Annotated in this window: 29 protein-coding genes, 3 tRNA genes and 3 pseudogenes; 17 read left to right on the plus strand and 18 right to left on the minus strand. The window is 72.2% G+C overall.

Annotation, left to right across the window (positions count from 1 at the left end):
* The 4 genes from ABD317_RS07485 to purM all read left to right on the plus strand — a co-directional run.
* Positions 1 to 518, plus strand: a 518-nt coding sequence (locus ABD317_RS07485) for a sterol carrier family protein (RefSeq protein WP_344289002.1), incomplete at its 5' end; no start/stop codon positions are given.
* A gap of 43 nt (positions 519 to 561) precedes the next feature.
* Positions 562 to 1,116: a YciI family protein gene (locus ABD317_RS07490; protein WP_344289003.1), complete on the plus strand. Its 555-nt coding sequence runs from the start codon at positions 562 to 564 to the stop codon at positions 1,114 to 1,116.
* A 97-nt stretch (positions 1,117 to 1,213) separates the two neighbouring features.
* Positions 1,214 to 2,734, plus strand: coding sequence for an amidophosphoribosyltransferase (gene purF / locus ABD317_RS07495; protein ID WP_027754197.1), 1,521 nt, complete (start codon positions 1,214 to 1,216; stop codon positions 2,732 to 2,734).
* 65 nt (positions 2,735 to 2,799) lie between these two features.
* The gene (purM, locus tag ABD317_RS07500) at positions 2,800 to 3,972 is read left to right on the plus strand and encodes a phosphoribosylformylglycinamidine cyclo-ligase (RefSeq protein ID WP_344289028.1); all 1,173 of its coding nucleotides are present in this window, start codon (positions 2,800 to 2,802) and stop codon (positions 3,970 to 3,972) included.
* Positions 3,973 to 4,058: 86 nt separating this feature from the next.
* Here the strand turns inward: purM and ABD317_RS07505 are convergent, their stop codons facing one another.
* Both ABD317_RS07505 and ABD317_RS07510 read right to left on the minus strand, forming a co-directional pair.
* A complete protein-coding gene (locus tag ABD317_RS07505; protein ID WP_027754195.1) occupies positions 4,059 to 4,322 on the minus strand; it encodes a DUF3073 family protein in 264 nt (87 codons plus the stop codon).
* A gap of 394 nt (positions 4,323 to 4,716) precedes the next feature.
* Positions 4,717 to 5,799: a Leu/Phe/Val dehydrogenase gene (locus ABD317_RS07510; protein WP_344289004.1), complete on the minus strand. Its 1,083-nt coding sequence runs from the start codon at positions 5,797 to 5,799 to the stop codon at positions 4,717 to 4,719.
* Between the two features lie 192 nt (positions 5,800 to 5,991).
* Here ABD317_RS07510 and ABD317_RS07515 point away from each other — a divergent pair, with 192 nt between their 5' ends.
* Together ABD317_RS07515 and bldC are read left to right on the plus strand one after the other, a co-directional pair.
* On the plus strand, positions 5,992 to 6,825 hold the full coding sequence (locus ABD317_RS07515; protein ID WP_027754193.1) for a DUF8083 family protein: 834 nt from the start codon (positions 5,992 to 5,994) through the stop codon (positions 6,823 to 6,825).
* Between the two features lie 634 nt (positions 6,826 to 7,459).
* Positions 7,460 to 7,666 (plus strand): developmental transcriptional regulator BldC, encoded by a 207-nt coding sequence (gene bldC, locus ABD317_RS07520; protein ID WP_003949541.1) that lies wholly within the window; start codon positions 7,460 to 7,462, stop codon positions 7,664 to 7,666.
* 369 nt (positions 7,667 to 8,035) lie between these two features.
* On the opposite strand, the gene ABD317_RS07525 is transcribed toward bldC, so the two are convergent.
* From ABD317_RS07525 to hrpA, 3 genes are all read right to left on the minus strand, one after another.
* Complete coding sequence (locus ABD317_RS07525) at positions 8,036 to 8,278, minus strand: DUF6274 family protein (RefSeq protein WP_344289005.1); 243 nt, start codon at positions 8,276 to 8,278, stop codon at positions 8,036 to 8,038.
* 297 nt (positions 8,279 to 8,575) lie between these two features.
* Positions 8,576 to 8,650: transfer RNA gene (locus tag ABD317_RS07530), tRNA-Asp, on the minus strand.
* Positions 8,651 to 8,720: 70 nt separating this feature from the next.
* Positions 8,721 to 12,836 carry an ATP-dependent RNA helicase HrpA gene (gene hrpA, locus ABD317_RS07535; protein ID WP_344289006.1) on the minus strand — a complete coding sequence of 1,372 codons (4,116 nt, stop codon included), beginning with the start codon at positions 12,834 to 12,836 and terminating at the stop codon, positions 8,721 to 8,723.
* Between the two features lie 186 nt (positions 12,837 to 13,022).
* Between hrpA and ABD317_RS07540 the strand changes: the two genes are divergently transcribed.
* Positions 13,023 to 14,096 carry an ABC-2 transporter permease gene (locus tag ABD317_RS07540; protein WP_425582304.1) on the plus strand — a complete coding sequence of 358 codons (1,074 nt, stop codon included), beginning with the start codon at positions 13,023 to 13,025 and terminating at the stop codon, positions 14,094 to 14,096.
* Between the two features lie 470 nt (positions 14,097 to 14,566).
* On the opposite strand, the pseudogene ABD317_RS37785 reads toward ABD317_RS07540, so the two are convergent.
* A pseudogene (locus ABD317_RS37785) lies at positions 14,567 to 14,956 on the minus strand (hypothetical protein); the annotation flags it as partial.
* Between the two features lie 69 nt (positions 14,957 to 15,025).
* Here ABD317_RS37785 and ABD317_RS07550 point away from each other — a divergent pair.
* Entirely contained in the window at positions 15,026 to 15,694 is a 669-nt protein-coding gene (locus ABD317_RS07550) for a methyltransferase domain-containing protein (RefSeq protein ID WP_344289008.1), read from the plus strand.
* A gap of 7 nt (positions 15,695 to 15,701) precedes the next feature.
* Here the strand turns inward: ABD317_RS07550 and ABD317_RS07555 are convergent.
* Positions 15,702 to 18,178, minus strand: a pseudogene (locus tag ABD317_RS07555) (Tn3 family transposase).
* Positions 18,179 to 18,475: 297 nt separating this feature from the next.
* Here ABD317_RS07555 and ABD317_RS07560 point away from each other — a divergent pair.
* Positions 18,476 to 19,000: a hypothetical protein gene (locus tag ABD317_RS07560; protein ID WP_344289009.1), complete on the plus strand. Its 525-nt coding sequence runs from the start codon at positions 18,476 to 18,478 to the stop codon at positions 18,998 to 19,000.
* 52 nt (positions 19,001 to 19,052) lie between these two features.
* On the opposite strand, the gene ABD317_RS07565 is transcribed toward ABD317_RS07560, so the two are convergent.
* From ABD317_RS07565 to ABD317_RS07575, 3 genes are read right to left on the minus strand one after another with little or no spacing between them, the layout of a single operon-like run.
* Positions 19,053 to 20,645 (minus strand): tyrosine-type recombinase/integrase, encoded by a 1,593-nt coding sequence (locus ABD317_RS07565; RefSeq protein WP_344289011.1) that lies wholly within the window; start codon positions 20,643 to 20,645, stop codon positions 19,053 to 19,055.
* A 4-nt stretch (positions 20,646 to 20,649) separates the two neighbouring features.
* Positions 20,650 to 20,982: a helix-turn-helix domain-containing protein gene (locus ABD317_RS07570; RefSeq protein ID WP_344289012.1), complete on the minus strand. Its 333-nt coding sequence runs from the start codon at positions 20,980 to 20,982 to the stop codon at positions 20,650 to 20,652.
* Positions 20,979 to 22,058, minus strand: a complete 1,080-nt coding sequence (locus ABD317_RS07575) for a tyrosine-type recombinase/integrase (protein ID WP_344289013.1) — start codon at positions 22,056 to 22,058, stop codon at positions 20,979 to 20,981. Before ABD317_RS07575 ends, ABD317_RS07570 begins: the two co-directional genes overlap by 4 nt.
* 257 nt (positions 22,059 to 22,315) lie before the next feature.
* On the opposite strand from ABD317_RS07575, the gene ABD317_RS07580 reads away from it, so the two are divergent.
* Together ABD317_RS07580 and ABD317_RS07585 are read left to right on the plus strand one after the other, a co-directional pair.
* On the plus strand, positions 22,316 to 22,501 hold the full coding sequence (locus tag ABD317_RS07580) for a site-specific integrase (protein ID WP_344289014.1): 186 nt from the start codon (positions 22,316 to 22,318) through the stop codon (positions 22,499 to 22,501).
* Positions 22,498 to 22,788, plus strand: a complete 291-nt coding sequence (locus ABD317_RS07585) for a tyrosine-type recombinase/integrase (protein ID WP_344289016.1) — start codon at positions 22,498 to 22,500, stop codon at positions 22,786 to 22,788. Before ABD317_RS07580 ends, ABD317_RS07585 begins: the two co-directional genes overlap by 4 nt.
* Positions 22,789 to 22,877: 89 nt before the next feature.
* Here the strand turns inward: ABD317_RS07585 and ABD317_RS07590 are convergent.
* From ABD317_RS07590 to ABD317_RS07600, 3 genes are all read right to left on the minus strand, one after another.
* A tRNA-Phe gene (locus tag ABD317_RS07590) sits at positions 22,878 to 22,951 on the minus strand.
* 54 nt (positions 22,952 to 23,005) lie between these two features.
* Positions 23,006 to 23,083 (minus strand) — tRNA-Asp (locus ABD317_RS07595).
* Between the two features lie 119 nt (positions 23,084 to 23,202).
* Positions 23,203 to 24,108, minus strand: a complete 906-nt coding sequence (locus tag ABD317_RS07600; RefSeq protein WP_344289017.1) for an amidohydrolase family protein — start codon at positions 24,106 to 24,108, stop codon at positions 23,203 to 23,205.
* A gap of 106 nt (positions 24,109 to 24,214) precedes the next feature.
* Between ABD317_RS07600 and ABD317_RS07605 the strand changes: the two genes are divergently transcribed.
* The 5 genes from ABD317_RS07605 (at position 24,215) to ABD317_RS07625 (ending at position 32,139) form a co-directional block, all read left to right on the plus strand.
* On the plus strand, positions 24,215 to 24,703 hold the full coding sequence (locus tag ABD317_RS07605; protein WP_344289018.1) for a VOC family protein: 489 nt from the start codon (positions 24,215 to 24,217) through the stop codon (positions 24,701 to 24,703).
* Positions 24,700 to 25,131 carry a YciI family protein gene (locus tag ABD317_RS07610; protein ID WP_344289019.1) on the plus strand — a complete coding sequence of 144 codons (432 nt, stop codon included), beginning with the start codon at positions 24,700 to 24,702 and terminating at the stop codon, positions 25,129 to 25,131. Before ABD317_RS07605 ends, ABD317_RS07610 begins: the two co-directional genes overlap by 4 nt.
* A gap of 2 nt (positions 25,132 to 25,133) precedes the next feature.
* Positions 25,134 to 26,429 (plus strand): RNA polymerase sigma factor, encoded by a 1,296-nt coding sequence (locus ABD317_RS07615; RefSeq protein WP_344289020.1) that lies wholly within the window; start codon positions 25,134 to 25,136, stop codon positions 26,427 to 26,429.
* 53 nt (positions 26,430 to 26,482) lie between these two features.
* On the plus strand, positions 26,483 to 28,570 hold the full coding sequence (locus ABD317_RS07620; protein WP_344289021.1) for an ATP-binding SpoIIE family protein phosphatase: 2,088 nt from the start codon (positions 26,483 to 26,485) through the stop codon (positions 28,568 to 28,570).
* Positions 28,571 to 28,758: 188 nt separating this feature from the next.
* The gene (locus ABD317_RS07625) at positions 28,759 to 32,139 is read left to right on the plus strand and encodes a S8 family peptidase (protein ID WP_344289022.1); all 3,381 of its coding nucleotides are present in this window, start codon (positions 28,759 to 28,761) and stop codon (positions 32,137 to 32,139) included.
* Between the two features lie 109 nt (positions 32,140 to 32,248).
* On the opposite strand, the gene ABD317_RS07630 is transcribed toward ABD317_RS07625, so the two are convergent.
* Complete coding sequence (locus tag ABD317_RS07630) at positions 32,249 to 33,448, minus strand: glycosyltransferase family 4 protein (RefSeq protein ID WP_344289023.1); 1,200 nt, start codon at positions 33,446 to 33,448, stop codon at positions 32,249 to 32,251.
* Positions 33,445 to 34,827, minus strand: a complete 1,383-nt coding sequence (locus ABD317_RS07635) for a sulfotransferase family protein (RefSeq protein WP_344289024.1) — start codon at positions 34,825 to 34,827, stop codon at positions 33,445 to 33,447. The genes ABD317_RS07630 and ABD317_RS07635 overlap by 4 nt, the downstream gene beginning before the upstream one ends.
* A gap of 385 nt (positions 34,828 to 35,212) precedes the next feature.
* Between ABD317_RS07635 and ABD317_RS07640 the strand changes: the two genes are divergently transcribed.
* Entirely contained in the window at positions 35,213 to 37,366 is a 2,154-nt protein-coding gene (locus tag ABD317_RS07640) for a glycoside hydrolase family 6 protein (protein ID WP_344289025.1), read from the plus strand.
* Positions 37,367 to 37,919: 553 nt separating this feature from the next.
* On the opposite strand, the gene ABD317_RS07645 is transcribed toward ABD317_RS07640, so the two are convergent.
* The 3 genes and pseudogenes from ABD317_RS07645 to ABD317_RS07655 form a co-directional block, all read right to left on the minus strand.
* Positions 37,920 to 38,882: a threonine ammonia-lyase gene (locus ABD317_RS07645; RefSeq protein WP_344289026.1), complete on the minus strand. Its 963-nt coding sequence runs from the start codon at positions 38,880 to 38,882 to the stop codon at positions 37,920 to 37,922.
* 111 nt (positions 38,883 to 38,993) lie between these two features.
* Positions 38,994 to 39,860 (minus strand): hypothetical protein, encoded by an 867-nt coding sequence (locus ABD317_RS07650; RefSeq protein ID WP_344289027.1) that lies wholly within the window; start codon positions 39,858 to 39,860, stop codon positions 38,994 to 38,996.
* Positions 39,861 to 40,541: 681 nt separating this feature from the next.
* A pseudogene (locus tag ABD317_RS07655) lies at positions 40,542 to 40,851 on the minus strand (STM4011 family radical SAM protein); the annotation flags it as partial.
* Positions 40,852 to 41,085: the final 234 nt, after the last annotated feature.

The following is a 41,085-nucleotide window of genomic DNA, read 5'->3' on the forward strand; positions in this document are numbered from 1 at the left end:
CCGACCGCATCGCCGCGGAGCACGGGACCGGGCCCGACGCGCTGGCCGCGGCGCTCGACGCGGCGGCGGCCCGACTGGCGGCGGCCAGGCCCGAGGCCGTACGCACCGACCGGCTGCTGCCGCACCGCTTCGGCCCGATGACGGCCCTCGACCTGACCGTCACCCGCCTTGTCGAGTTCGTCGTGCACAGCGACGACCTGGCCCGCGCCACAGGCGTCGACATCCCCCTGGACCGGGACGCGGTCGCCGCCGTCGTCCGCGTCCTGGCGGACGCCCTGGCGGCGAAGGCCCCGGGCGCGGCGGTGGAGGTCCGCATCCCGCCGTACGCGGCGATCCAGTGCACAGAGGGCCCGCGCCACACCCGCGGCACCCCGCCGAACGTGGTGGAGGCGGCCCCGCTGACGTGGATCCGCCTGGCGACGGGCCGCACGGACTGGGCCGTGGCCCTGGCGGAGGGCGCGGTCACGGCCAGCGGCGACCGGGCGGACCTGTCGCCGGTCCTCCCGGTCCTCGCCTGACCGGGCACGACGGTGCCGACGGCGGGTGTAGAAGACTGAGGCCATGGAGTTCTTCTGCTACCACCGTGACCGGCCCGGCTCCCTGGAGCTGCGGTACGAGCTGCTGGAAGAGCACTGGTCCTACATGGACCGGTACGCGGCCGAGATGATCGCCCGCGGTCCGACGCTGAGCGCCGCCGACGGTGACACCCCCACCGGCAGCGTCCACATCCTCGACCTGCCGGACGCCGCCACCGCCCGCGCGTTCGCCTTCGACGAGCCCGGCTACCAGGCGGGCGCGTACCGCGACGTGCTGCTGCGCCGCTGGCGCAACGCGCTGGGCCGCACGATGTGGGACTTCCCCGGCGGCCGCACCGGCGGCAGCCGCTACCTCGTCCTGGGCCTCGGCGCCGCCCCGGCCGCCGACCTCGACCCGCCCCGGGACCGGGACGACCTGATCGCGTACGGCCCCCTGCTGTCCGACGACGGCACCACCTGGCTGGGCACGGCCGCCCTGCTCCATGCCCCGGACCGGGAGACGGCCCGCGCGCTCCTGACCCCGAACGCGTACGCGTCCGTCGAGGTCCACAACTGGCAACCCGGCGGCCGTCCCTCCTGAACCGGGCCGGCACGGGCCCGCCCGGAGGGTGGGACGTGATCCGGGCCACGTTCTTGCCGTTCGGGTGCCTGGGCCAACCTGCCTTAGACTCGATGACGTGCCACGTGGTGACGGACGACTCAGCCACGACCTGCTTCCCGGCGAGAAGGGCCCCCAGGACGCCTGCGGCGTCTTCGGCGTCTGGGCCCCGGGCGAGGAGGTCGCCAAGCTCACCTACTTCGGACTGTACGCACTGCAGCACCGGGGACAGGAGTCCGCGGGCATCGCGGTGAGCAACGGTTCGCAGATCCTCGTTTTCAAGGACATGGGCCTGGTCTCGCAGGTCTTCGACGAGACCTCCCTCGGCTCCCTCCAGGGCCACATCGCCGTGGGCCACGCCCGCTACTCGACCACCGGTGCCTCCGTGTGGGAGAACGCGCAGCCCACCTTCCGGGCCACCCCGCACGGGTCGCTCGCGCTCGGTCACAACGGCAACCTGGTCAACACCGCCGAGCTGTCCGGGATGGTCGCCGCGCTGCCGCCGGACGGCGCTTCGCGCGGCGGGCGGGCGGTGGCGACCAACGACACCGACCTGGTGACCGCGCTGCTCGCCGGGCAGGTGGACGACGACGGCAAGCCGCTGACCGTGGAGGACGCCGCGCCGCTGGTGCTGCCGCGGGTCAAGGGCGCGTTCAGCCTGGTGTTCATGGACGAGCAGACGCTCTACGCCGCCCGGGACCCGCAGGGCATCCGGCCGCTGGTGCTGGGGCGGCTGGACCGGGGCTGGGTGGTGGCGTCGGAGACCGCCGGGCTGGACATCGTCGGGGCGAGCTTCATCCGGGAGGTGGAGCCGGGCGAGCTGATCGCGATCGACGAGAACGGGCTGCGCGCCAGTCGTTTTGCCGAAGCAAAGCCCAAGGGGTGTGTCTTCGAGTACGTGTACCTGGCCCGCCCCGACACCGAGATCGCCGGCCGGAACGTGTACCTCTCCCGGGTCGAGATGGGCCGCCAGCTCGCCGCCGAGGCCCCCGCCGACGCCGACCTGGTGATACCCACGCCCGAGTCCGGCACCCCCGCGGCCATCGGGTACGCGGAGGCCAGCGGCATCCCGTACGGGGCCGGGCTGGTCAAGAACAGCTACGTCGGCCGGACCTTCATCCAGCCGTCCCAGACGATCCGGCAGCTCGGCATCCGGCTGAAGCTGAACCCGCTCAAGGAGGTCATCGGCGGCAAGCGCCTCGTCGTGGTGGACGACTCGATCGTCCGCGGCAACACACAGCGCGCGCTCGTCCGCATGCTCCGCGAGGCCGGCGCCGCCGAGGTGCACGTGCGCATCTCGTCGCCGCCGATCAAGTGGCCGTGCTTCTTCGGCATCGACTTCGCCACCCGCGCCGAGCTGATCGCCAACGGCGCGTCGGTGGAGGAGATCGGGCAGTCGCTGGGGGCGGACTCCCTCGCGTACATCTCCACCGACGGGATGATCGAGGCCACCGGCATCCCTAAGAACAACCTCTGCCGCGCCTGCTTCGACGGCGAGTACCCGATGGAGCTGCCCGACCCGGAGCTGCTGGGCAAGCACCTGCTGGAGACCGAGGTCGCCGGCGGGCCCGACGCCGCCGACGCCCTGCGCCGCCCGTAGGCCCCTCTCCGCGCCGGCTGCCGGACGCGTACGACGTGCTGACCTACCCGGAGGACCCCAACGCCATGTCTGGTGCCAGCCAGCCCCCCGCCCCCGACGCCGCCCCCGCCGCCGGCTCTTACGCGGCCGCGGGCGTCGACATCGGGGCCGGTGACCGCGCCGTCGAGCTGATGAAGGAGTGGGTGCGGAAGACCCGCCGGCCGGAGTCGGTCGGCGCGCTCGGCGGCTTCGCCGGCCTCTTCGACGCCTCCGTCCTCAAGCGCTACGAGCGCCCGCTGCTCGCCTCCGCGACCGACGGGGTGGGGACGAAGGTCGCGGTCGCGCAGCGCATGGACGTGCACGACACGATCGGGCACGACCTGGTCGCGATGGTCGTCGACGACCTGGTGGTCACGGGCGCGGAACCGCTGTTCATGACGGACTACGTCTGCGTCGGCAAGGTGGTCCCGGAGCGGGTGGCGGCGATCGTCAAGGGCATCGCCCAAGGCTGCGTGCTGGCCGGCTGTGCGCTGGTCGGCGGCGAGACGGCGGAGCACCCGGGGCTGCTGGGGCCGGACGAGTACGACGTGGCCGGCGCCGGCACCGGCGTGGTCGAGGCGGACCGGGTGCTGGGTGCCGATCGCATCCGTACGGGGGACGCGATCGTCGCGATGGGCTCCTCGGGCCTTCACTCCAACGGGTACTCGCTGGTGCGGCACGTGCTGCTGGACCGCGCCGGCTGGGCGCTGGACCGGGCGGTGCCGGAGTTCGGCCGCACGCTCGGCGAGGAGCTGCTGGAGCCGACGAAGATCTACTCGCTGGACTGCCTCGCGCTGCTGCGCGCCACCGAGGTGCACGCCTTCTCGCACGTCACGGGCGGCGGCCTCGCCAGCAACCTGGCCCGGGTGGTGCCGGAGGGGCTACGGGCCGTGGTCGACCGGGGGACGTGGGCGCCGGGCCCGGTCTTCGACGTGGTCGGGGAGGTGGGCCGGGTCGAGCGGGCGGAGCTGGAGCGGACGCTGAACATGGGCGTCGGCATGGTCGCCGTCGTGCCGCAGGAGTCGGTCGACGTCACGCTCGCGCTGCTCGCGGACCGCGGGGTCGACGCCTGGGTCGCCGGCGAGGTGCGCGAGGCGCGGGCAGCGGCTGACGGCGAAGGGGCCGGCGGAGAGAGGGTCGGCGGAGAGGGGTTCGGCGGAGACGGGTCCGGTGGCGGAGAGGCCGGCGGCGTGGTGCTGACGGGGGACTATGCCCGCTGACCCCGTCGCCCCCGGCCGGTTCGGGGCAGCAAAAAGGGCCCGTCCGGGGGTGTCCCCGAGCCGAGCTCCGATTTGCTGCCTGCGGTTCAGGCCCCGCGACGCCGCTCCGACGAACCGGCCGAGTCCTCGCCGTCCTCGTCGTCCTCGTCGTCGTACAACTCGGCATAGCGTGCATACAGGTCGTCGTCGGACGGCTCTTCCTCGACCTGCTGCTGCTGTCCGTTTGACGGCTCCTTCGCCGTCGATGCGCCCAGCTCTTCGGCAAGGCGTGAGAGGTCAGTCCCACCGCTGTTGTACTTCAGCTGGCGGGCGACCTTCGTCTGCTTGGCCTTGGCCCGGCCGCGCCCCATGGGTCGACCCCCTCAAACGACGGGGCTCGATGGCCCCAGAGTCTGACACGCGTTCATGATCGGATGCGGACCCTCGGTGAGAGGGACCGTCCATCGGGGTTCAACGGTACCTGTTTCTGCACCCTGACGGTACGTCGCTCGCAGCACAGGCCCCGCCGCCGATCCCGGTGAAGCCCGCGTCCCCGCTGGTCAAGACCCGATTCTATCGTCTGACGAGGAGCGACCCGCCGCGCGGTGGTGACATGCGTTACGTGCCGCCGATCCTTTGCCTTGGTGAACGTTCTCGCAGGGCTCGGGGCGGGCCGACGTGCGCCCCTTCGCCCGCTCCGGCGCGCGCCCGCCCGGCGCCCGGGCGCGCACCCGGGCGCCGGGCGGGCGAAAGAGCGCCCGGCGCTCAGCCCCGGCGCCTGGCGTCCGCCATGCGCTGCTCCGCGATCCGGTCCGCCGCCACCGCCGGCGGCACGCCGTCGGACGCCGCCCGGCGGAATATCTCCACCGTCGTGTCGAAGATCCGCGCGGCCTTCGCCCGCGCCCGGTCCATGTCGAAGCCGTGCAGCTCCTCGGCGACCTGGATGACGCCGCCCGCGTTGACCACGTAGTCCGGGGCGTAGAGGATGCCGCGGTCGGCCAGGTCCTTCTCCACGCCCGGGTGCTCCAGCTGGTTGTTCGCCGCGCCGCAGACGGCCTTCGCGGCGAGGACCGGCACCGTGTCGTCGTTCAGGGCGCCGCCCAGCGCGCACGGCGCGTACACGTCCAGCGGCTCGCGGATCAGCGCGTCGGTGTCGGCCGCGACCGCCACGCCGGGGTGCGCCGCCAGCACCCGGTCCACGGACGCCTGCCGCACGTCGGTGATCACGACCTCCGCACCGTCCGCGACCAGGTGGTCCACGAGGATGTGCCCCACCTTGCCGACCCCGGCGATCCCGACCCGCCGCCCGCGCAGCGACGACGTGCCCCACAGGTGCTCGGCCACCGCGCGCATGCCCTGGAAGACGCCGAACGACGTCAGTACGGAGGAGTCGCCGCAGCCGCCGTTCTCGGGGGAGCGGCCGGTGGTCCACCGGTTCGTACGGGAGACCACGTCCATGTCGTGGACGTACGTGCCGACGTCGCACGCCGTGACGTAGCGGCCGCCCAGCGAGGCGACGAAGCGGCCGTAGGCCAGCAGCAGGCCCTCCGTCTTGTCGGTCTCGGGGTCGCCGATGATGACGGCCTTGCCGCCGCCGTGGTCGAGGCCGGCCATGGCGTTCTTGTACGACATGCCGCGGGAGAGGTTCAGCGCGTCCAGCACCGCGGCCTGCTCGGGGTCGTCCGCCGAGGCGTAGGCGTGGAAGCGGGTGCCGCCCAGGGACGGGCCCAGGGCGGTGGAGTGGATGGCGACGACCGCCTTGAGGCCGGTCTCGCGGTCCTGGCACAGGACCACCTGTTCATGGCCGCCCTGGTCGGAGCGGAAGAGTGTGGAGAGAACGTCGGTCACGGTGGTGACTCCGGTTTGGTCGCGGGCTGCTGCCCTCCAGGGGTGGGGAGGGCAGGTAGTGGCATAAGCGTAGAACGGCGCCCGCCTTCCGGGACCCCCGGCGGGGTCGTGGGTCCGGGAGCGTCCCCCCGGAGGACTCAGCACCATAGTCTGCGGGAGACTCGGGTACGTAGCTGGGAGAGGGGAGAAGGCGTGGCCGTGGTGTCGTCATTGGTGATCCCGTACGCGACGTACCTGCGCGTGTACGAGCCACTGGCCGCCTTCCCCGAACCCGAACGCACCCACTGGTACCGCTACGCCGCCCGCGAGGCCACCCCCACCAGCCAGGACGAGCTGCTGCGCGCCCTGGCCGGGCTGGCCGGCACCCCGCCGACGGCGGCCCCGGCGCACGAGAGCGGGGACGCCTTCGTCGCCGACGTCGACGGCGTGACGTGCGTCTGCCCCTGGCGCACCCGGCTGCGCAGCTGGCTGGCGCTGGACGAGCTGGTCGACGAGCTGCCCCGGCCGGTGCTGGAGGCGGCGCTGCCCGAGGTCGTACGGGAGCAGGCGCTCGCCGACCACGCCCGCTGGCGGGTGGCGAACCCGGACGCCCGGCCGTGGATCAGGTCGGCGGTGTGGACGGTGCCGATGCGCTGGTTCGTGCTCTTCTCGGACGACGAGAAGGAGTACGAGACAGGCGCGCGCACGCTGCTGCGCTACCGCACGCCGATGGTGCAGGCCAGGCGCCGGGTCGCGCGCGGGCTGAAGGCGCTGCGCGACGCGGTGGGGCAGGCGCCGCTGGTCGAGGGGCTCGTGGACGTCGGCAAGTGGCTGGAGGAGTTCCATCCGCGGTCGCTGGTGGAGCTGGACTACGGCGGGCTCGTGCACGTGCTGCCGAAGGAGCACCTGGCGGAGGACCGCTCGGCGGCCGAGGTCGCGGAGGGCCTGGCGGCGCTGGCCGCGGGGGACGAGGAGCGGGCCGGGAGGGCGTACCAGCGGCTGACGGACCGTTGGAGCGCGGTGCGCGAGCGGCAGTTCGCCAGCTAGCGCCGGTGGCCGTCGCGGCGCGTGCGGCGGAGGGCGGGAGCGCGGGCGTACGGGGCGCCGAACCCTCCGGCGTCGGGCGGGCGCTGGACAAGCGCTCTCTAGTGCGACGAACAAATCCGGACTAGTGTCCCGCCATGCCCCGGCGCGGAAGGGGCCGTTCGGCCCCCGGCCCCCGGGGCCTTCGTCCCGGACGAAGGTCCCGAACCAGGCTAATTGGTCAAGCGTGATGGAAAGCACGTACCTGGGTCTTGCCGTCAACGCGTAGCCTGGGTGACGATATAGGGCAAGGAGTCCAGATGGGGTATGTTCCGTCCAACTTAGGGTGGAATGCCGAGCATTGATCCTCTCGTGGGAGGCGTTGTGACCCCTGGTGGTGCTGTGACTGATCGTCACGATGGCGTGACTGTCCGCTATGGCCCGGTCCAGCGGGATCCGTCGAGGTTGAACACCTCAGAGGGCAATTCCATCGGTTTGGCCGACGCCGCTGGACAGATGGTGTAGTTGTAGTGCCGAGGACAAGCCGTTCGTCCTATTACCGACTCGACCCCCGTTGGCCATATCGGTCAACGAGGGTCAAGGTGCAGAATTTAGAGGAAAGAACCGAGAAGGTTCGGTTCTCCCGAGGAGGCCGCTCATGACCGCTCGCACCCCTGACGCCGAGCCGCTGCTGACCCCCGCCGAGGTAGCCACGATGTTCCGCGTTGACCCGAAGACGGTCACGCGCTGGGCGAAGGCCGGCAAGCTCACGTCGATCCGCACGCTCGGCGGGCATCGCCGCTACCGCGAGGCGGAGGTCCGCGCCCTGCTGGCGGGTATTCCGCAGCAGCGCAGCGAGGCCTGACCCACCCGCGTCGTCGGGGCTGGCCGGGACCCCCTAGCCCGGCTCACCGCCCTCTCGGAACGCGGGCGACGCAGCGTCGTCGATCGCGCTGGACTCCGCCGGGTCCAGCGCGATGTGCCGCACGGCCCCCAGTGGCCGCCCTCCCCGGGGCGGTTGCCGGGGGCCGTTCGCGTGCGTGAGGCGGGCGGGGCGGGGGTGGATGAGGGTGCCCGTCCGGGCAGGGGTGCAATTGCATATACAAAATTGACCCGACCTAAGGGGGGTGTAAATCCCCCTCTATCGAAACCGAATTAGTGATCCCCGTCACAGCCGGGCCGCCTTGCGGGCCTGGTAATCATTGCGATATTGATCCCCCTGCCAACTCCCGGCCTACTCCGCCGGCGTCGCCTCGCCCGGGCCCGCCGGGCCTGCCGGGTCCGGGTCCGTCGCGTCACCGTCCACCGCCGCGTCCTTCGCGTCCTTCGCGTCCGCGATCTCGGGCGACGACTCCATCGCCAGCCGCAGCAGCCGGCTGCAGACGGCGCAGTGGGGGGTGAGGTGCCCGTAGGACGACGCGGCGGACAGATGGGCGCGCAGGAGGGCCTTCGTCTCGTGCCGCACGGTCGTCGTCATAGCCCCTGGGTACCCAGTGGCCGGACGGCCGTCAAGGAATCGAGCAGCCGGTCTAGACCGCGTACCAGCGGTAACGCGTCACGGGAGGGGCAGAAAGCCTCCGCCGTGACGGCGGAGGCCGGTGGGGTTGGGGAGATTATGCGATCCGGACGGGACCTGCTGCGTCTGTCAGCGGCTTCGCCGCGGGCGCGGCCTCGGACACGGCCGCGGGAGACTGTGCGGTCCTGACGGGATTTGCTGCGTCTGTCGGCGGCTTCGTCGCGGGCGCGGCCTCGGACATGGCCGCGGGAGACTGTGCGGTCCTGACGGGATTTGAACCCGCGGCCTCCACCTTGACAGGGTGGCGAGCACTCCAAACTGCTCCACAGGACCTTGCGTGCGCGAATGCGCGTGCATGACTCTACCCCAGCGCGAGCCCCCGGTCGAACCCGGTTCCGGCGGCTCAGCGGGCCGGCGGAACCAGCGCGTCGACGGCCTTCACGATCCGCTTGTCGGAGACCGGGTACGCCGTCCCCAGCGCGTGCGCGAAGTAGCTGACCCGCAGCTCCTCGATCATCCACCGCACGTCCCGCACCGCCCGCGGCACCGGCCTCCCCCGCGGCTGCTGCTCCAGCAGCCACGCGTACTCGTCCTGCATCTCCTTGACCTTCGCCATCCGCGCCCGGTCCCGCTGCGCGTTCGTGGGGAGCTGCTGCAGCCGGCGGTCCGCCGCGACGAGGTACCGCAGCAGGTCCGGCAGCCGGCCCGCGCCGTGCTCGGTGACGAAGCCGGGCTTCACGAGCCACGCCAGCTGCTCGCGTACGTCCGCCGCGGACTCCGTCAGCACGGGGCTCCTGACGGCCCGCAGCCGCCCCTCGCAGGCGTGCCAGGCTGCCAGCACCTCCTGCACCTGCCGGATGGTCTGCATCGTCGCGTCCACGATGTCGGCCCGTACCGCGTCGAAGAGCTTGCGGAAGCCCTCCTCGTCCCACGCGGGGCCGCCGCGGGCGGCGATGAGCCGGTCGGCGGAGGCGGTGACGCAGTCCTCGAAGAGGGCCTGGACGCTGCCGTGCGGGGTGCGGGAGAGGGCCAGCTTCGCCTGGTTGGACAGCGTGTTGTTGGCGAACTTCGCGGGGTTGGAGGGAAGTTGGAGCAGGATCAGCCGGCGGGTGCCGGCCCACATGGCCGCGGTCTGCTCCGCCTCGGTGTCGTACAGCCGCACGGCGACGGACTCGCCCTCGTCCACCAGCGCCGGGTACGCCTTGACGGTGTGGCCGGAGAATGGGGTATCCCCTGCTTGAGCGGAGCCGAGAGCTTGGGGAAGGGTCTCGAAGGTGCGGGGGAGGGTGCCGACGGTCCACGACGTGAGGCCGGTGCGCCGGTCGAGCGCGGGCCCGCCCTCGGCGCCCGCCGGGCCGCCGCTGCGGGCGCCCTTCCCGCCGGCCCGTCCGCCGCCGCCCGCCGCGGCCTCGTCGAACGCCCGCGTGATCGCCGCCTGCGTCCGGGGCTTCAGCCTGAGCCGCAGCTCCTCCAGGTCCTTCGACTCCGCCAGCTTCCGGCGCCGTTCGTCGGTCACCCGGAACGTGATCTTCAGGTGGTCCGGTACCCGGCCCCAGTCGAAGTCCTCCGCCGTGACCGGCACCCCCACCATCCGCTGCAGCTCCCGCGCCAGCGCCGTCGTCAGCGGCTCCTGCACCGGCTGTGTCTGATCGCGTCCCTCCGGGGACGACGCCCGCTCCAGGAACGCCTTCGCGTAGTTCGGCGCCGGTACGTAGTTGCGCCGGACGGGCTTCGGCAGCGAGCGGATCAACTCGGTGACCACGTCCTCGCGCAGCCCCGGGATCTGCCAGTCGAAGCCCTCCGGGACGACCTGGTTGAGGATCTGCAGCGGTACGTGCACGGTGACGCCGTCCGCGTCCGTGCCCGGCTCGAACTGGTACGTCACCCGCAGCTTCAGCTTCCCCTGCCGCCACGCGTCGGGGTAGTCGTCCTTGGTGACGCCCTCCGCCTGCTCGTTGATGAGCATCGACTTCTCGAAGTTGAGCAGCTCCGGCTCCGCGCCGTCCGCACGCCGCTGCTTCTTCCACCAGGAGTCGAAGTGCGCCCCGGACACGACGTCCTCCGGGATGCGCTGGTCGTAGAAGTCGAAGAGGGTCTCGTCGTCCACGAGGATGTCGCGGCGGCGGGCCCGGTGCTCCAGCTCCTCGACCTCGGTGAGGAGGCGGCGGTTGGCGGCGAAGAACCTGTGGTGCGTGCGCCAGTCGCCCTCGACGAGCGCGTGCCGGATGAACAGGTCGCGGCTCGTCTCGGCGTCGATGCGGCCGTAGTTGACCTTGCGCCGGGCCACCAGCGGCACGCCGTAGAGGGTGACGCGCTCGTACGCCATGACCGCGGCCTGGTCCTTCTCCCAGTGCGGTTCGCTGTACGTGCGCTTGACCAGGTGCTGCGCCAGCGGCTCGACCCACTCGGGCTCGACCCTCGCGTTGACCCGGGCCCACAGGCGGGAGGTCTCGACCAGCTCGGCCGACATGATCCAGCGGGGCGGCTTCTTGAACAGCGCGGAGCCGGGGAAGACGGCGAACTTCGCGCTGCGCGCGCCCAGATACTCGTTCTTCGCGGCTCCTTCTCTCCCGCCCTCCCCCCCTGCGTTCTTGAGCCCGATGTGGGAGAGCAGCCCCGCGAGCAGCGAGCGGTGGACCAGCTCGGGCGCGGCGTCGTGGTCCGCGTCGGCGTGGATGTCCATGCCGCGGGCGATCGTGCGCAGCTGCGCGTAGATGTCCTGCCACTCGCGTATGCGCAGGTAGTTGAGGAACTCACGCTTGCACATGCGGCGGAAGGCGGACGACGACAGCGCCTTCTGCTGCTCGCGCACGTAGCGCCACAGGTTGAGGAACGTCAGGAAGTCGCTGGACTCGTCGCGGAAGCGGGCGTGGTGCTGGTCGGCCTGCTGCTGCTTGTCGGCGGGGCGCTCGCGCGGGTCCTGGATGGACAGGGCGGAGGCGATGACCATGACCTCGCGCACGCAGCCGTTGCGCTCGGCCTCCAGCACCATGCGCGCCAGCCGCGGGTCGACGGGCAGCTGGGCGAGCTTGCGGCCGGTCTGGGTGAGCCGCTTCTTCGGATCCTTGCGGTCCGTGTCGAGGGCGTGCAGCTCTTCGAGGAGCTGGACGCCGGCCTTGATGTTGCGGCTGTCCGGCGGGTCGATGAAGGGGAACTTCTCGATGTCGCCGAGGCCGGCGGCGGTCATCTGGAGGATGACGGACGCCAGGTTCGTCCGGAGGATCTCGGCGTCGGTGAACTCGGGGCGGGCGAGGAAGTCCTCCTCCGAGTACAGCCGGATGCAGATGCCGTCGGCGAGCCGGCCGCAGCGGCCCTTGCGCTGGTTGGCGCTGGCCTGCGAGATCGGCTCGATGGGCAGGCGCTGGACCTTGGTGCGGTGGCTGTAGCGGGAGATGCGGGCGAAGCCGGTGTCGATGACGTACCGGATGCCGGGGACGGTCAGCGAGGTCTCGGCGACGTTCGTGGCCAGCACGACGCGCCTGGTGCCACCGTGCCGCTGGAAGACGCGGTGCTGCTCGGCGTGCGAGAGGCGGGCGTAGAGGGGAAGGACCTCGGTGCCGCGGAGCTGCTGCTTCGCCAGCGCGTCCGCGGTGTCGCGGATCTCGCGCTCGCCGGAGAGGAAGACGAGGATGTCGCCCGTCCCGTCGCCCTCGGCCTGCAGCTCGTCGACGGCGTCGCAGATGGCGGTGGTCTGGTCGCGGTCGGCGTCCGTCTCCTCGCCCTCCTCCACGAGCGGGCGGTAGCGCACCTCGACCGGATACGTACGCCCGCTGACCTCGACGATCGGGGCGTCGCCGAAGTGCCGCGAGAAGCGCTCCGGGTCGATGGTCGCGGAGGTGATGACGACCTTGAGGTCGGGGCGGCGGGGGAGGAGGCGGGCGAGGTAGCCGAGGAGGAAGTCGATGTTCAGGCTGCGCTCGTGCGCCTCGTCGATGATGATCGTGTCGTACTGGCGCAGCTCGCGGTCGGTCTGGATCTCGGCGAGCAGGATGCCGTCCGTCATGAGCTTGACGAGGGTGTCGCCGCCGACCTGGTCGGTGAAGCGCACCTTCCACCCGACCGCCTCGCCGAGCGGGGTGCGCAGCTCCTCGGCGACGCGCTCGGCGACCGTGCGGGCGGCGATGCGGCGCGGCTGCGTGTGGCCGATGAGGCCCCGTACACCGCGGCCCAGCTCCAGGCAGATCTTCGGGATCTGGGTCGTCTTCCCGGACCCCGTCTCGCCCGCGACGATCACCACCTGGTGGTCGCGTACGGCCGCGAGGATGTCGTCCTTCTTCTGGCTGACCGGCAGCTCCTGCGGATACGACACCGGGGGCACCGCGGCGCGCCGGCGCTCGGCGGTCAGCTCCGCGGCGTCGACGGCGGCGGCGATCTCGGCGAGCACGGCGGCCCGCGCCTCCGGCTTGCGGACGCGGCGGGCGCCGTCGAGGCGGCGGCCGAGCCGTTGCTCGTCGCGGAGCGTGAGCGCGGAGAGGCGGGCGCCGAGGTCGGCGAAGCTGGGGGCGGCGGAAGTGGACATACGGAGTCAAGGATCTCACCCGGGCGGGGGCGGCGGCGAATCATTTCGGCGGCGGCTCGAACAGGGCAAAAGCCGTATATCACACTAAGCTGGTCGTCTGTGACCGGGGACGAGCGGCGGCGGCGACGGGGGCGGGCGGGGTCGCGGGCGCGGGTGCTCCGCACGCACGTACGCCCGCGCCCCCGGCTGCGCGGCACGCGCCGGCTGCGGCCCGCCGCCGTCCTCCCGCAGCCCGTACCCGAGCAGATCCGCGCCTTCCGCGCCGGGCCCTTCCTCACCCCGGTGGTCCTGGCCCTGCTCCTCGCCGCCGTCGCGGGGCTCTTCGCCGGTTCGTACACCGCCGCCATGGCCAACCCCACGCCGCACAACCTGCCGGTCGCCGTCGTCGGCGACGTCGACGCCGAGCCGGGCGCGCGGGCGTTCGTCAGCGGCCTCGAAGACGCCATGGACGCCTCGGTGGAGCTGCGCCCGTACGGCACGTACGCCCAGGCCCGGGACGCGGTGGAGGAGCAGCGGGTCTTCGCGGTCCTGCGGGTTGCGCCGGACCGGATGCGGGTGGACCTGTCGGGCGCGGCGGGCGCGTCGGTGGCGCAACTGCTGACCGAGGAGGCGCCGCGGGTGGCGAAGCGGGTCGGGGTGCCGCTGACCGTACGGGACATCAAGCCGATGCAGTCCGGCGACCCGCAGGGGCTCGCGCTCTTCTACATCTCGCTCGCGGCGGTGATCGTCGGCTTCATGGGCGCCATCCAGCTGAGCGTGCACGCGCGCACGCTGAACCCGGCGGAGCGGATCGCGTTCACGGCGGCGTACGCGCTGCTCGGCGGCTTCACGATCTACGCGGTCGTCGACCTGCTGCTGGGGGTGGTGCGGCTGCCGTTCCCGCAGTCGTGGCTGACGCTGGCGCTGACGATGTTCACGTCGGGGATGGTCTTCACCATGTTCAACACCCTGATGGGGCGGTGGGCGATCCTCCCGACGTGGGTGGTCATGGTGCTGATCGGCAACCCGTCGTCGGGCGGCGCCGTCTCGTGGCCGCTGCTGCCGTCGCCGCTGGGCGAGATCGGCCGCTGGCTGCCGCCCGGCGCGTCGGTGAACGCCCAGCACACGGCGGTGTACTTCGCGGGGCACCAGCACCCGTTCCCGTACCTGGTGCTGGCGGGCTGGGCGATCGCCGGCACGGCGGTCTTCTGGACCTGGCGCCACCGCCACCCGGGCGGCCGCGACCCGGGCCCGGCGGCGGGGGCGCCGCCGGAGCCGTAGCGGGGCGGGGGCGATTGCCGCTTCCGGGACAATGGCGGCATGGGTACGGAGCGGGCCTTGCCCCCTGGTCGTCCGCCGCCCCTGCGGCTGCCCGCAGCGGGGGCCGGGCGTCAGCCGCCGCCCCCGCCGAGGTGCCGCTCGGCGAGCGCGGCGACCCGGGCGGCGCGGCCCGCCAGGGCGGGATCGCGCCGTGCGGCGGCGTGCGCGAGCCGGGTCACGTCGTCCACCCAGGCGCCGCCGGCCCGGCCGTCCTCCCCGATCCGTTCGAACCCCCGCTCCAGCAGCCCCCCGGCCTCGCCGTCCCGTCCCCGGGCCACGGCCTTCACGGCCCCGACGGCGTTGGCCAGCGCACTGGCCGGCCGCGACCACTCGCCTTCGCGGGCGCGCGCGGCCGGGTTCCCCGCGTCGTAGTGCGCGTCGTCCGCGACCGATGCGGTCCGTACGTCCAGATCGAGCCGCCAGAAGAGCGGCAGCCCCGCAAAGCTGACGAACAGCACGCGGCGGCGGTCGGAGCGGTAGAAGTCCGGGTCGACACGCACCCCGTCGACCGGCCGGACCCCGCCCAGGGCCGCCACCGCGCGTGCCAGGCAGTCCGGGAACCGCGCGTCCGGCACGACCCACGCGATGTCGATGTCGCTGAAGGCGTCCGCGGTGCCCGCCCCCAGTGAGCCGATCAGCCGCGCATCCGAGCCGGGGCAGCTGCGCTTGAGCGCGCCGCACATCTCGGCGGCCAGGGCGGCCCGCCGGGTCTCACTCGTCCATCCCTTGTGCTCGCGGATGCCCTGCCACACCAGCCAGGCGCCGCCGATCTCGAAGAGGGCGGCGACGACGAACAGGGCAACGGAACGAGCGACAATCACCGAGGAGAACCGCCATGCCGGACCCTGCTGCTGACCTGCGCCCCCACCGCGCCAGTCCACGCCGCCGCCGTGTTCCGTGCTGCGGGGGCCCGCGACGTGCTGGAGCTGGGGGCCGGGCACGGCCGCGACGCGCTGTTCTTCGCCCGCGAGGGCTTCACCGTCCAGGCGACCGACTTCAGCCCCGTGGGCCTGGAGCAGCTGCGTGACGTGGCCTGCTCCCAGGGAGTCGATGAGCGGGTGGCCACCGCGGTGCACGACGTGCGCGAGCCGCTGGCGCTGCCGGACGCCTCGGTGGACGCGGTCTTCGCGCACATGCTGCTGTGCATGGCGCTGTCGACGAAGGAACTCCACGCCCTGGTCGGCGAGGTCCGCCGTGTCCTGCGGCCCGGCGGGACCTTCGTCTACACCGTGCGGCACACCGGCGACGCCCACTACGGAGCCGGCACCGCGCACGGTGACGACATCTACGAGCACGGCGGCTTCGCGGTCCACTTCTTCGGCCGCGACCTGGTCGACGCCCTCGCCGACGGCTGGACCCTGAACGAGGTCCACGCCGATGGCACCGGCCTGCTGTGCGTCACCCTCCTGCTGAGGCTGCGCGCACGCATCGCCGACGCAGCGGCGGGCACGGTCGTCCACGTCATCGCCACCGACCCCGCCGCCCCGCTCGACCTGCCCGCCGACGCACGACCCACCCGGCCGGACGCCCCCTGGCACCCGGCCGCGACGGGCCGCTGAACGCTTCTCACTCCTCGTCGACTGCGTCCATGTCGCGCAGGGGCCGCAGGCCGCCGGGCAGGTCCGGCAGGGAGAAGGAGTAGCGGCCCAGCATGTTGATGTGGTGCCGCACGAACGGCGAGAGGCGGGCCACATCCTCATCCCGTACGCCGAACCCGTCCGCCCGCAGCTGGGCGACGGCGGCGTCCATGTAGCGGGTGTTGAACAGCACCAGGGCATTGAGGACGAGACCGAGGGCGCCGATCTGGTCCTCCATACCGTCCTGGTAGCGCTGGTAGAGCTGCCCGCCCCGGCCGTGGAAGATCTTCCGCGCGAGAGCGTGGCGGCCTTCCTGGAGGTTGGCCTGCACCTTGATCTGGCGGCGGTAGCCCGGCTCGTCGGCCAGGCGCAGGATGTGCAGCGTCTTGGCGATCCGCCCGTAGTGCGCGATCGCGTCCCCCAACGGCGTCGGACGCCCGTCCCGGGAAAGCATCCGGATCACGTCGTAGGGCCCCGTGGTCGGCCGTGCGGTCGATGCGCCACATCTTCTGGTCCGGCAGGTCCGCCAACTGCGGCGCGTACGCGAACCCGGCGAGCGTGAGCAGCCCGAACACGATGTCGCTGTAGCTCGCCGTGTCGGTGACGATCATCTCCGGGCGCTTGCCGCCGTCGCGGTCGTAGAGGACGTCCAGCACGTACAGCGAGTCGCGCGGGGTGCCGGCCACGACCTTCCCGCCGAGCCCCGCCGCCTGGTCGTTGATCACGTTCAGCCACGTTGCGCCGCCCCGGCGCCCGAAGTACTTCGGGTTCGGCCGCGCGTACACGCTCGGCACCGGCACCACGAACCGCATCCCGTCCCCCGACGCCACCAGCCCGCCGCCCCACGCGCGGGCGAGGCCGATGGACGCCTGGTGCTCGATGAGGGTGGCGTTGGCGGCCCGTTAGGTCGCCAGGCGCAGATACGTCTGGTCGACGTGGGACAGCCGCCCGTACTTCAACGCGTCCACGCCGCTGATGACCGGGGTGTAGCCGACGTTGCAGCCGTGCGCGACCAGCAGCGCGGCGATCGTGACGTGCAGGTCCTTCAACCGGGCCTCGCCGCCGGTGACCCAGGTGAACGCGGTGTCGGCGCCGGTCCAGGAGAACACCTCCAGCAGCACCTCGGACAGGTCGACTCGGGGCAGCATCGCGTTCACCGCGGCCCGCAGATCGAGCAGGGAGGCCGGTTCGGGCTCCGGCTGAAGGGCGGCGAAGTGCAGCCGGCCGTCGTCGTCGAACACGATCTGCGCGTTGTCCGGCAGCCGTCCGGCGACCTCCCGGTAGGTCCCGTCGAGCAGCGCGGCCCGCGCCGCCAGGTGCTCGTCCGCCGCGGCCGGCAGCCCGAGGGAGGCCAGCACGGTGGGCTTGGCCTGCTCCCACGCCTGGCCGGCCAGCAGCTTCGCCCGCGGGTCGCCCCACTTGGAGGAGTTCTTCGCGAATACCTCCCGCCGACGCAGCATCCGGTGGAACTGCTCCAGCACGCAGAACACGTACGCCTTCCAGTCCACCGTGCCCGGCTCCAGGTGCGGGGCGGCCAGCACCAGGCGCCGCCACGACCCCACCAGCAGGCCGGTGTCGATCTCGGCCGGGCCCACCTTCTTGCGCCCCATCAGCTCCGGCAGCGACTTGAGCGCGGTCGGCGCCGGCAGCCCCTCCGGAGCCGCGCCGAAATCGACCACCTTCACCAGCAGCTTCAAGAACGGCCGGACCGTGCCGAACCGGGTGACCAGCATCGACCGCCATGCCTCGTCCGCATCCGAGTCCAGCGGCGGCGTCAGGGTCTTGATCTTCTCCTTGACCGTCTCCCGCTCCGCCTTGGCCAGCAGCTTCGTCGCGATCAGCACTTCCAGCAGGTCCAGCGCGTCGTCCACCGCCCGGGTCGTCAGGTAGACCGCGGTAGCCAGCAGCGTCGCCAGCCGCCGCGAATCGCCATGCCGCCGCAGCAGCGACGCCTTGCCGTCCACCCCGTACCGCGACAGCTCCGCCAGACGCCGCGGCGGAACCGCCGAACAGCCCGTACAAGGCGTCCCACAGCCGCTGGTTCGCCGCCTCCCGCACAGAGGCGACCAGCCGGGCCAGCGTCGTCACCCCGGGCAGCAGCACCCGGCGCTCGCGCAGCCAGCCGGCCGCCGCGTCGAACAACGCCTTCGGGCCCTCGCCCGTCGTCCAGGCCCGCGCGTCCACCCACGCCCGCAACTCCGGCTCCGCCTCGGCGAGCTCCCGGTACCCCAGGACCCGCCGCAACTCCCGCACGTGCTCCAGCCGGGTGTTCTCCCGCTCGCCGTACGCCTTCAACACCGACGCGTCCCCGATATCGAGCTGCTCGGCGAGGTAGTCCACCACCTCCACCGGCACGTCCGTGGGGTCGTCCAGGAAGAAGAACCGCTCCAGCTCCGTACGCGACGGCGCCCCACGGAACGCCGCGTACGCGGCAGCCTGCTCATCCGTCAAAAACTCGACCGGCACCCCGGACCTCCAGACAATCGATCAATACGACTGCCGAAGGTTCGACCCCCACAGAAGCCCAGGTCAAAACCCTCTCAGCACCGGGCAGAGCTTAGCGCCGGTTTTCGTTCCGATGTTCCTCAAGCCCCGCGAGGCCCGCGAGTTCGCGGAAACTGAAGGTCTTTTCGCGGGAACCCGAGGATGGGCGGTCGTGTTCTCGTGGGTTCGGCCTCCGGTTCAGGCGAACACGCGGGGTGGGTGCCGAGCGGGCCCGCCCCTGGGTGCCTTCCCTGGAAACGTGCTGACACCGTAGGAGTCATGAGAGCAGAAGGAACGACACCGGAACCGGAAACCTCTATGCAGAATGGGCTCACATCTCTGGGTGAGGTGGCGTGCCGTTATCAGGCGGATGAGATACGCCCAGAGGATCTGCCGATGATCGCTGCTGAGGCGCTCGCAGCCGGACTGGACACCCCAACACTGTGCGAGCTCGCCGGTTGGCCTCGCAACGCGGATGCCCGCGATATTCGCGACGCGTTCGAGCAAGCACTTGCCGAGTCCGGGATCGGGTTGCCGGATCGGAGCCTGGCACGGCGCCATGCTCTGCGCCGGATGGCGGCGAGACTCATCGATGGAGAGATAACTCCCGCTGACCTGACGACGGACGACTGGTGGGAGACGGAGGTCGAGACCGCGGCGGAGCAATCGTTCGTGGCGCTGATCCCGCAATGCGATTGCTGCATCGAGTACACGTTGGGGCTTGACCAGCAGACGTGGGCGGCCCAGCTGCGGAACGCTGCCCTCGCCCTGACATCGTCTCCGCCGATCGGTCCCGGATGCTGACTCTGCCTGGCGTGCTCATCCTCAGCAAAGGCGTGGACTGGTCAAGCAGACTTCACTGAAGTGGCTGTTCAGCGGCCTGGTGCAGCAGCGCCCGTGCGGAGTCCGCGTAGCGCATCGCGGTCTTCTCGTCGAGCCCGAACACCTCGGCGAGGTGGAGCGGGTCGGGCCCGTGGGTCATGGCCTCTTCGAGTTGCCGGTCGACCCGGAGCCGTTCCAGCGTCGCGTCCTGCCCGCGCATCGCGGCGCTGATCCAGTGGTTACTGGCGCGGCTGGTCTTCGTGGCGGTCTGGTTGTTGATCAGTAGGTGGAGGTTCGCGGTGTTCGGCCACCGGCGGCGCCGGTGCTCCAGCCAGTCCAGCAGCAGCTTCCGGGTGAGATCGTCGAGCGGGCGGACACGCCCGGCGATGGTCAGCCGCCGGTTGCCGAGGTCGACGTCGTCGAGCATGAGGTTGGCGATCTGGGCAACCCGGGCGGCGTGGACCGCTGCGAGGGCGAGGATGAGCCGCGTCGCCGGGGTGGTGGCCGCCGCGACGGAGCGGTCGACCTGCTCGGGGACGAGCGGTTGCAGCACGGCGTACTCGTATTGCCCGACCTTGATCCGACTGGTGGGGTTGCGGAAGATCAGCCCATTCCGCTTGGCCCATGTGAACAGCGAGCGCAGGGCGACGAGTTGGTCGTGGCGCTGGTGGCCGTGCAGTGTCTTGATGTAGGTGAGGACGTCGTCGCGGGTCACCTCGCGCAGGTGGTCGTAGAGGTTCGACCATTCCAGCAGGGCCGGGCGAACTCGGTTGAGGTAGAGCCAGACCGTGCCTTCCCGTCGCGGGAGGCTGCGGGGGCCGCCGTCGCGCAGGACGCGGGTCCAGCGCTCGGCCTCCGAGCGGATGCCGGGTGCGAGACCCTCCAGCCTCTCGGCGAGCCAGCGTTCGAAGGAGGGTTCGCTGTCATCCTCGAAGATCTCCATCTTGTCCAGGACCGTGACGGTGTGGCCGACCGGCAGGTCCAGGGCCCGCAGCGGGGCGAAGATCTCCGTGTGCCGGATGACGTCGCCCTCGACGTAGCCGGTGAGGACGAGGGCCAGGCCGCGGTTGACCGCGAAGCGGATGTTACGTCCCCAGCCGCGGGCCTCGGCGAGCCGGTAGGCAAGATACTTTGCCCAGGCCAGCCACGGGCTGGTCAGATCGGCGTCGGCCAGAGCGAGCCGTCTGTAGTCACGGGGGATCTGTGCGAACAGCGGTAGCTGCCGCCAGCCGGCATCCGGGCGCCAGGCCGGTGAAGAAGGTGGCTTGGGCGGGGTTCCCCGCCGTCCTCCGCGCGTCCGAGCCGCGGGGGTCGGTCTCCTGCGGTAGTGCATCCCGACGAAGAACAGTTGGTGATGCCGGACGGCGGCGAGCCGGTCCCGCACGTCCGTCTCGTCCGTGGGCCGGCCGACGACGGCCTTCGCACTGAGGCGGGCCTGGCACCAGCACAGGCGGCAGTAGTTCCACTTCAGCGGCTGGACGCGGTGGCAGCCGGTGCATGCGGCCGCGTCGTGGCCGCGGCCGAACATGTAGCAGGTGGGGCAGAGGCGGCCGCTGAAGTTTCCCCAGGCCAGGCAGCTGTCGCAGGAGTCGGTGGGCTTGACGTAGCCCTTCGGGAACCGTGCCATCGGCTCACTCCGGCGGCAGCGACCGGCCGTCCCGGCGCTTGGGGATCACCTTCGGTGCGGCGGTTCCCGCACCGACCGCGGCCCGTTCGGTCTCCTCTGCCTGGCCAGGGCGGCGGACCTTCTCCGGTTCGGGGATCAGCAGGTCTCCGATCTCGCAGCCGAGGACCACGCAGATGACGTCCAGGTCCTCCAGCTTGAGCGAGACCGGCTGGCCGGACCACAGCCCGGACATCTTGCCGGCCGAGATCACCAGGCCGTACTCGGCCAGGCTCCGCTGGAGCTCGGACGCCTTCCAGATACCCTTGTTCGCGGCGGTCAGCCGCAGGTTCCACCTCATCGGGCCAGTCCTTCCAGCCGCTTCGCGGCCCGTTCCATCCCGGCGACCCAGGCGTCCTCGACCCGGGTCTGCTGCACGTGGATATACCGCATGGTCGTAGCGATCCAGGAATGTCCTAAGACCTCCTGGATAGCGAGCAAGTCCAGCCCGTTTCCGTAGAGTTGGGACGCGCAGAAATGCCGCAGGACGTGCGGTGTCAACCTGTCCGTCCAGCTCGCCAGATGAGCCTGGACCGCGTTGTCGAGCCCGTTGCGCAGGGCGTCGTCGCCGACCCGGCGGGCGGAGCCGTCGGTGTTCTTGCGCTCGGAGGGGAACAGCGGGGCACCAGGGCGAGTGTGATCGTCATCGAACTGGCCCCACACGTCTTCGATGAACCACCGCAGTGTCCGGTCGGCACCGTTGATCAGCGGAACCATCCGCTCGCGCGGCCCCGAGCCGCGGGCCCCCTTGCCGTGGCGGACGTGGAGTTTGCCGAAGCGGCCCAGGTCCCACTTGATGTCGTCCAGGTCGAGCCCACATGCCTCGCTCACCCGCAGGCCGACCTGGGACATCAGCTTCGAGGCGGTGTAGTTCCGGGCGGTGGGGGCGAACTTCCGGCAGGTGGCCAGCTCGCCGCCCCAGCCGGTGAATAACGTCCCGATCTCCGGTTCACTCGGCGGAATCCGCAGCTGGGCGTCCTTAGCCCCGCGCGGCTGGTTCATCTCGTCGATCGGGCACTCGACCACCCGGCCGGTCATCCGATGGATCTCGACCTTGTGCCGCAGCTCCAGGAACATGAAATACGTGCTCAACGCCTGCGACCGGCCCAGCCGGGTGCCGCTGGGCGAGTGCCGCAGAACCTTCCCGAAGTACATGTCCGCGTCAGCGGGCTCCATGTCCCACAAGGGCCGGCCGAACCAGGTCCTGATCTGATCCAGGTGACCGACGTCCCCGCGGATGGTGCCGTCCGCCAGCCCTGCTGAGGCCCGTGCGAGGACGAACCCGGACAGCACATCGGTCTCGAACCGTTCCAGCTCCTCAGCCGACGCGGGCGCCCAGTGCTCACGCAGGTCCCGTACGACTGCCAGCGCCGCCAACCCGAGCCTCCTCACCTTCGACCGGACTGCGAATCGGTCGGACGAGATGAGAACGCTTCAAGAATCCCGAAGTTACGTCACAAGCCGACAGAGCACACGAAGGAGGAAGAACCCCCTGGCCACGGGCCCAGGGACTCAGCGGGGCTCAGGGGAACTCACGGGATGTCGCACAGTACAGCTCCGGGAAGGGGCTCGGTGTCGCCGAGGCTCGCCGTCTCCTCAGGCGTGCCACGCACGACCGCTTCTACGCCCTGTACGTGCTGGCCCTCGTCATGGGGATGCGGCGGGGCGAGATCCTTGGGCTCCGCTGGGATGCCGTGGACCTCAACCGGGAGACCCTGACCGTGGAGCGCTCGCTACAGCGAGTCGACGGGCGGCTGACCCTGGTCAAGCCCGAGACGGAGTCGTCGGAGCGCACCATCCCCCTGCCTCCGATCGCGTGAAGGCGCTCACCGAGCACCGCGAGCGGCAGGAGCGAGAGCGGGCCGACGCCGGCGAGGCATGGAAGGACTACGGCCTTGTCTTCACGACCCGCGTCGGGACGCCGGTCGAGCCGGACAACCTCCGGCACTCGGCTGTCTCGCTCCTGCTCGACCTCGGGGTGCCGCCGCACATCGTCCGGCAGATCGTCGGCCACAGCGACATCGGCGTGACGATGAAGGTCTACGCGCACGCCTCTCTGGACGAGCAGCGGAAGGCCCTCCGGCGCCTCGGTGACCAGCTCGGCTGAGGACCCGTTGGCGTACGGGTTGGCGTAAACGGCACGACAAAGCCCCCTCCGTGATCTTCGGAGGGGGCTTTCGTGCTGCTCAGACGCTGTGGCTGGGGCCGGGGTCGAACCGGCGACCTTCCGCTTTTCAGGCGGACGCTCGTACCAACTGAGCTACCCAGCCCGACGGCCGGGGACCGGGGTCCCCAGTCGGGTGGCCCTCGGGTGGGCCCGAGGGTGGCGGTCCTGACGGGATTTGAACCCGCGGCCTCCACCTTGACAGGGTGGCGAGCACTCCAAACTGCTCCACAGGACCAGGCTTGTGCGAGCCCTAGTCTCGCACAGAGTGATGCGTGATCCCTACCGGGATTCTCCGCCGTCGGCTACGGGCCGTGACGTCGCTGGATCAGCGTAGCAGAACCCCGCCCGGGTCCACTAAACGAGCGGAGGGCGGTCCGGCAGGCCGAAGAGGCGGGCCGCGTTGTCGTGGCAGACCGCGCGGAGCCAGTCCTCGCCGAGGTCCGGTGCCGTGAGGGCGGACAGGGCGTCCGCGTAGGTGTACGGGATGTTCGGGAAGTCCGTGCCCAGGAGGATCCGGTCGCGCAGGGCCGCCAGGCGGGGGCGGGCGCGGGGTGGGAAGGGGGCGGCGGACTCGGCGAAGGGGGTGAAGGCCATCGTCGTGTCGAGCATGACGTTCTCGTGGCGTTCCGCCAGGGTCAGGAAGTCCTCGTACTCCGGCATGCCGAGGTGTGCGACCACCAGCCGCAGCCGCGGGTGGCGCTTCAGCAGCGCCGCGATGGGGGCCGGGCCGGTGTGGGGGCCCGGGACGGGGCCGGAGCCGCAGTGGGTGACGACCGGGAGGGCGGCGTCGGCGAGCAGGGTCCAGACCTCGTCGAGCACGGGGGCGTTCGGGTCGTACGCGCCGACCTGCAGGTGGCACTTGAAGACCCGCGCGCCCTGGGCCATCGCCCGCCGGACGTCGTCCGCCGCGCCCGGCTCCGCGAAGAAGGTGGCGGTGTGCAGGCAGTCCGGGGTGCGGGCGGCGAAGTCGGCGGACCAGTCGTTGAGCCAGCGGGCCATGCCCGGTTTGTGCGGGTACAGCATCGACGTGAAGGCGCGCACCCCGAAGTCGCGCAGCAGTCTCACCCGCTCGGCCTCCTCCTGCCGGTACGCGATCGGCCAGGGGCGGCCGACGAGCGGGCCGGCGGCGTCGAAGTAGGCCCAGACCTTGGCCAGCACCCGCTGCGGCATGAAGTGGGTGTGCACGTCGATCAGGTGCTCAAGACCCAGCGCGCGGCGGAACGCGGCCACCCGGTTCTGCTCGACGTCGATGCTGGTCACCAGACTCTTCTTCCGCTTGTTCCGCCGTAGTGTCGAAATCGCACCTCCGCCGATCGTCCAACAGTCGGGGGCCGTACGGAAAGCCGCCCCCCGTGAGGAGAGAGCAGTGAACCAACCGAAGTACATGCCGGCCGGCAGCCATCGCGTCACCTCCTGCCTGGTCATCCGCGGCGCCGCCAAGGCGCTGGACTTCTACGCGGACGTCTTCGGCGCCACCGAGCGGATGCGCTTCGACGGCCCCGACGGCAGCGTCATGCACGCCGAGATCGAGATCGGCGACTCGGCCCTCATCGTCGAGGAGGCGTCGGCGGTGATGGGGACGCAGGCGCCGCCGCCCGGAGGGCTGGAGGGCTCGCCGGCCTTCCTGTACGTGTACGTCGAGGACGTGGACGCCGTCGTCGCGCGGGCCGTGGAGCTGGGCGCGGAGCTGAGGCGGGCGCCGGAGGACCAGTTCTACGGGGCCCGGGACGGGTATCTGATCGACCCGTTCGGGCACGGCTGGACGGTGGCGACGCACGTCGAGGACGTGGCGCCGGACGAGCTGGCGCGGCGCATGGCCGCGATGCAGGGCGACGGTGAGGGAGGCGGGTCGTGAAGTACGTGCTGCTGTTCGTGGACACGCCCGAGTTCCAGGACGAGCTGCAGGCGCTGAGCCCGGCCGAGCGGGCGCGGCTGTTCGAGCGCGTGGACGAGTGGTTCGCCGAGCACGCCGGGCGGCTGCGCGGCGGGCAGAAGCTGCGGGCGCCGGAGTCGGCGACGACGGTGCGGCTGGGCGGCGGTGAGCCGGTGGTCGTGGACGGCCCGTTCGTAGAGGGGAAGGAGGTGGTCAGCGGCTACGCGGAGGTCGAGGTGGCGGACCTGGACGAGGCGCTGCGGATGGTCGCCGACTGGCCCGGGTGCCCGGTGGTGGAGATCCGGCCGGTGGAGGTGCCGGTTCCGGGGAGCGTCCCGCAGGGCGGCGCCGGCCTCCCGGCGGGGGCCCCGCCGGGAGCGCCCGTCGGGACTTCCGGGCCGGTGGGCTGACCGTGGCCGGCGCGCCGGAGTCCGGCCGGGCGGAGCCCCGTCGGGGGGAGCCCCGCCAGGCGGGCTCCGGCGCGCCGGCGCGGCCGGAACCCGGCGCCGCCGCCCACCGCACCCTCGACCGGGTCGTACGCGACCACGCCGGCCGCCTCGCCGGCACCCTCATCCGCCTCACCGGCGACTTCGCCACCGCCGAGGACCTCGTCCAGGACGCCGTCGTCGCCGCGCTGCGGCGCTGGCCCGCCGAGGGCATCCCCGACCGGCCCGACGCCTGGCTCTACACGGTCGCCCGCAACCGCGGCCTCGACCTGCTGCGCCGCGAGGAGACGTACCGGGAGAAGCTGGCGCAGCTCGTACGGCAGGAGGACTGGCCGTACGGCCGCGGGGCCGCGCGCGACGACCGGCTCCGGCTCGTCTTCACCTGCTGCCACCCGGCCCTCTCCCGCGAGGCCCGCATCGCCCTCACCCTCCGCGTCGTCTGCGGGCTGACCACCGCGCAGATCGCCCGCGCCTTCCTCGTCCGGGAGACGACGGTCGCCCAGCGGATCACCCGCGCCAAGCGGAGGATCGCCGAGGCCGGCATCCCGTACCGCGTGCCCGCCCCCGACGAGCAGGCCGACCGCCTCACCGAGGTGCTCGCGGTCATCTACCTGCTCTTCAACGAGGGCTACCTGGCCACCGCCGACCGCGCCGACTCCCGCGACCTCGCCGACGACGCCGAGTGGCTCGCCGCGCTGCTGCACGGCGCGATGCCCGCAGAGCCGGAGGTCGCGGGGCTGCTCGCGCTCATCCGGCTGCACCGCGCCCGCGGCGCCGCCCGCTTCCGGGACGGCGGGCTGGTACGGCTCCGCGACCAGGACCGGTCGCTGTGGGACCGGGCGGCGATCGAGCGGGCCGCCGGCCTGCTCGTGCGCGCCATCCGCCGCCGGCGCCCCGGCCCGTACCAGCTGCAGGCGGCGATCGTGGCCTGTCACGCGGAGGCGGGCAGCTGGGAGGAGACGGACTGGGAGCAGATCGTGCTGCTGTACGACATGCTGCTGCACCTGGCGCCGTCGCCGGTCACCCGGTTGCACCGCGCCGTGGCGCTGCGCTACACCGCGGGGCCCGCCGCCGCCCTCGCCGAGACCGGGGCGCTCGCGGCGGAGCTGAGCGGCTACCACCTGTTCCACGCCACCCGCGCTGACCTCCTGCGCGCGCTCGGCCGCCGCGGCGAGGCCGGCGCCGCCGACCGGCGCGCGCTGGAACTCACCGCCAACCCCGCCGAGCGGGCGGTGCTCCGCGAGCGCCTCGACCGGGGGTGACGGGGAGGCCGTCAACCGCCGCTCTGACCGCCCGGAAGCATAAAATGTGGACAATGCGTACCGAAGAGGTCCTATCGGGGCTGGGTACGGGCGTCTGGCGCTGGGCGGCGCACACCGACGGGGTGGTGCTGGATGCGCAGGCCGCCCGGCTGCTCGGGCTGCCGCCGGCGCGGACCACCGTCGACGCCTCCGTGGTACGCGCGCGGCTGCACGGCGTGGACTACATCGAGCTGGCCGGCATCCTCGACCTCGCGCTCGCCGAGGGCACGCTCGCGGAGGGCCAACTGCGCGTGGTCGACGCCCAGGGCGACGTCGTACGCACGGTGCGCTGCCGGATGCGCGTGCTGGAGCCGGCGCGGGAGGAGCGGAACGAGATCGTCGGCACCGTCCAGGAGGTCGTGGAGCCGCCGCGGCGGCCCGCGGACGCCGGCCGGCCGCTGGGGACCAGCGACTGGCGGCTGTCCCGGGAGGCGTTCCTGCTCTCCGCCGGCCGGGCGCTCGCCGAGGCCCGCTCCACCGACCAGGTGCTGCGGGTGGCGGGGTCGCTGTCGATGCCGGGCTTCTCGCCGGACGGCCTGGTGGTCTTCGCGGTCGAGGGCGACGCCCTGCGCGTCATCGGCCACCACGGCTACTGGCCCGAGGAGGCCGAGCCCTTCCGCACCATCCCGCGGAACGCGCCCTTCCCCGCCGCGGAGGCGGCGCGCACCGGCCGCGCCGTGTACGTCACCGGCCGCGACGAGTACGCGCGCCGCTACCCCGAGGCGTGGCGGTTCGCCAGCGCTCTGCGGCGCCGGTCGTGGGCGTTCCTGCCGCTGGTGGCCGACCGGCGGACGGTCGGGGTGTGGCTGGCGGGGTTCGACGAGGAGGTGCCGTTCACGCCGGACGAGCGGTCGGTGCTGACGACGGTGGCGCGGATGCTGGCGCAGGCGCTGTCGGACGCGCACGTCCACGAGTCGGAGCGGGAGCTGGCCGAGGGGCTGCAGCGCAGCATGATGCCGGCGGTCGCGCGGGTGCCGGGCTTCGACGTGGCGGCGCGGTACGTCCCCTCCGGCGGCGGGCTGCAGATCGGCGGCGACTGGTACGACGTCTTCGCGCTGCCGTCCGGGCAGACGGCCCTGGTCATCGGGGACGTGCAGGGGCACGACGTGCGGGCGGCGGCGCTGATGAGCCAGCTGCGCATCGCGATCCGCGCGTACGCCTCCGAGGGGCACCGCCCGGACGCCGTGCTGGCCCGCGCCTCCGGCTTCCTCACCCGGCTCAACGCGAAGCAGGCCGAGGACCCCGCCGACGCCCGCTTCGCCACCTGCCTCTACCTCCAGGCCGACCCGGTGACCGGCACCCTGACCGTGGCCCGCGCCGGCCACCTCGACCCCGCGGTGGCGCTGCCGGACGGCACGCTGATCATCCATCCCAGCGAGGGCGGCCTGCCGCTGGGCGTCGAGCCGGACCAGGAGTACCCGCTCTCCGAGCACCGGATCGACCCGGACGAGACCATGCTCCTGTGCACCGACGGCCTGGTGGAGACCGGAGGGCACGACCTGTACAGCGGGCAGGCCCGGCTCGGCGCCGCGTTCGGGGCGACGCTCGGCGCGGGTCTTGAGACGGTCGCGGACGCGCTCGTGGACGCGGTCAACGGCCCCGGTTCCTACGCCACCCGCGGGCCGCACTCCGGGCGCAGCCAGGACGACATCGCGTTCGTCCTGCTGCGCACCGCGGGCGCGACCCGGGGGGCGCACCCGGAGTCGGAGCGGCACATGTACCTGCCCGTGCCGCAGTCCGAGCAGCAGCGCATCTCCGACGCCCGGCACCAGCTGCGCAGCATGCTCTACGACTGGGCGACGGCGGACCAGATCGACGCGGCGGAGCTGGCGCTCTCCGAGATGATCGCGAACGTCATGATCCACACGGACAGCACCGCCAGCGTCCTGGCCGACGTCACGGGGCCGCCCGGCCGGCGGGTCCTGCGCATGACGGTCGCCGACGCGGACGGCAACCTTCCGCACCGCCGGCACCCGGGGGAGATGGCGTCGTCGGGGCGCGGGGTGCTGCTGCTCCAGCAGCTGGCGGACGGCTGGGGGGTGGAGCCGCGGGGCGACGGCAAGGCGATCTGGGTGGAGTTCCGCGAGCACGGGGCGCGGTGAACGGCCGCTGAACAAAACGTGGCGGTGAACAATTCCGCCCGTACGCCCCTGACCTGCACGCCCGTTCAACCCACCGGTAAAGCTGCAAACCGGAGGGAACAATTCCGCGTAGATCAACGGAAGATGGAGTAAAGGGGGGGTGGGGGCGTGCAGTGACTCCTGACCCCCCATGACATCGGGAGGGGTTAGTGCGCAGACACTTCAAGAAGGCGGGACTCACCGTCTTAAGCGCCGCCGCGGCCACCGCGCTCGCGGCGGGCCTCACGGTCGCACCCCCGGCGTCCGCCGCGCCGGCGTCCGGGGCGGCCGGGGCGACAGCGGGGAACGGGGACAACGGGGGGAAGAACGGCCCGGCGCAGTACGGGAAACGGTCCGGCACCTGGGTGACGCTGATCACCGGCGACCGGGTACGGGTCGGCGCCGACGGCGGCGCCGTGGCGATCGACCGCGGGCCCGGCCGCGACGGCATACCCGTGCGCACCTTCGAGTCGGAGGGCCACACCTACGTCGTACCGCGCGACGCCACCGCGCTCGTCGGCGACGGCACGCTGGACCGCCGGCTGTTCGACGTCACGCTGCAGGCCCGCCCCGAGTACGTACGCCAGCAGCGCGCCGGCCTGAAGCTCATCGTCGACTACCGCGGCGAGCGCCCCGAGGCGCGCGAGCGGCTGCGCGCCGCCGACGGCACCGAGGTCGAGCACCGCTTCCCGCGGCTCGGCGCCGAGGCCGTCACCACCGCCAAGGGCGAAGCCGCCGCGGCCTGGAAGGCGCTGACCCGCGCCGAGGGCGGGAACGGCGCCGCCGAGCCGCTGGCCGCGGAGGCCGGCGTCCGGCGCGTCTGGCTGGACGGCGTGCGCCGCGCCAGCCTGGACGTCAGCGTGCCGCAGATCGGCGCCCCGGCCGCCTGGGAGGCCGGCTACGACGGCGACGGCGTGACGATCGCCGTGCTCGACACCGGCGTCGACGAGACCCACCCGGACCTCGCGGACCAGGTCGTCGCCACCGAGAACTTCACCCCCTCGCCGGACGCCGAGGACCGCTACGGCCACGGCACCCACGTCGCCTCCATCGCGGCCGGCACCGGTGCCAAGTCGAACGGGAAGCTCACCGGCGTCGCGCCGGGCGCGCAGCTGCTCGCCGGCAAGGTGCTCGGCGACGACGGCTTCGGCGACGACTCCGGCATCCTCGCCGGCTTCGAGTGGGCGGTCGACCAGGGCGCCGACATCGTCAACCTCAGCCTCGGCGGCGGCGACACCCCCGAGGTCGACCCGCTGGAGGAGGCGGTCAACCGGATCTCCGCCGAGGAGGGCGTGCTCTTCGCCATCGCCGCGGGCAACGCCGGCGAACTCGGCTCCCACACCGTCGACTCGCCCGGCTCCGCCGACGCCGCGCTGACCGTCGGCGCCGTCGGCCCGGGCGGCGGGCTCGCGGGCTTCTCCTCGCGCGGCCCGCGGATCGGCGACGGCGCGGTCAAGCCCGACGTCACCGCCCCCGGCGTGTCGATCACCGCGGCCGCCGCGCCCGGCAGCCTCATCGAGCAGGAGGTCGGCCAGAACCCCGAGGGGTACCTGTCGATCGACGGCACGTCCATGGCGACGCCGCACGTCGCGGGCGCCGCCGCGCTCCTCAAGCAGCAGCACCCGGACTGGACGGGCGCGGAGCTGAAGGCCGCGCTGTCGGCGTCGGCCAAGCCCGCCGCCAAGCGCGGCGCGTACGGCCAGGGCGCCGGGCTCGTCGCCGCGGACCAGGCGCTCGGGCAGTCGGTGGTGACCGAGCCGGCGTCGCTGAGCTTCGGCAGGCCGGAGTGGCCGCACGGGGACGACGAGCCGGTGACGAAGCAGCTCACGTACCGGAATCTGGGTACCGAGGACGTCACGCTGTCGCTGGCCACGTCCACCGTGCAGCCGGGCGGCGGCGCCGCGCCCGAGGGGATGTTCACCCTCGGCGCCGACGAGGTCACCGTCCCGGCCGGCGGCACCGCCGAGGTGCCGGTGACCGCCGACACCCGGGTCGGCGGCGCCGACGGCGTGTTCTCCGTGTACGTCACGGCGACCGGCGGCGGCCAGCGCGTCGTCACCCCCGGCGGCGTCGAGCGCGAGGAGGAGTCGTACGACGTCACCGTCGAGTTCCTCGGCCGCGACGGCGAGCCGACCGCGGAGGGCGTCGCGCTGCTGGCCGGCATGGAGGAGAGCAACTGGGACGTCTTCCAGTTCCTCGGCGACGAGAGCGGCACCGCCACCGTGCGCGTGCCGAAGGGCCGCTACCTGATCAGCGCCGACATCGCGAAGTTCGCGGGCGAGGAGCTGACCGAGTACGACTGGATCAACCAGCCCCGCCTGGACGTCACCGGCGACACGACCGTCACCGTGGACGCCAGGACCACCGGACCCGTCGACGTCACCGTGCCGGACGCGGACGCCCGGCGCACCACCGTCGACATGCACATGGACGTCGACACGGGCGATGTGGGCGCGAGCCTCGGCAGCTTCGTGGACGGCGCCGCCGACGTGCGCACCGCGCACCTCGGGCCGGCGACCGCGGACGGCGAGCTGTACCAGCAGGTGCAGGTGGGCTTCAACGCCGACGCGCGCACCGACTACCAGACGGTCTACAGCCACGCCTACCGCACCACCATGTGGAACGGCCTCGTCCGGGCCACCCCGCAGAGCGAGCTGGCCAGGCTCGACGTCACGCTGGGCACCTCCGCGGCCGACCGGCAGGGCATGCTCTTCGCGACGCCGTGGATCCGCGGCGGCACGGGCGCCTCGGCCACCGCGCGGGACCTGCCGTACCGGGGCGAGCTGTACGTGCGCGGCGGCGGCCGCATCAACTGGGAGCTGGAGTTCTGGCAGCTGGGCGAGGAGTGGGAGGACATCGCCTACATCGCGCCCGAGCGCACCTACGCCGGCGGCGGCACGTACAGCAGGTCCTTCAACGCCGCCGTGGTCGGCCCGATCCTCACCGAGGGCCTCGGCGCCACCCGCGACGGCAACACGATCGACACCCTGATCCCGGTCTACCTCGACCACCCGAAGCACTTCGGCTACTCGGCGTACGAGAACGCGGACACCTCGCTGTACCGCAACGGCGAGAAGCTGGGGTCGGTGGCCGACCTGCCGATCGGCACGGCCTTCAACGTGCCGTCGGGCGACGCCCGGTACAAGCTCACCACCTCCTCCACCCGGCCGGCCACGGTCGCCCGGACGTCCACGAAGGTGACCGCGACCTGGATCTTCTCCTCCGCCAGGACCGACGGCCCGAGGGCGCTGCCGATCTCCGTCGTGCGCTTCTCGCCGAGGCTGTCGCCGTCGAGCAGCTCCAACGCGGGGCTGACGAAGAAGGTGCCGGTCAAGGTGCTGGGCTCGGCGGCCGGGAGCAACCTGAAGTCGCTGACCGTGTGGGCCTCCACCGACCGGGGCGGGACCTGGGAGAAGCTGCCGGTACGGGACGGCAGCGTGACCGTGGTCAACCCGGCCGCGGGCAAGACCGTGTCGTTCAAGGCGAAGGCGGAGGACAAGCAGGGCAACAAGGTCTCCATGCGTATCTTCGACGCCTACCGGACGCGGTGACGCACAGCTGAACGGGCGCTGAGCCGCCCGCGGGGGAGCGGCCCCCGGTCCGGCGACGGACCGGGGGCCGCTCTGTGCCCGAAGCTCCCGTACGCGCGCCGCCCCGCCCTCAGGCGGCCGCCGCCCGTACGAGCTTCCGCAGCGGGCCGGTCCGCTCCGCGGCCAGCGTCGTGAACAGCTCCTCCCAGCGCGGGTGCACGGCCTCCGGCGCGTACGTCCGCGACCTGGCGAGCGCCGCCGTGCCCATGTCCGCGCGCAGCCCCTCGTCGTCCATCAGCTGCCCTATGGCCACCGCGAGCGCGTCGACGTCCCGCGGCGGCACGAGCAGCCCCTCCCGGCCGTCGGTGATGACGTCCGCGGGGCCCGTCGGGCAGTCGTAGCTGACCACCGGCAGCCCGTGCGTCATCGACTCGATCATGACCATCGGCAGGCCCTCGAAGCGCGAACTGAGCACGAACATCGACGCCTTGGCCAGCTCGTCGTCGAGCCGCGGGGTGAAGCCCATGAGGAACGCGTGGTTGTACACGTGGTGCTCGTCGATGAGCCCGCGCAGCTGCGCCTCCTTGTCGCCGTTGCCGAAGATCCGCAGCTGCCAGCCGGGGCGGGTGGCGACGGCCTGCGCGAACGCCGGGATGAGCAGGTCGAAGCCCTTCTGCGACTTCAGCCGGCCGGCGGCGACGACGATGCGGTTCGCGTACGACGACTGCCGCTTGCGGCCGGCGTGCACGGCGTTGGGGATGCACACGACGCGGGTGCCGGGGAGCAGCCGCCCGTACTCCTCGCGGTCGCGCTCGGTGAGCACGGCGACCGCGTCGAAGCGCGGGTAGTGGCGGAGGATGGCGGCGCGCACGTCCCGCGGGTGGGTGCCGAGGTTCATGTGCTCCTGGCCGATCCGCACGACGTCCGTGCCGGCGTGCCGCGCGGCGAGGATGTTGAGCGCGGGACGGGTGGTGACCAGTGCGCCGCCGCGCAGCCGGGCCATCCAGCGGATCACCCGCGCCTCCACGTCCCGGGTGAAGTGCTCGCGGGCCACCTCGCCGCTCGGTACGTACCGGGAGGGCCGGCCCTGCGCGCTGAACCGGGCGGTCCACCCGGACCGTTCGGGGGCGGGCGGCGCGCCGTAGGTGTCGACGATCGCCGTCACCCGCACCCGGCGGTCCAGCGGGAACCGGGGCGACTTGCGGCGGCGTACGACGCTGACGACCTCGACGTCGTGGCCGGCGGCGGCCATGGACCCGGCCTGGTTGAACACCGTGCGGATGGTGCCGCCCTTGCCGTAGGCGTTGAGCAGCAGGTAGCGGATCTTCACGAGGCGGTCCGGGAGAGTTCGTCGCGGAGCCGGCAGGCGACGGAGAGGTTGTCGCGGACGGTGTAGTAGGGCTTGACCTGGACCGTGTCGGCGTCGCAGGAGACGGACTGGGCGGGAAACACCACGATGTTCTTCTTCTGCTCGATGTCGTGCAGATTCCGGGCGGCCTGGAGCCGTACGTGTCGCCTACCCGCATCCGCGGTGAGATAGAGGTCCCACTTCGCGGGCAGGGCGATGCCCGGGGGCGCCAGGTCGGCGACGGGCAGGCTGACTTCGAAGCCGTCGCCGGTCAGCGTCGCGGGATAGTCGAGGCGGTGCTCGGGCGAGCCGGTCAGCGAGACGGCGAGCCGCCACCGCGGGGCCTCCGGGGCGTCCGGGGCCTCCGGGGCCTCCGGGGCCGGCGGGGCGCCGTGGAGGCGGCCGAGGATGCGGATGACCCCGTCGCGCGGCCACACCTCGGTGACCTCGGCGCGGACCTCGCCGCCGGCCGGCCCGCCGGGCTCCTCCAGGTAGCCCCACGCGGCGCTGATCTCGCGCAGCGGCTCCGGCACCTCCCCGGGCCCGGGCAGCGCCCGGCCGGGCTGCACGCGCCCGCTGCGGATCTTCTCCTTCCAGTCGCCGAGCCCCTTCGGCAGCTCGCCCTCCGCGCGGGCCCCGTAGTCGAGCATCGCGGGCTCGTACTCGACGCCGAGGAAGTCGCAGACGCTCCGCAGGACGCGCTCGGGGTCGGCGGTCAGGTCCTCGTAGCGCACCACGTGGCCGGGGAGTTCTCGGCGGGCGCGCTCGGTGGCGCGCACGTAGTGCAGCGCCTGCAGCGCGGCCTCCTCGGGGGTGCGCCGGGAGGGGTCGGCCTCGTACCAGGACTGCGCGACGGAGGCGGGGTGGCGCAGCAGGAAGACGAACCGCGCGTCGGGCCAGCAGGCGGCGATGCGCCGGTAGGCGAAGGCGTTGTTCGGCGTCTTCTCGACCAGGACCTCCTTGCCGGAGCGGACCAGCTCGCGGTGGAGCACGCGGTCCCACAGCAGGTGCTCCAGGTCGGTGCGGTGCAGGTCGAGTTCGCCCATCGCCGCGACGGCCAGGTCGGTGCCGGCGCTGACCTCCAGTCGGCGCACGTGCAGCTCGTGCGGTGCGTGGAGGCGGGAGTGGCCGCCGAGCAGCATCCGCAGCAGCGTGGCGCCGGAGCGCACCGGCGTGAGGACGAAGACCGGCCGCCGGAGCAGCCGGTCGACCTGCGGGTCCGGCGGCGGGCGGTAGTCGGGCGTGCGGCCGGCGCGTACGGCGGGGGGTGCGGCCCGGGACTTCCGCCGGCGCGGCCGGCGGACGCGCTGGATCTCCAGGCCGGTCAACCGGCCGAGCTTTCTGTTCAGTTGCCGCAGCATTCTCCACCCGTCCGTGCGCGAGGTGTTCCGGCCCGGAAAACGAGACGGCGGGCAAGGAGTTGCGCCCGCCCGGATTCTTCAGATCTGCGTACGGGGGAACGGCGCCGGTGGGACGGGTCGTCGGCACGGGTTCGTGCGCAAGGGGTTGACAGTCGCGCGGGCTTGCCTGACTGTGGGAGCGCTCCCATAGGTTCAAGCCTTGCACGCAGTACGCACGACGGACGTGCGCCGTACCCGCCTCGTACGGACCCCGCACGTTCCCCGCACGTCGATTCGAGGGCACTCCCCCACGTGCCGCGCACGCTCGCAAAGCCCCGGTGGCGGGACGCCTTCCCGCTGCATCCCGCCACCGGTCCCGCTATCCGAGAGGAGCACGAGACCCCCGATGACAGCGCGAAGAAGCACCAGCCGAAGAAGCCTCAGCACCCGTGCACGTACGCGACTCAGACTCTGGCGTCCCGCGGCGGTACTCGCCTCGCTCGCCGTCGGCGCCGCCCTGGCGCTGACCGGCACCGCGGCCCCCGCCGCCGGCGCGGCCGAGCGCGTGGACAACCCGTACGTCGGCGCCACGCCCTATGTGAACGAGCAGTGGTCCGCGCAGGCCGCCGCCGACGGCGGCGAGGCCATCGCCGACCAGCCCACGTTCGTGTGGATGGACCGCCGGGCCGCCATCGGCGGCGCCGCCGGGAAGTGGGGCCTGGAGCGGCACCTCGACGAGGCGCTGGCCCAGGGCGCCGACCTCTTCGAGGTCGTCATCTACAACCTGCCGGGCCGCGACTGCGCCGCCCTCGCCTCCAACGGCGAGCTGGAGCCCGAGCAACTCGACGTCTACAAAGAGGAGTACATCAACCCGATCGCCGACATCCTCGGCGATCCCAAGTACGCCGACCTGCGCATCGTCGCGCTCATCGAGCCCGACTCGCTGCCCAACATGGTCACCAACGCCGGCGGCACCGACGGCTCCACCGACGCCTGCATTGAGATGAAGGAGCTGGGCAACTACGAGAAGGGCGTCGGCTACGCGCTGAACACGCTGGGCGACATCCCCAACGTCTACAACTACGTCGACGCCGCCCACCACGGCTGGCTGGGCTGGGACACCAACATGGCCCCGGCCGTCGACGAGTTCGCGCTGGCCGCCACCTCCGAGGGCGCCACCGTCGGCGACGTGCACGGCTTCATCGTCAACACCGCCAACTACGGCGCCCTGGACGAGCCGCACTACGACGTCACCGACAGCGTCGGCGGCACCACCGTGCGGAACACCGACTGGGTCGACTGGAACCAGTACGTGGACCAGCTGAGCTTTGCGCAGGGGCTGCGCGACCTCCTCGTCTCCCGCGGCGGCTTCGACCCCGGCATCGGCATGCTGATCGACACCTCCCGCAACGGCTGGGGCGGCCCCGACCGGCCCACCGGCCCCGGGCCCGAGACCTCCGCGAACGCGTACGTCGACGGCAGCCGCATCGACGGCCGTATCCACCCCGGCAACTGGTGCAACCAGTCCGGCGCCGGCCTCGGCGAACGGCCCGTCACCGCGCCCGAGCCGGGCATCGACGCCTACGTGTGGGCCAAGCCCCCGGGCGAGTCGGACGGCTCCAGCGAGGAGATCGACAACGACGAGGGCAAGGGCTTCGACCGGATGTGCGACCCCACGTACGAGGGGAACGCACGCAACGGGAACAACCCGTCCGGCGCGCTGGGCGACGCGCCGGTGGCCGGCCACTGGTTCTCCGCGCAGTTCCGCGAGCTGGTCGCCAACGCCTACCCGCCGGTCGACGGCAGCGGCCCCGGCGACGACACCGAGGCGCCGACCGTGCCCACCGGGCTCACCGTCACCGGGACGACGGGCTCAAGCGTCTCGCTGTCGTGGACGGCGTCGACCGACGACACCGCCGTGACCGCGTACGACGTCTTCCGTGACGGCACGCGCGTCGGCTCGACGGCCGGGACCACGTACACCGACACCGGGCTCACCGCGGAAACGTCGTACGCCTACAGCGTCCGCGCCCGGGACGCCGCGGGCAACGCCTCGGCGCGCACCGCCGCCGTCGACGCCACCACCGACGCGGACGACGGCGGCGGGAACGGGACGCTGAAGGCGCAGTACCGCAGCACCGACTCGGCCGAGACCGACAACCAGATCCGGGCGGTCCTGCAGCTCGTCAACACCGGCAGCACGCCGGTGGACCTGTCGACCGTCCAGCTCCGCTACTGGTTCAGCGGTGACTCCGGCGCGACGTCGTTCGCCTCGTGGTGCGACTGGGCCGTGGTCGGCTGCGGGAACGTCACGCACGGCGTGAGCGCGTCCGGCTCCGGCACGCCGGGCGCGGACCGGTACCTGGAGGTGGGCTTCTCCTCCGGCACGCTGGCACCGGGCGAGTCCACGGGCGACATCCAGCTGCGGCTGGCGAAGACCGACTGGTCGGCCTTCGACGAGTCGGACGACTACAGCCGGGCGACGAACACGTCGTGGGCCGACAACCCGCGCGTCGGCGTCTACTCCGGCGGATCGCTCACCTGGGGCACCGCCCCCTGACGGGCGCCCTCTGACGGGCGGGCGGACCCTCCCCCGCCCGCCCACCCCGGACCTCGCGTCCGGGCCCGACGCCCCCACCCGGCCCACCACCGGGGTGGGGGCGTCTCGCGCGCCCGGCCCTCGGCCCGGTGCCGGGCGCCTGGGTGACGGTGCCGCCGGCGGTGCCGGCGGATGCGGGCGGCGTCGCGGACAACCGCCCGTCGGCGCATCCCACGGCCAGGGTGACCGGCCCGTCGCCCGGCCCGTTCCCGGTACGGAACGCGGCGACCACGGGGACGACGGCTTCGATCAGCTCCGGGATGCCGTCCGCCGCCGGCGGTGCGGGCGCGCACGCCTCACAGCGGGACACGTCCGTGAGGTCGTCGGGCCGCAACTGCACAGGGCTGCCGAACCGGCGGCGCAGGTCGATGACGATATCCCGCGTCGGGAGCCGGGCCGGCCCCGTGGCTGAAGCTCATGACGTGTACTGCCGCCGCGTCAGGCGGCTCCGCGGGCGGGCCGCCCCCTCACGTCACCGCCTGCCCGTTGCCGTTGGCGCCGCTGTTGCCGTTGGTCATCGCTCGACCCAGCGATGGTAGGCGTCTACGTCGACGTTGCTGCCGCACACGACGGTGACCACGTGTCGGCCGGCGAAGCGGTCACGGTCTTCGAGGATCGCCGCGATGCCGAGCGCGGCCGAAGGTTCGACGACGAGGCCGGCGTGGTCGAGGAGCATCCGCATACCGGCGGTGATCGACGCCTCCTGGACCAGGACGGCGTCGTCTGCGACCAGGAGGAGGTCGTCCAGGACGGCCGGGATGGGACGCCGGCCGGCGACGCCGTCAGCGATGGTGTCGGTCGAGTCGGTGGTGACGACACGTCGCCTGCGCCACGAGTGCGTCAGCGCCGGTGCGCCCAGCGGCTGGACGCAGATCACCTCGACTTCGGGTGCCAGGGCCTTCACCACATGACCCACGCCGGTGGCCAGCGCCCCACCGCCGAGAGCAATCAGGACGGCGTCGAACGACGGTGCGGTGTCCACCAGTTCCAGGCCGATGGTCGCCGCGCCCTCGCAGGTCTCGATGTCCAGGCTGTCTTCAACCAGCCGGATGCCGTCGTACCGCGCGATGGCCGCCGCCCGCTCGCGAGCCACCTCGTGGTCGCCGTCCACCAGCTCCAGCCCGGCATCCAGTGCGCGGATGCGATCAAGCTTGGCCCGAGTCGCAAAGCGGGATGCCACAACTGTGATGTCGAGCCCCCGGCCGCGACCGGACCACGCGAGGGCCTGGCCAAGATTGCCCGCGCTCGCGCACACCGCGGCTTGCGACGCATTGTCGGCCAGCAGGCTTGCGACTACCTCGGTGCCGCGTCCCTTGAAACTGCGGACCGGGTTCGCCGTTTCGAGCTTGACGCTCACCGTGCACCCGAGGCCCGGCTCCAGCGCCTCGCAGCGGTACAGCGGAGTGTCGAGAAAGACCGGGTCGATGACCCGGCGAGCCGCCCGGATCCGAGCCGTGTCGAGACGCGTCTCCTGCACGGCACAGCAGTGTAGTGCCACCGGGGCGGACCTTGGGATCGACGCCCGGCGCCCCGGCGCCACACAGGTTCGCGCCGGGGCACCTCTGCTGTTTCCGCAGTGGATGGACGACTACGGCGTAACCACGATGCGCTCGTAGCTCAGCAAGGCTGTGCATCCACCCCACTTGTCGACCTCGTAAGACCAGTACCAGGAGCCGTCGTACCAGCCCTCGAACAGGGTCTCCTTGTGGTGGGTCCACGTGTCGATCGTCAAGCAGAACGCGCCGTTCCGGTACTTCCCGATCGTGTTGGTCCACGCGACGTTACCGTCGTTGATGAACGCGTAGAAGTCTTCTTTCCTCTCCCAGCCGGTCGGGCTGTACCAGCCCCACTCCGAACTGTGGTCCGAGTACAGGTACGCGCTGTCGGTGGACCACGTCAGCATCGACTTCGTTGTCGTCACGTCGATCTGCGGCGGGTCCTCCACGTTGACCTTGATGCTCCCGCTCCAGGGGCCGCCGGCGGCGGCCCCGGCGGAACGCCGCTGGGCGTCCGTGAGCTTCGTCTTCTTGGAAGCGGACTCTTCCACCCCGCCAGGAGCCTGGGCATCCACCTTGCGCTGCACCGACTCGGGGAGGTTGTTCCGAGGATAGTCGGCACGTGCGACCTCGCGCGTGCATGTGTTGGGGTCGAACGAGACCTCGGTGCTCACGAGAACGCGACCGGGTTCCGAAGCGTGTCCTCGGCCCTCCTCCTGGAACGTACAGCCGCCGTTTCCGAGGGACTTCCCCGACTCGCGAACCACTTCGGCTCCCGGGAGGCCGGAGAGGTCCACGTCGTAGTGCACCTCTCCGTCGGGGGCGACCACCGTACCGTTCGCGAGTACCCGGCCCGCGCTGGTTGCGTCCTCGCCGGTTTCTGCCGCGGCGGGAGATAATGCCGTGCCGCCTCCGAGTAGCACAGCGGTTAAGGCAAGCATCACGATGCGCTTTCTCACAGGTTCCCCTTCGCCTGAGACTGCATAGAGGTAGCGCTGTGGGGGGTTGAGCGAAGCTATATGCGCTCGGAATCCGGCGTCAACGGTATGCTGTGTAGCAGGAACTTTTGCTCCCGCTGAAATTCCATAATTGTCATCGCGTGACAACGGTGTGGCCTCGCTTATCGCGGGCTTGGGCCGGCGGCGCCACACGGGCCGGCGCTGGCTGGGGTCGCCATGGTCGTTCGGTGCCCTGGTGGGCAGGGTGAAAAGCCGCTGTATCTCGTGGCAGTTCGGCGCGACGAACCCGTCGGGGCGACGTGGGCCCGGTGCTTGTCCCCGTCGGCGAGGTCCTGCCGCCGACGCTGGGAGAACGTACAGTGGGAGCAGAGACCACGCGCGTGATCGGGAGGATCTCGCCATGCCCGTACAGAGCAGAGCGCAGGCAGTCAAGAGGAGTTACTGGATCACGTTCTTATCGGTGTTTGCCGTGGCCGTCGTCCTGTCTCCGTTCGCCGTGGTCTACGAGCTCGTCCTGGGAACGGTGGGCCTGTTGATCTCATACCCCTTCTTTCATGCCGGCAGCCGCCTGGCCCGAAGGATGGTCGTGGTATTCGCGGCCATTGCCACCGGCAGCCTCCCGTACCTCGCACTCGCCGTAATTGTCGCCGCTTGATAATGAGCGGATCTCATCCATGCCCTGACGACCGACTCGCCGGTGCGGCAGGGCAGTCCGCGGCTGGGGTGCGGGCTGCGGCTGTACAGAAAGAGGGGGTCGAGCGCCGTCCAGCCGGCGGGCGTGCGGCAGGTGCTCCGGGACCCCGACGACGCCGACGCTGAAGCGGACCCCGCCGTCCGCCAGCTCGCGGCACCTGGCGAGAAAGCGCTCGTACGGCACCTGCACCGGATGGTACGTGCACCACAGCGCGAGCGCGTCGCGGTCGGCGTCCGCGGTCAACGCCGTGCGGCAGCTGAGGTTCGTCTGGATCGCGACGCGGCGCACGTGCGCCAGGTGGAGTACGTGCCGCCGCCCCGCCCGCGGTGTTGTCAGGCGCCTCGGCGTCAACGAGCATGGCAGCACTGGTAGGTGAGCCGTCCGCCGTGACCGCTGCCGGCGCCGTGGAGGGGAGACCCCGTGTCACCGCAACCGCGAGGTACGAACCGGAGAACCGTCCTGGCGGCCGGCGCGGCCGCCACCGCCGCCGCCGGAGTCGCCTCCGGCCCGGCCGCCGCGGCCGGCCCGGTC

Origin of the sequence: Streptomyces synnematoformans, from assembly GCF_039531005.1 — a bacterium.
In the GTDB taxonomy this organism is placed as follows: domain Bacteria; phylum Actinomycetota; class Actinomycetes; order Streptomycetales; family Streptomycetaceae; genus Streptomyces; species Streptomyces synnematoformans.

Excerpts from the sequence above, each read along its gene's own strand:
- ABD317_RS07505 (WP_027754195.1), bottom strand. The coding sequence starts at position 4,322 with ATGGGGCGCGGCCGGGCCAAGGCCAAGCAGACGAAGGTCGCCCGCCAG.
- ABD317_RS07640 (WP_344289025.1), top strand. The coding sequence starts at position 35,213 with ATGACAGCGCGAAGAAGCACCAGCCGAAGAAGCCTCAGCACCCGTGCA.
- ABD317_RS07570 (WP_344289012.1), bottom strand. The coding sequence starts at position 20,982 with ATGAGGTGGAACCTGCGGCTGACCGCCGCGAACAAGGGTATCTGGAAG.
- ABD317_RS07560 (WP_344289009.1), top strand. The coding sequence starts at position 18,476 with ATGAGAGCAGAAGGAACGACACCGGAACCGGAAACCTCTATGCAGAAT.
- bldC (WP_003949541.1), top strand. The coding sequence starts at position 7,460 with ATGACCGCTCGCACCCCTGACGCCGAGCCGCTGCTGACCCCCGCCGAG.
- ABD317_RS07635 (WP_344289024.1), bottom strand. The coding sequence starts at position 34,827 with ATGCTGCGGCAACTGAACAGAAAGCTCGGCCGGTTGACCGGCCTGGAG.
- ABD317_RS07620 (WP_344289021.1), top strand. The coding sequence starts at position 26,483 with ATGCGTACCGAAGAGGTCCTATCGGGGCTGGGTACGGGCGTCTGGCGC.
- ABD317_RS07490 (WP_344289003.1), top strand. The coding sequence starts at position 562 with ATGGAGTTCTTCTGCTACCACCGTGACCGGCCCGGCTCCCTGGAGCTG.
- ABD317_RS07565 (WP_344289011.1), bottom strand. The coding sequence starts at position 20,645 with ATGGCACGGTTCCCGAAGGGCTACGTCAAGCCCACCGACTCCTGCGAC.
- hrpA (WP_344289006.1), bottom strand. The coding sequence starts at position 12,836 with ATGTCCACTTCCGCCGCCCCCAGCTTCGCCGACCTCGGCGCCCGCCTC.
- purM (WP_344289028.1), top strand. The coding sequence starts at position 2,800 with ATGTCTGGTGCCAGCCAGCCCCCCGCCCCCGACGCCGCCCCCGCCGCC.
- ABD317_RS07525 (WP_344289005.1), bottom strand. The coding sequence starts at position 8,278 with ATGACGACGACCGTGCGGCACGAGACGAAGGCCCTCCTGCGCGCCCAT.